Origin of the sequence: Halomonas sp. 11-S5, assembly GCF_029889825.1 — a bacterium.
GTDB lineage: Bacteria > Pseudomonadota > Gammaproteobacteria > Pseudomonadales > Halomonadaceae > Halomonas.
In genome coordinates, this window is record NZ_JARANW010000002.1 from 223509 (window position 1) to 281179 (window position 57671).

49 protein-coding genes and 3 tRNA genes (2 of these 52 cut by a window edge) are annotated in these 57671 nt (G+C 67.3%); 19 read left to right on the top strand and 33 right to left on the bottom strand.

Features of this window, described 5'->3' with window-relative positions; all coding sequences use genetic code 11:
• Both oadA and OP497_RS02580 read right to left on the bottom strand, forming a co-directional pair.
• Positions 1-459, bottom strand: partial view of a sodium-extruding oxaloacetate decarboxylase subunit alpha gene (oadA, locus tag OP497_RS02575; RefSeq protein WP_280546284.1) — the 5' portion only. The gene continues 1383 nt to the left of window position 1, outside the view; only the first 459 of its 1842 coding nucleotides appear in the window; the start codon lies at positions 457-459; its stop codon lies beyond the left edge, outside the window.
• Between the two features lie 50 nt (positions 460-509).
• A complete protein-coding gene (locus OP497_RS02580; protein ID WP_280546285.1) occupies positions 510-764 on the bottom strand; it encodes an OadG family transporter subunit in 255 nt (84 codons plus the stop codon).
• A gap of 171 nt (positions 765-935) precedes the next feature.
• On the opposite strand from OP497_RS02580, the gene OP497_RS02585 reads away from it, so the two are divergent.
• A complete protein-coding gene (locus OP497_RS02585) occupies positions 936-1910 on the top strand; it encodes a tRNA-dihydrouridine synthase family protein (RefSeq protein WP_280546286.1) in 975 nt (324 codons plus the stop codon).
• A gap of 206 nt (positions 1911-2116) precedes the next feature.
• Here the strand turns inward: OP497_RS02585 and OP497_RS02590 are convergent.
• From OP497_RS02590 to OP497_RS02630, 9 genes are all read right to left on the bottom strand, one after another.
• A tRNA-Arg gene (locus OP497_RS02590) sits at positions 2117-2193 on the bottom strand.
• Between the two features lie 71 nt (positions 2194-2264).
• Positions 2265-2341, bottom strand: a tRNA-Arg gene (locus OP497_RS02595).
• A gap of 21 nt (positions 2342-2362) precedes the next feature.
• Positions 2363-2455 (bottom strand) — tRNA-Ser (locus OP497_RS02600).
• A 113-nt stretch (positions 2456-2568) separates the two neighbouring features.
• Entirely contained in the window at positions 2569-2763 is a 195-nt protein-coding gene (gene csrA / locus OP497_RS02605; RefSeq protein ID WP_089712664.1) for a carbon storage regulator CsrA, read from the bottom strand.
• 199 nt (positions 2764-2962) lie between these two features.
• Positions 2963-4213: an aspartate kinase gene (locus OP497_RS02610; protein ID WP_280546290.1), complete on the bottom strand. Its 1251-nt coding sequence runs from the start codon at positions 4211-4213 to the stop codon at positions 2963-2965.
• A 105-nt stretch (positions 4214-4318) separates the two neighbouring features.
• Positions 4319-6928, bottom strand: coding sequence for an alanine--tRNA ligase (alaS, locus tag OP497_RS02615; protein ID WP_280546292.1), 2610 nt, complete (start codon positions 6926-6928; stop codon positions 4319-4321).
• A gap of 301 nt (positions 6929-7229) precedes the next feature.
• Positions 7230-7724, bottom strand: a complete 495-nt coding sequence (locus OP497_RS02620) for a regulatory protein RecX (protein WP_280546294.1) — start codon at positions 7722-7724, stop codon at positions 7230-7232.
• A 3-nt stretch (positions 7725-7727) separates the two neighbouring features.
• Positions 7728-8795 (bottom strand): recombinase RecA, encoded by a 1068-nt coding sequence (gene recA / locus OP497_RS02625; protein WP_280546295.1) that lies wholly within the window; start codon positions 8793-8795, stop codon positions 7728-7730.
• Positions 8796-8926: 131 nt separating this feature from the next.
• Positions 8927-9439, bottom strand: a complete 513-nt coding sequence (locus OP497_RS02630; RefSeq protein ID WP_280546296.1) for a CinA family protein — start codon at positions 9437-9439, stop codon at positions 8927-8929.
• 144 nt (positions 9440-9583) lie between these two features.
• On the opposite strand from OP497_RS02630, the gene mutS reads away from it, so the two are divergent.
• Entirely contained in the window at positions 9584-12163 is a 2580-nt protein-coding gene (gene mutS / locus OP497_RS02635) for a DNA mismatch repair protein MutS (protein ID WP_280546297.1), read from the top strand.
• 163 nt (positions 12164-12326) lie between these two features.
• On the top strand, positions 12327-12650 hold the full coding sequence (gene fdxA / locus OP497_RS02640) for a ferredoxin FdxA (RefSeq protein ID WP_280546298.1): 324 nt from the start codon (positions 12327-12329) through the stop codon (positions 12648-12650).
• 508 nt (positions 12651-13158) lie between these two features.
• Here fdxA and eno read toward each other — a convergent pair.
• The 12 genes from eno to pilM all read right to left on the bottom strand — a co-directional run bounded on the left by eno (position 13159) and on the right by pilM (position 30427).
• Entirely contained in the window at positions 13159-14451 is a 1293-nt protein-coding gene (gene eno, locus OP497_RS02645) for a phosphopyruvate hydratase (protein WP_280546299.1), read from the bottom strand.
• Between the two features lie 34 nt (positions 14452-14485).
• Complete coding sequence (kdsA, locus tag OP497_RS02650; RefSeq protein ID WP_280546396.1) at positions 14486-15358, bottom strand: 3-deoxy-8-phosphooctulonate synthase; 873 nt, start codon at positions 15356-15358, stop codon at positions 14486-14488.
• 14 nt (positions 15359-15372) lie between these two features.
• Entirely contained in the window at positions 15373-17028 is a 1656-nt protein-coding gene (locus OP497_RS02655; RefSeq protein WP_280546301.1) for a CTP synthase, read from the bottom strand.
• A 414-nt stretch (positions 17029-17442) separates the two neighbouring features.
• The gene (locus OP497_RS02660) at positions 17443-18864 is read right to left on the bottom strand and encodes an FAD-dependent oxidoreductase (protein WP_280546303.1); all 1422 of its coding nucleotides are present in this window, start codon (positions 18862-18864) and stop codon (positions 17443-17445) included.
• Between the two features lie 96 nt (positions 18865-18960).
• On the bottom strand, positions 18961-23409 hold the full coding sequence (gene gltB, locus OP497_RS02665) for a glutamate synthase large subunit (RefSeq protein WP_280546306.1): 4449 nt from the start codon (positions 23407-23409) through the stop codon (positions 18961-18963).
• 394 nt (positions 23410-23803) lie between these two features.
• Positions 23804-24910, bottom strand: coding sequence for a 3-dehydroquinate synthase (gene aroB, locus OP497_RS02670; RefSeq protein ID WP_280546307.1), 1107 nt, complete (start codon positions 24908-24910; stop codon positions 23804-23806).
• A 4-nt stretch (positions 24911-24914) separates the two neighbouring features.
• On the bottom strand, positions 24915-25457 hold the full coding sequence (gene aroK, locus OP497_RS02675; RefSeq protein WP_280546308.1) for a shikimate kinase AroK: 543 nt from the start codon (positions 25455-25457) through the stop codon (positions 24915-24917).
• Positions 25457-27595 carry a type IV pilus secretin PilQ gene (gene pilQ, locus OP497_RS02680; protein WP_280546314.1) on the bottom strand — a complete coding sequence of 713 codons (2139 nt, stop codon included), beginning with the start codon at positions 27593-27595 and terminating at the stop codon, positions 25457-25459. Before pilQ ends, aroK begins: the two co-directional genes overlap by 1 nt.
• Before the next feature lie 60 nt (positions 27596-27655).
• Positions 27656-28162 (bottom strand): pilus assembly protein PilP, encoded by a 507-nt coding sequence (locus OP497_RS02685; RefSeq protein WP_280546315.1) that lies wholly within the window; start codon positions 28160-28162, stop codon positions 27656-27658.
• A 20-nt stretch (positions 28163-28182) separates the two neighbouring features.
• Positions 28183-28812 carry a type 4a pilus biogenesis protein PilO gene (locus OP497_RS02690; protein ID WP_280546317.1) on the bottom strand — a complete coding sequence of 210 codons (630 nt, stop codon included), beginning with the start codon at positions 28810-28812 and terminating at the stop codon, positions 28183-28185.
• Positions 28809-29369: a PilN domain-containing protein gene (locus OP497_RS02695; RefSeq protein ID WP_280546318.1), complete on the bottom strand. Its 561-nt coding sequence runs from the start codon at positions 29367-29369 to the stop codon at positions 28809-28811. Before OP497_RS02695 ends, OP497_RS02690 begins: the two co-directional genes overlap by 4 nt.
• Positions 29366-30427 (bottom strand): type IV pilus assembly protein PilM, encoded by a 1062-nt coding sequence (pilM, locus tag OP497_RS02700; protein WP_280546319.1) that lies wholly within the window; start codon positions 30425-30427, stop codon positions 29366-29368. The genes OP497_RS02695 and pilM overlap by 4 nt, the downstream gene beginning before the upstream one ends.
• A 264-nt stretch (positions 30428-30691) precedes the next feature.
• Between pilM and OP497_RS02705 the strand changes: the two genes are divergently transcribed.
• On the top strand, positions 30692-33220 hold the full coding sequence (locus OP497_RS02705; RefSeq protein ID WP_280546320.1) for a penicillin-binding protein 1A: 2529 nt from the start codon (positions 30692-30694) through the stop codon (positions 33218-33220).
• Positions 33221-33362: 142 nt separating this feature from the next.
• Here OP497_RS02705 and OP497_RS02710 read toward each other — a convergent pair whose 3' ends face one another.
• Entirely contained in the window at positions 33363-34634 is a 1272-nt protein-coding gene (locus OP497_RS02710) for a malic enzyme-like NAD(P)-binding protein (RefSeq protein ID WP_280546321.1), read from the bottom strand.
• A 262-nt stretch (positions 34635-34896) separates the two neighbouring features.
• A complete protein-coding gene (gene rpmE / locus OP497_RS02715) occupies positions 34897-35109 on the bottom strand; it encodes a 50S ribosomal protein L31 (protein WP_250059604.1) in 213 nt (70 codons plus the stop codon).
• Between the two features lie 159 nt (positions 35110-35268).
• On the opposite strand from rpmE, the gene OP497_RS02720 reads away from it, so the two are divergent.
• The 13 genes from OP497_RS02720 (at position 35269) to tatC (ending at position 47819) form a co-directional block, all read left to right on the top strand.
• Positions 35269-37512, top strand: a complete 2244-nt coding sequence (locus tag OP497_RS02720) for a primosomal protein N' (RefSeq protein ID WP_280546323.1) — start codon at positions 35269-35271, stop codon at positions 37510-37512.
• Positions 37513-37722: 210 nt separating this feature from the next.
• Positions 37723-39408 carry an arginine--tRNA ligase gene (gene argS, locus OP497_RS02725; protein WP_280546325.1) on the top strand — a complete coding sequence of 562 codons (1686 nt, stop codon included), beginning with the start codon at positions 37723-37725 and terminating at the stop codon, positions 39406-39408.
• Between the two features lie 3 nt (positions 39409-39411).
• Positions 39412-40125: an SPOR domain-containing protein gene (locus tag OP497_RS02730; RefSeq protein ID WP_280546326.1), complete on the top strand. Its 714-nt coding sequence runs from the start codon at positions 39412-39414 to the stop codon at positions 40123-40125.
• Between the two features lie 145 nt (positions 40126-40270).
• Positions 40271-40789, top strand: a complete 519-nt coding sequence (gene hslV, locus OP497_RS02735) for an ATP-dependent protease subunit HslV (protein ID WP_280546328.1) — start codon at positions 40271-40273, stop codon at positions 40787-40789.
• Between the two features lie 2 nt (positions 40790-40791).
• Complete coding sequence (hslU, locus tag OP497_RS02740) at positions 40792-42114, top strand: ATP-dependent protease ATPase subunit HslU (protein WP_280546329.1); 1323 nt, start codon at positions 40792-40794, stop codon at positions 42112-42114.
• Between the two features lie 129 nt (positions 42115-42243).
• Positions 42244-42627, top strand: coding sequence for a DUF971 domain-containing protein (locus OP497_RS02745; protein ID WP_280546330.1), 384 nt, complete (start codon positions 42244-42246; stop codon positions 42625-42627).
• Positions 42628-42881: 254 nt separating this feature from the next.
• Complete coding sequence (gene ubiE / locus OP497_RS02750; RefSeq protein WP_280546331.1) at positions 42882-43637, top strand: bifunctional demethylmenaquinone methyltransferase/2-methoxy-6-polyprenyl-1,4-benzoquinol methylase UbiE; 756 nt, start codon at positions 42882-42884, stop codon at positions 43635-43637.
• The gene (locus OP497_RS02755) at positions 43637-44278 is read left to right on the top strand and encodes an SCP2 sterol-binding domain-containing protein (RefSeq protein ID WP_280546332.1); all 642 of its coding nucleotides are present in this window, start codon (positions 43637-43639) and stop codon (positions 44276-44278) included. The genes ubiE and OP497_RS02755 overlap by 1 nt, the downstream gene beginning before the upstream one ends.
• Entirely contained in the window at positions 44275-45897 is a 1623-nt protein-coding gene (gene ubiB / locus OP497_RS02760; protein ID WP_280546334.1) for a ubiquinone biosynthesis regulatory protein kinase UbiB, read from the top strand. The genes OP497_RS02755 and ubiB overlap by 4 nt, the downstream gene beginning before the upstream one ends.
• 44 nt (positions 45898-45941) lie before the next feature.
• The gene (locus OP497_RS02765) at positions 45942-46277 is read left to right on the top strand and encodes a phosphoribosyl-ATP diphosphatase (RefSeq protein WP_280546335.1); all 336 of its coding nucleotides are present in this window, start codon (positions 45942-45944) and stop codon (positions 46275-46277) included.
• A 52-nt stretch (positions 46278-46329) separates the two neighbouring features.
• Entirely contained in the window at positions 46330-46608 is a 279-nt protein-coding gene (tatA, locus tag OP497_RS02770; RefSeq protein WP_280546336.1) for a Sec-independent protein translocase subunit TatA, read from the top strand.
• Positions 46609-46614: 6 nt separating this feature from the next.
• Complete coding sequence (gene tatB, locus OP497_RS02775; protein WP_280546338.1) at positions 46615-47055, top strand: Sec-independent protein translocase protein TatB; 441 nt, start codon at positions 46615-46617, stop codon at positions 47053-47055.
• On the top strand, positions 47052-47819 hold the full coding sequence (tatC, locus tag OP497_RS02780; protein WP_280546339.1) for a twin-arginine translocase subunit TatC: 768 nt from the start codon (positions 47052-47054) through the stop codon (positions 47817-47819). Before tatB ends, tatC begins: the two co-directional genes overlap by 4 nt.
• A gap of 93 nt (positions 47820-47912) precedes the next feature.
• On the opposite strand, the gene elbB is transcribed toward tatC, so the two are convergent.
• A complete protein-coding gene (elbB, locus tag OP497_RS02785; RefSeq protein ID WP_280546340.1) occupies positions 47913-48575 on the bottom strand; it encodes an isoprenoid biosynthesis glyoxalase ElbB in 663 nt (220 codons plus the stop codon).
• Between the two features lie 217 nt (positions 48576-48792).
• Between elbB and hemB the strand changes: the two genes are divergently transcribed.
• Together hemB and ppk1 are read left to right on the top strand one after the other, a co-directional pair.
• Positions 48793-49803: a porphobilinogen synthase gene (gene hemB, locus OP497_RS02790; RefSeq protein ID WP_280546342.1), complete on the top strand. Its 1011-nt coding sequence runs from the start codon at positions 48793-48795 to the stop codon at positions 49801-49803.
• Positions 49804-49849: 46 nt separating this feature from the next.
• Complete coding sequence (gene ppk1 / locus OP497_RS02795; RefSeq protein WP_280546343.1) at positions 49850-52054, top strand: polyphosphate kinase 1; 2205 nt, start codon at positions 49850-49852, stop codon at positions 52052-52054.
• Between the two features lie 179 nt (positions 52055-52233).
• On the opposite strand, the gene OP497_RS02800 is transcribed toward ppk1, so the two are convergent.
• From OP497_RS02800 to OP497_RS02830, 7 genes are all read right to left on the bottom strand, one after another.
• Positions 52234-54384 (bottom strand): PhoX family phosphatase, encoded by a 2151-nt coding sequence (locus tag OP497_RS02800; RefSeq protein WP_280546344.1) that lies wholly within the window; start codon positions 54382-54384, stop codon positions 52234-52236.
• Between the two features lie 101 nt (positions 54385-54485).
• Positions 54486-54998 carry a DUF3087 family protein gene (locus OP497_RS02805; protein WP_280546346.1) on the bottom strand — a complete coding sequence of 171 codons (513 nt, stop codon included), beginning with the start codon at positions 54996-54998 and terminating at the stop codon, positions 54486-54488.
• A gap of 66 nt (positions 54999-55064) precedes the next feature.
• Entirely contained in the window at positions 55065-56129 is a 1065-nt protein-coding gene (locus OP497_RS02810) for a 3-deoxy-7-phosphoheptulonate synthase (protein WP_280546347.1), read from the bottom strand.
• Positions 56130-56428: 299 nt separating this feature from the next.
• Positions 56429-56554 (bottom strand): hypothetical protein, encoded by a 126-nt coding sequence (locus OP497_RS02815; RefSeq protein ID WP_280546348.1) that lies wholly within the window; start codon positions 56552-56554, stop codon positions 56429-56431.
• 64 nt (positions 56555-56618) lie between these two features.
• Positions 56619-56747: a hypothetical protein gene (locus OP497_RS02820; RefSeq protein ID WP_280546349.1), complete on the bottom strand. Its 129-nt coding sequence runs from the start codon at positions 56745-56747 to the stop codon at positions 56619-56621.
• Between the two features lie 84 nt (positions 56748-56831).
• A complete protein-coding gene (gene folM / locus OP497_RS02825; protein WP_280546350.1) occupies positions 56832-57545 on the bottom strand; it encodes a dihydromonapterin reductase in 714 nt (237 codons plus the stop codon).
• Positions 57542-57671, bottom strand: partial view of an NAD(P)H-flavin reductase gene (locus OP497_RS02830; RefSeq protein ID WP_280546351.1) — the final stretch only. The gene runs 650 nt beyond the window's last position; 130 of the gene's 780 nt are visible here — the last part of the coding sequence; its start codon lies beyond the right edge, outside the window — the gene reads right to left on this strand; it ends in the stop codon at positions 57542-57544. The genes folM and OP497_RS02830 overlap by 4 nt, the downstream gene beginning before the upstream one ends.

Sequence of the window (57671 nt, forward strand, 5' to 3'; positions counted from 1 at the left end):
CGGGCTCACGGTATAGGAGAGCGTACCCTGGGCATGGCCCTCGACCTTGCGTACCGCCTGGATGGCCCGCTCCAGGTTGCGCGGGTCGTTCATGGCATCGAAGACGCGAAACACGTCGACGCCGTTGGCCTTGGCCCGTTCGACGAACTTATCCACCACGTCATCGGCGTAGTGGCGATAGCCGAGCAGGTTCTGGCCACGCAGCAGCATCTGCTGGGGGGTGTTGGGCATGGCCGCCTTCAACGCCCGTATCCGCTCCCACGGATCTTCGCCGAGGTAGCGGATACAGGCGTCGAAGGTGGCCCCGCCCCAGGACTCCAGCGACCAGAAGCCGACGCGGTCGAGCTTCTCGGCGATGGGCAGCATGTCATCGAGGCGCATGCGGGTGGCGAACAGCGACTGGTGGGCATCGCGCAGGACGACATCGGTGATGCCAAGTGGGCGTGTCTTGTCAGTCATGGTCGTGACCTTGTCGTTATGGATGGAAGGGGAAAGGGGGAGCGGCCGCCTCAGCGGCGGTGGCGGCGGCGATAGCGATGCACCGCGGTGCTAATGGCGACCATCACGTCATCGCCCTGGCTCGCCTGGGCTCTAGCCCCGCCCCGTGCCGGCGCCTCGGGCGCGACGGGCTCGGGGAAGAAGCGACCGATGGCCTTGGACATCAGCGTCGTGACGATCACCAGCACGGTAAGAAAAACAAAGACGAAGCCCATGCCGAGGCCCATCAGGGCAAGCCCCTCGTTGAGCAGCTGTGTGTCCTGCATGCGAATTCTCCTGTTTTTTGCGCTTAGTTTGCCTCGATCTTACGAGAAAACCCGGCTTGCGCATTTTTTAGGATGCTATAACCTGCCACATCCCCGACAGATTGCAATGGCGTCATGGTGGAAGCCATCGTTGTTAATTTACTACATAATGGACGGATCGGCCTAGCGCCCATGGAAGGGGTCATCGATGCGGTGACCCGCGACCTCCTGACCCGCACCCCCGGTTTCGACTGGGGGGTGACCGAATTCGTGCGCGTGGTGGACGCCTGCCTGCCGCCTCGCGTCTTCCACCGGCACTGCCCGGAACTGGCGCGCCCTGGCGTCACCACGCCGAGCGGCGTCCCCGTGCAGCTGCAACTGCTGGGCGCCGATCCCGAGGCCCTCGCGGCCAATGCCCGCCAAGCCCTGCGACTCGGCGCCACCGGCCTGGATCTCAATTTCGGCTGTCCGGCCAAGCTGGTCAACCGTCACGATGGTGGCGCCTCGCTGCTGCGTGACCCGCGACGGGTCCATGCCGCCGTATTGGCGGTGTCACGGGCCGTGGGCGACGAGATCCCGGTGACGGCCAAGATCCGCCTGGGCTTCTCCGATCGTCGCCTGGCCCTGGCCTGCGCCCTGGCCACCCAGGACGCCGGTGCCCAGCGGCTGGTGGTCCACGGCCGCACCCGCGACGAGGGATACCGCCCGCCTGCCCACTGGGAGTGGATCGGCCGCATCCACCAGCGCCTCTCCATCCCGGTGGTCGCCAACGGCGACATCTGGACCCTGGAGGACTACTGGAAGGCCCGCACCCTCTCCGGGTGTCGCGACGTGATGCTCGGCCGCGGCGCCCTGGCCGACCCCTGGCTGGCGGCGCGCATCCGCCATTGGCAGGCGACGGGCGAGCGATTGCCCGGCACGCCCTGGCGGGCCCGCGCGCAGATCCTCGCCGATTTTGCTGCATTGCAGCGTAGCACACTTCCTGAGCGTGTCGTCACGGCCCTGATCAAGCAGTGGCTCAACCATATGCGCCAGCGCGACGATGAGGCGGCTCGCCGCTTCCAGGCGGTGAAGCGGCTACGCGAGCTGGACGCCCTGCTCGCCGGCCTCGAGCCCCCTGCTGCCGCCACCTGGCCGCCTCTGAGCGTTCGCGCCGAGACGGCCTGAGGGCGGGGACACCGGAGGGCGACAGGCGCCCACAAAAAAGAGACGCTCGTCGCATCACGACGGCGCCTCAAACGATCGCCGGGCCGGCACGCGAGGAACGCCGACCCGGCTAGCAGAAGGCCGGAACCCGAGACACCGGTGAAACCTCGGAACAGCGGGTCCGGAAAGCAGAAGACCCGCCCTCGCAGTGAGGACGGGTCGATATCTGGCGCGCCCGGGAGGATTCGAACCTCCGACCACCTGATTCGTAGTCAGGTACTCTATCCAGCTGAGCTACGGGCGCGTAAGGCAACGAGCAGAGTCATTGCAGGGATGGGCCAGGCAGCATGCCGCTGATCACATCCGGTGTGAAGATGGCGCGCCCGGGAGGATTCGAACCTCCGACCACCTGATTCGTAGTCAGGTACTCTATCCAGCTGAGCTACGGGCGCTTGACCTTCGCGTGACGACGATGGCGGAGAGGGAGGGATTCGAACCCTCGAAGAGGCTATAAACCCCTTACTCCCTTAGCAGGGGAGCGCCTTCAGCCACTCGGCCACCTCTCCCTCATCGGCACGGTGCGTATCCTACCGTTTTAGAAGGCCATTGTCCAGCGACCCGGGCGATTTTTCGCCATGACCCCGCGATGGCGCTCCCGCCTCGAGCACCCGGCCGCGTGCTAGTCATCGCTCTCGAGGCCGGAATCGGCCTTCTCGCGCTGGATGCGCTGGTAGATCTCCTCGCGATGCACGGCGACATCCTTGGGGGCATTGACGCCGATGCGGACCTGATTGCCCTTGACGCCAAGGACGGTCACGGTGATGTCGTCACCGATCATCAGGGTTTCGCCGACACGGCGGGTCAGGATGAGCATGACTGATCTCCTTCTCAGACTTCTGGCTACGGGATGCTCGCCGGCAGGGACGACGAAGTTACATTGTGCGACATGTCGTCGTCCCTGACCAATGGCGCCGACCCATGAGACGCCCGCGTCACGTTGAAAGGAAGCCCTGTGGCACGGGTGTCGCGGTCTTCCCTACAAGCGTAGAAGGTGTCGCCGCCCCGAGGGAGCCCTATTCGGGCTCGATATCGCTCTTGTCGAGGCCGAAGGCCTTGTGCAGCGCCTTGACCGCCAGCTCCATGTGCTTGTCGTCGATCACCACGGAGATCTTGATCTCGGAGGTGGAGACCATGCGGATATTGATGTTCTCGTCGGCCAGCACGCGGAAGAACTTGGCGGCGACCCCGGCATGGGAGCGCATGCCCACCCCGACCAGCGAGACCTTGGCGATGTTGTCGTCCCCGCGCAGTTCGCCGCCGCCCAGGTCGGGAATGACCTGCTCCTGGAGGATCTTCATGGTCTGCTTGTAGTCGCCCTTGGCCACCGTGAAGGTGAAATCAGTGTAGTCACCGGCCGGCGCCACGTTCTGGACGATCATGTCGACCTCGATGTTGGCATCGGCGATCGGCCCCAGGATGCGCGAGGCCACACCCGGCACGTCGGGCGTATTGAGCAGGGTCAGCTTGGCTTCGCTGGCGGTGAAGGCGATGCCGGAGATCAGCGGTTCTTCCATGGAATCCTCGTCTTGGTCGGAGTCTGCAACGATCAAAGTGCCGGGGCCATCCTCGAAGCTGGACAGCACGCGCAGCGGGACATTGTACTTGCCGGCGAATTCGACGGCGCGAATCTGCAGCACCTTGGAGCCCAGGCTCGCCAGCTCCAGCATCTCCTCGACGGTGATGGTGTCGAGGCGCTGGGCCCTGGAACAGACCCGCGGGTCGGTGGTGTAGACGCCGTCGACGTCGGTATAGATCTGGCACTCGTCGGCCTTCAGCGCCGCCGCCAGCGCCACGCCGGTGGTGTCGGAGCCGCCGCGGCCGAGGGTGGTGATGTTGCCCTCCTCGTCGACGCCCTGGAAACCGGCGACCACGACCACCTGGCCGTCGTCCAGGTCGGCCTGCAGCTCATCGGTCTCGATGCGCTGGATGCGCGCCTTGGTGTGGGCACTGTCGGTGCGGATGCCCACCTGGGACCCGGTATAGGAGGTCGCCGGCACGCCGATCTTGTGCAGCGCCATGGCCAGCAGCGAGATGGTCACCTGCTCGCCGGTGGAGACCAGCATGTCCATCTCGCGCGGCGTCGGCTCGTCGTTGATCTCGTTGGCCATGCCGATCAGGCGATTGGTCTCGCCGCTCATGGCGGAGACCACCACGACGATCTGATGGCCGTTGTCGCGACAGCCCTTGACCTTCTCGGCCACGGCCTTGATGCGCTCCACGGAGCCCACCGAGGTGCCGCCGAACTTCTGTACGTATAGTGCCATATGCCGATTTCCCTCGTGCGTCGAGTGCGCGTCGCGCTCGGATGAGTGAAAGGTGAGTGAAGATGACGAGGGCCGGGGCATCGCTGTCGCCGGCCCTGCCAGCCCTTACGGGAGTCGCTGCTCGACCCAGGCTGGCACGCCTTGCAGCGCGCCGGGCAGTGCCGTGACGTCGCTGCCGCCGGCCTGGGCCATGTCGGGCCGACCACCGCCCTTGCCGCCGACCTGGGCCGCCACGTGGTTGACCAGCTCGCCGGCCTTGATGCTGCCGGTCAGGTCATCGGTGACGCCGGCGATCAGGCTGACCTTGCCGGCCTCGGCGTCGGCCACGCCCAGCACCACGATGCCGGAGCCGAGCTTGTTCTTGAGCTGGTCGAGCATGCCGCGCAGCTCCTTGCCGGCCACACCCTCGAGGTGCTTGGCCAGCACCTTGACGCCCTTGACCTCGCGGGCCTCATTGACCATGTCGTTGCCCGCGGCGCTGGCCAGCTTGGCCTTGAGGCGCTCGAGCTCCTTCTCCAGGGTGCGGTTGCGTTCGAGAAGCGACTCGAGGCGCTCCTCGGCCTGCTCCGGCTTGGCCTTGAGGCGCTCGCCGATGCGATTAAGGCGCGCCTCCTGCTCGCGGAACCAAGCCAGCGCCCCCTCGCCGGTAATCGCCTCGATGCGGCGCACGCCGCTGGCGATGCCTGCCTCGCTGACGATATGGAAGCAGCCGATATCGCCGCTGCGCGCCACGTGGGTGCCGCCGCACAGCTCGATGGAGAAGTCGTCGGCGCCGATGGTCAGCACCCGCACGCTGTCGGCATACTTGGCCTCGAACAGCGCAGCGGCGCCCTTGGCCTTGGCCTCGTCGAGGCTCATCTGCTCGATGCGGGTCGGCGCGTTGGCGAGTATCTGAGCGTTGACCAGGCGCTCTACCTCGGCCAACTGCTCCGGGGTCATGGGCTCGAAGTGGCTGAAATCGAAGCGCAGCCGCTCGGGGGTGACCAGCGAGCCCTTCTGCGCCACGTGGTCGCCAAGCACCAGGCGCAGCGCCTTGTGCATCAGGTGGGTCGCGGAGTGGTTGCGTACCGTGGCCGCCCGCAGGCTGGCGTCGACCCGGGGGCGGACATCGGTCCCCACCGCCAGCGCCCCTTCGAGCAGCACGCCGTGGTGCAGGTGATGGCCGGCCTGCTTCTGGGTATCGGTCACCAGGAAGCGTCCGCCGTCGAGCTCCAGGTAGCCGGTATCGCCGACCTGGCCACCGGACTCGCCATAGAAGGGCGTGCGGTCCAGCACCACCACGCCGCGCTGCTCCGGCTCGAGCCGCGCCAGGGGATTACCCTCGTGATCGACCAGGGCGGTGACGGTGGCGCGATCCTCCAGCAGGTCATGGCCGGTGAAGGCGGTCTCGCCCTCCAGGTCCAGGGCGGCAGCGTAGTCGGCGCCGAACTGGCTGGCCGCGCGGGCACGCTCGCGCTGGGCCTGGAGCTCGCGCTCGAAGCCGGCCGCGTCGAGGCTCACGCCGCGCTCCCGGCAGACGTCGGCGGTCAGGTCGAAGGGGAAGCCGTAGGTGTCATAGAGCTTGAAGACCGTCTCGCCGGGCAGGGTATCGCCCCCGAGCCCCGCCAGGGCCTCCTCGAGCAGGCCCATGCCATGCTCCAGGGTACGGGCGAACTGCTCCTCCTCCTTGAGCAGGACGCGCTCGATCTGGTGGCGCGCCTCGCGCAGCTCGGGAAACGCCTCGCCCATCTCCACATCCAACGCGCCCACCAGCTTGTGGAAGAAGTTGCCGCGCGCGCCCAGCTTGTGCCCGTGGCGAATGGCGCGACGGATGATCCGGCGCAGCACGTAGCCGCGCCCCTCGTTGGAGGGCATCACGCCGTCGGCAATCAGGAAGGCGCAGGAACGGATATGGTCGGCGATGACCCGCAGTGACGGTGTGGAAGTATCGGCATGGCCGGTGGTGCGGGCCGCGGCCTCGAGCAGGTTCTGGAAGAGGTCGATCTCGTAGTTGGAGTGCACGCCCTGCATCACCGCGGCGATGCGCTCCAGGCCCATGCCGGTATCGATGGAGGGTTTGGGCAGCGGGTGCAGGGTACCGGCCGCATCGCGGTCGAACTGCATGAACACCAGGTTCCAGATCTCGATGTAGCGGTCGCCGTCCTCCTCGGGACTGCCGGGCGGCCCGCCCCATACCTCGGGGCCGTGATCGAAGAAGATCTCGGAGCTCGGCCCACAGGGGCCGGTGTCGCCCATCTGCCAGAAGTTGTCCTCGTCGAGCGTGGAGAAGCGCTCGGGGTCGATGCCCATCTCGTCCTTCCAGATGCGCTCGGCCTCATCGTCGCTGACGTGCACGGTGACCCACAGCTTCTCCTTCGGCAGCCCCAGGGTCTCGGTGAGGAACTCCCAGGCAAAGCGGATGGCATCGCGCTTGAAGTAGTCACCGAAGCTGAAGTTGCCCAGCATCTCGAAGAAGGTGTGATGGCGCGCGGTATAGCCGACATTGTCGAGGTCGTTGTGCTTGCCGCCGGCGCGCACGCAGCGCTGGGACGAGGCCGCACGCACGTAGGGACGGGGGTCACGACCCAGGAAGACGTCCTTGAACGGCACCATGCCGGCATTGGTGAACAGCAGGGTCGGGTCGTTGCCGGGAACCAGTGAGCTGGAGGGCACGACGGTATGGCCGTGCGCCTCGAAGTAACTCAGAAAGGCCTGTCTGATGTCTGCGCTTTTCATGGGGTATCCGTGGCGATGAACATGGTGGCCCGGTGGGCACCACGCAGCGCAGTCTCCAGGCGCATCGTGGTGCCGCGGAATGCCACCCGGGGCGTTCGCAAAGGGAGCCATTATAGCGCAGTTGTCAAGGGACTGAAGGGGCGCCAGGCTACTGCAGTCGCTTATCAAGGAGGGGCGCCGGGGGGAGGCCGAAGAGGAGGTCCTACGCCAGGGATGGCGTCGGTAGCGCCCAGGGAGGGGTTCACAGCGCCTCCTCGAAGGCCTTCCGCCGGAACAGCCCCGAGCAATACAGCTGTCTATGCTACCCGCTGGGTGTGTCATCGTCCCAGGCGTGTTCCAGGGCATGGCGCACCTGGTCGAAGTCGAAGCCCCGTTGGGCCAGGAAGCGCTCGCGGCGGGCGCGCTCGCGAGGCGACTCGCCGGGCCCCGTGAAGCGCCGCGCGAGCGCCTCGCAGGCCAGGGCGAACCAGTCGCCCTCGCCCTGCCCTTCCTGTTCCGCGAAGGCAGCGTGAATGAGCTCGCGCTCGAGGCCGCGTCGCTCGAGCTCGATGCGGATCTTCAGCGGCCCCTGGCCCCGCAGGATGCGTGAGCGCAGGAAGCTCTCGGCGAAGCGGGCGTCAGACTGCAGCCCCTGCTCGGCCAGGTCATCGAGGCACTCGGCGATGCTCTCGGGGGCGTGTCCCTTGGCCGCCAGGCGCTCGGCCAGTTCTCGGCGCGAATGCTCGCGCCGGGCCAGCAGGCGGATGGCATCGTCCCGGGGCGACGACTCGCCGCCGCCGGTGGGCTGTCCGAACATGACTTATGGCTGGTCGTCGTCGCGGCCGGCCTCGGCGGTGACCGCCTCGTCGACGGCCTCCTCCTTCTTGGGCTCCACCGGCGCGAGCAGCTGGCCGCGGACCTGGCTCTCGATCTCCTCCATCACCGCCGGATTATCCTCGAGGAATTGGGCGGCATTGGCCTTGCCCTGGCCAATCTTGTTGCCCTGATAGCTGTACCAGGCACCTGCCTTGTCGACCAGCTTGCACTGTACGCCCAAATCGACCACCTCCCCGGCATGGTAGATCCCCTTGCCGTAGAGGATCTGGAACTCCGCCTGGCGAAACGGTGGCGCGACCTTGTTCTTGACCACCTTGACCCGTGTCTCGTTGCCGGTGACCTCGTCACCTTGCTTGACGGAGCCGGTGCGGCGGATGTCCAGGCGCACGCTGGCGTAGAACTTGAGCGCATTGCCGCCGGTGGTGGTCTCGGGGCTGCCGAACATCACGCCGATCTTCATGCGGATCTGGTTGATGAAGACCACCATGCAATTGGCGTTCTTGATGTTACCAGCGATCTTGCGCAGGGCCTGGGACATCAGGCGTGCCTGCAGGCCCACGTGGGAGTCGCCCATCTCGCCCTCGATCTCGGCCCGCGGCGTCAGCGCCGCCACCGAGTCGATGATGATCACGTCGACGCCGCCCGAGCGCACCAGCATGTCGCAGATCTCCAGGGCCTGCTCGCCGTTGTCGGGCTGGGAGACCAGCAGGTCGTCGAGGTTGACGCCGAGCTTCTCGGCATAGCTCGGATCCAGGGCATGCTCGGCATCGATGAAGGCGCAGGTCTTGCCCTGCTTCTGGGCCTGGGCGATCACCGACAGGGTCAGGGTGGTCTTGCCCGAAGATTCGGGGCCGAAGATCTCGACCACCCGGCCCAGCGGCAGGCCGCCGATGCCCAGGGCGATGTCCAGGCCCAGCGAGCCGGTGGAGACCGAGGGCATCACCACGCGCGGGGCGTCGCCCAGGCGCATCACGGTGCCCTTGCCGAACTGGCGGTCGATCTGGGAAAGGGCGGCATCCAGCGCCTTGCTGCGGTTTTCGTCCTGAGCCATGTAAGGAACTCCTGAGAGATAGCGAATGAAGGTGACGATGGCCGATAACTACTGTATGACTGCACAGTAGTATGGCGAAAAAATCCCGGCGCGACCAGCGTTGCGGTCACGCCAGCGCGGCCTGCTCGGCGTCAGTGCGGCTCCAGCCGCCGCACCAGGCCGACCAGCGCCTCGCGCACCGCCTGCTCGCGCACGGCCGCACGGTCGCCACCGAAATGGCGGCACTCCGACTCGGCCCGTTCGGCATCGCCCCAGGCCAGCCAGACGGTGCCCACCGGCTTGTCGGGGCTGCCCCCGCCGGGGCCGGCCACCCCGCTGACCGCCACGCCGAGCCCGGCGCCGCTGTCGCGGCAGGCGCCGGCCACCATCGCCTCGACGACGACGCGGCTCACCGCCCCCTGCTCGGCCAGCAGCGCTTGCGGCACGCCCAGCAGCCGGGTCTTGGCACCGTTGGCATAGGTCACGTAGCCGGTCTCGAACCAGTCGGAGCTGCCGGCCACGGCGGTGATGGCGCTGGCCACCCCGCCCCCGGTGCACGACTCCGCCGCGGTGACGGTCACGCCGCGTGCCCGACAGCGCTCACCGAGCCGCTCGGCGAGGGCCACGAGATCGAGATCGGCCAGGCGGGACGCATTGGGAGGCATGGCAGGACTCCTGGGTATTCGCCGCGGCCGAGGCGACGCCGGCCGCGCGTGAGCGATGACTTTTCCGTACAATAACGGCTTTGTCAGCGACATGCATGGCGCATTCGACGCCAGCCATCCGTCATCCGTCAGAGCAGGAACCCGATGTCACAGGCCAGTGCCCAGCATACCCCCATGATGAGCCAGTACCTGAAGATCAAGCGCGAGCACCCCGACGTGCTGCTCTTCTACCGCATGGGCGACTTCTACGAGCTGTTCTTCGACGATGCCCGGCGCGCCGCCGCCCTGCTCGACATCACCCTGACCCAGCGTGGCCAGTCCGCGGGCCAGCCGATTCCCATGGCCGGCGTGCCCTACCACAGCGCCGAGGGGTACCTGGCCCGCCTGGTGGCCGCCGGCGAGTCGGTGGCGATCTGCGAGCAGATCGGCGACCCGGCCACCAGCAAGGGCCCGGTGGAGCGCCGCGTGGTGCGTATCGTCACCCCGGGCACCCTCTACGACGAGGCGCTGCTCGATGCCCGCCGCGACAACCTGCTGGTCGCCGTGGCCCCGCTCGGCGAGCGTTGGGGGCTGGCCTGGCTGGAACTCTCCAGCGGACGCTTCAACGTGCTGGAGGTCGAGGGCGAGAGCGAGATGCTCGCTGAACTGCAGCGTCTCGACCCCGCCGAGCTGCTGGTCGCCGAGAGCCTGGCTCTGCCGGCCGCGCTGGAGGGGCGTCGCGGCCTGCGTCGCCAGAGCGACTGGCTGTTCGACCTCGAGAGTGCGACGCGCACCCTGTGCGAGCAGTTCCAGGTCCAGGACCTGCGCGGCTTCGGCTGCGCCCACCTGGAGGCCGCCATCACCGCTGCCGGGGTGCTGGTCGACTATGCCCGGGATACCCAGCGCACCGCCCTGCCCCATGTCACCGCCATCGGCGTGGAGAGCCGCGACGACGCCGTGGTGATCGATGCCGCCAGCCGTCGCAACCTGGAGATCGACGCGAACCTCGGCGGCAGCGCCGACAACACCCTGGCCAGTGTGCTCGACACCACCGCCACGGCCATGGGCTCGCGGTTGCTCAAGCGCTGGCTCAACCGCCCGCTGCGCGACCGCGCGCAGGTCGGCGGCCGCCAGGCGGCGGTGGCGCTGCTGCTCGACGACGAGGGCTTCGCCACCCTGCGTGAGTCACTCAAGGCGATCGGCGACGTGGAACGGATCCTGGCCCGGGTGGCCCTCTACAGCGCACGACCCCGGGACCTGGCCCGCCTGCGCGACGCCCTGGTTGCCCTGCCCGACCTCCAGGCCGCCCTCGAGGCCTACGGCGAGGGCAGCACGCTGGACGAGCTCCGCCACCATATCCACCCCTTCCCGGCGCTGGCCGACACCCTGACCCGCGCCCTGGTGGAGAACCCACCGGTGGTGATCCGCGACGGCGGGGTGATCGCCGAGGGCTTTGACGCCGAGCTCGACGAGCACCGCGGACTCGCCGAGCATGCCGGCGACTACCTGATCCGCCTGGAGACCCGGGAGCGCGAGCGCACCGGGCTGCCCGGCCTCAAGGTGGGCTACAACCGGGTCCACGGCTACTACATCGAGATCCCCCGCGCCCAGGCCCGGGATGCCCCCGTCGACTATGTGCGCCGCCAGACCCTGAAGAACGCCGAGCGCTTCATCATCCCCGAACTCAAGGAGTTCGAGGACAAGGCCCTCTCGGCGAAATCCCGCGCCCTGGCCCGGGAGAAGCTGCTCTATGATGGCCTGCTCGACACCCTGAACGCCGAGCTCGCCGCGCTGCAGGGCACCGGGCGGGCACTGGCGGCACTGGACGTGCTGTGCGCCTTCGCCGAGCGCGCCCAGGCCCTGGACTTCGTGCGCCCGGCGCTACCCGAGGCGCCGGGCATCGACATCCGCGGCGGCCGCCACCCGGTGGTCGAACGGGTCACCGGGACACCCTTCGTGCCCAACGACCTGGTGCTGGACGACGTGCGCCGCATGCTGGTCATCACTGGCCCTAACATGGGCGGCAAGTCCACCTACATGCGCCAGGCCGCGCTGATCACCCTGCTCGCCCACACCGGCAGCTTCGTGCCGGCGGATGCCGCCACCATCGGGCCGGTGGACCGCATCTTCACCCGCATCGGTTCCTCGGACGACCTGGCCGGCGGGCGCTCCACCTTCATGGTGGAGATGACCGAGACCGCCAGCATCCTGCACAACGCCACCGACCACAGCCTGGTGCTGATGGACGAGATCGGCCGCGGCACCAGCACCTTCGATGGCCTGTCGCTGGCCTGGGCCAGCGCCGAACACCTGACCCGCACCCGCGCCTTCACGCTGTTCGCCACTCACTACTTCGAGATGACGGCACTGGCCGAGCAGGCAGAAGGGGTCGCCAACGTGCACCTGACGGCGACGGAGCATCGCGACGGGATCGTCTTCATGCACCGGGTGGAGGACGGCCCGGCCAACCAGAGCTACGGACTGCAGGTGGCCCAGCTGGCCGGCGTCCCCCAGGGCGTGATCGCCCGCGCCAGGGAGAAGCTCGCCACCCTGGAGCAGCAGGAGGTCGACCAGGGCAACCGGCTGCCGGCCGGCGAGGGAGAGCGCTCGGCCGCGCCCCGACAGGCCGACCTCTTCGCCAGCACGCCCCACCCGCTGGTCGAGCAGCTGGGCGGCCTGAATCCCGACGCGCTGTCGCCCCGCCAGGCCCTGGACCTGCTCTACCGGTGGAAGGAGGCCCTGTGAATGGTCGACAATGGCGCCGAGCTCGGCTTGCGAGGTCACCCTCGCCGCGACTAGAATGGCTCGATAAAATCCTGGAAATTATAAGAACTTTTTCTCTTATAACTTACTTAGCATCATTGACTACCGGCCGCGCTCTGCCACGGCCAGAGAATGGGAGACTGGCATGACATTCGTCGTCACCGAGAACTGCATCAAGTGCAAGTACACCGACTGTGTCGAGGTCTGCCCGGTGGACTGCTTCTACGAAGGCCCCAACTTCCTGGTGATCCACCCCGACGAGTGCATCGACTGCGCCCTGTGCGAGCCGGAGTGCCCCGCCGAAGCGATCTTCGCGGAGGATGAGATACCCGAGGGGCAGGAGCAGTTTCTCGAGATCAACGCCGAGCTGGCCGAGGTATGGCCCAATATCAGCGAGAAGAAGGATCCCCCGGAGGATGCCGAGGAGTGGGACGGCAAGCCGGGCAAGCTGGAGCTGCTCGAGCGCTGAACCGCCGACACGGACGGACACGACGACGCCGGATGTCATGAGACATCCGGCGTCGTCGTTTCTGCCCTGAGCGAAGAAGGAGAACACTCGGCAAAAAGGCGGCAAAAAGGCGGCCCGCAGGCCGCCCGCTCCCAGCCGATCCTCGAGCGGCTCCCTCCGCCCGACTCCCGTGATGCCTTCCCTGCCCGGGAGCGGCCTCCTGCCGCACCGTGCGCATCACTTGACGCATCCCGTTGCATCCTGCCGGAAGAGCATCCCCGCTCTCCCACATCCCGAATGCAGTGTGGCATAGCCGCATTGCCGCACAACCCCGCCCGTGACGCGCCGGGGGGAGGGGCACGCCTGCCTGCCCCGTACCACGGCGAAAATGAAAACCCATGAAAATCAACAAAATGAAAGGGTCGACCCCATGAAGGGTCGACCCTGTCCGACGCCAGAATAGCGAATCTCTTCGTCACCCTGTAGGCGATCTCCTACAAGAGATCACGCAAAAGGCAACACTGTTCGCTTACTGCCCCTTGATCGCGGCGCGCCCCGGATAGTCCACCTGGCCGTCCAGCTCCTGTTCGATCACCAGCAGGCGGTTGTACTTGGCCACGCGGTCCGAGCGGCTCAGCGAGCCGGTCTTGATCTGGCCGGCGCAGGTGCCCACGGCCAGATCGGCGATGGTGGTGTCCTCGGTCTCGCCGGAGCGATGGGAAATCACCGCGGTGAAGCCGGCATCCTGGGCCATGCGGATCGCCTCCAGGGTCTCGGAGAGCGAGCCGATCTGGTTGAACTTGATCAGGATGGAGTTGCCGATCTGCTCGTCGATGCCACGCTTGAGAATCTTGGTGTTGGTGACGAAGAGGTCGTCGCCCACCAGCTGGATCTTGTCGCCCAGCCGGTCGGTCAGCACCTTCCAGCCGTCCCAGTCGGACTCGTCCATGCCGTCCTCGATGGAGACGATCGGGAACTGCTCGCACAGCTCGGCCAGGTAGTCGACGAAGCCGGCGGCGTCGAAGGTCTTGCCTTCACCGGCGAGGTCGTACTGGCCGTCCCGATAGAACTCGGAGGAGGCGCAGTCCAGCGCCAGGGTCACGTCGTCGCCCAGGCGGTAGCCGGCGTCGGCCACGGCCTGCTGGATCACCGCCAGAGCCTCGGCATTGGAGTCGAGGTTCGGCGCGAAGCCGCCCTCATCGCCCACCGAGGTGGCAAGTCCTCGGGCGCTGAGCACCTTCTTCAGGGCATGGAAGATCTCGGCGCCCATGCGCAGGGCCTCGCGGAAGGTCGACGCCCCCACCGGCTGGATCATGAACTCCTGGATGTCGACGTTGTTGTCGGCATGCTCGCCGCCGTTGATGATGTTCATCATCGGCACCGGCATCAGGTACTGCCCGGGCTGGCCGTAGAGCTCGGCAATATGCGCGTAGAGCGGCATGCCCTTGGCATTGGCCGCCGCCTTGGCCGCCGCCAGCGACACCGCCAGGATGGCGTTGGCACCCAGCGATGCCTTGTTGTCGGTGCCGTCCAGCACCAGCATGGCATCATCCAGCCCGCGCTGGTCACGGGCATCCATGCCCACCAGGCGCGCACGGATGGTCGTGTTGACGGCCTCCACGGCCTTCAGCACGCCCTTGCCCAGGTAGCGACTCTTGTCGCCATCACGCAGCTCCAGCGCCTCGCGGGAGCCGGTAGAGGCCCCGCTGGGCGCACAGGCTACGCCGGTGGCGCCGCTTTCCAGGCGCACTTCGGCCTGCACGGTGGGATTGCCGCGTGAATCGAGCACCTCGAGGGCGCGGAGTTCGACGATCTTGGTCATCTTGTGGGTCCTTGTCGTGTCAGCGTGGGGGGAATCAGGAAATCTCGAGCGGGGTAAAGCCCTTCACGAGGTCATCGACGGCCTTCAGCTGAGCCAGGAAGGGCTCGAGGCGATCCAGCGGCAAGGCACAGGGGCCGTCGCACTTGGCGTTGTCGGGATCGGGGTGGGCCTCCAGGAAGAGGCCGGCCAGGCCGACCGCCACCCCGGCACGGGCCAGCTCGACCACCTGCTGCCGACGCCCACCGGCGCTGTCGGCCCGGCCACCCGGGCGCTGCAGGGAGTGCGTGACATCGAAGAAGACAGGATAGCCGGTCTGCTTCATGTCACCGAAGCCAAGCATGTCGACGACCAGATTGTTATAGCCGAAGCTGGATCCGCGCTCGCAAAGCAACAACCTGTCGTTGCCGGCCTCTTCGCACTTGCGAATGATGTGGCGTACCTCGTGGGGCGCCAGGAACTGCGGCTTCTTGATGTTGATCACCGCCCCGGTCTCGGCGATGGCCACTACCAGGTCGGTCTGGCGCGCCAGGAAGGCCGGCAGCTGGATGATGTCGGCGACCTCGGCCACAGGCTTGGCCTGCCAGGGCTCGTGGACGTCGGTGATGATCGGCACCCCGAAGCGAGCCTTCACCTCGGACAGGATCGCGAGCCCCTTCTCCAGGCCGGGGCCGCGGAAGGAGTGGATGGAGCTGCGGTTGGCCTTGTCGAAACTCGCCTTGAAGACGTAGGGCATGCCGAGGCGGCGGGTCACCGACGCATAGGTCTCGGCGACCTCGAGGGCCAGCTCGCGGGATTCCAGCACGTTCATGCCGCCCAGCAGCATCAGCGGCAACGAATTGCCGGCCGTCAGGCCGGCGACTGATATATGACGCTCTGGGATCTGGCGTTCGGGGGCAGACTCGCTCATCACGGACATGGGCCTCACTCCTGGTGGGAGGACTGGGCGCGGATGCGTGCCGCCTTATGCTCCAGCGCCGCATTGACGAAGCCGGTGAACAGCGGATGGCCGTCACGCGGCGTGGAGGTGAACTCCGGGTGGAACTGGCAGGCGACGTACCAGGGGTGATCCGGCAGCTCGACCATCTCCACCAGGGAGTCGTCGACGCTCTTGCCGGAGACCACCAGGCCGGCCTTCTCCAGGTCGTCGATGAACTGGTTGTTCACCTCGAAGCGGTGGCGGTGGCGCTCGACGATCTCGTCGCTTGCGTAGGCCTCGCGCGCCCTGCTGCCGGCCTTGAGCTGGCAGACCTGGCCGCCCAGGCGCATGGTACCGCCGAGGTCGGAGGCCGCGTCGCGCAACTCGACCTTGCCCTCGGGACTCAGCCACTCGGTGATCAGGCCGACCACCGGATGCTGGGTGTCGTGGGTGAACTCGGTGGAATTGGCATCCTCCCAGCCGGCCACGTTGCGGGCAAATTCGATCACCGCCACCTGCATGCCGAGGCAGATGCCGAGATAGGGAATGCCGCTCTCGCGGGCAAAGCGGGCGGTGGCGATCTTGCCTTCCACGCCGCGCTCGCCGAAGCCGCCGGGCACCAGGATGGCATCCTTGCCGGCCAGGCGCTCGGTGCCGTGGTGCTCGATGTCCTCGGAGTCGACATAGTCGACGTTGACCTTCACCCGGGTCTGGATGCCGGCGTGGATCAGTGCCTCGTTGAGCGACTTGTAGGCATCGAGCAGTTCCATGTACTTGCCGACCATGGCGATGTTGATCGACTTCAGCGGGTTGAGCTTGGCATCGAGCACGTGCACCCACTCGCCGAGGTCGGCCTCGGCGGCTTCGAGTCGCAGCTTGTCGCAGACGATATCGTCGAGGCCCTGCTCGTGGAGCATCAGCGGGATACGATAGATGGTGTCGGCGTCCTGCAGCGGGATGACGGCACGCTCTTCCACGTTAGTGAACAGCGCAATCTTGCGTCGCTCTGTCTCCTCGAGCTCCACCTCGCTGCGGCAGATCAGGATGTCCGGCTGGATGCCGATGGAGCGAAGCTCCTTGACGCTGTGCTGGGTCGGCTTGGTCTTGGTCTCCCCCGCCGTCTTGATATAAGGCACTAACGTCAGGTGCATGAAGATCGCCCGGCTGGCCCCCAGCTCGCTTCTGATCTGGCGGATCGATTCCAGGAAGGGCAGCGACTCGATGTCACCCACGGTGCCGCCGATCTCGACCAGGGCCACGTCGAAGCCCTCGCCACCGGCATAGACACGGCGCTTGATCTCGTCGGTGATGTGCGGGATCACCTGCACGGTGCCACCCAGGTAGTCGCCGCGGCGCTCCTTGCGCAGCACGTTCTCGTAGACGCGCCCGGTGGTGAAGTTGTTGGCCTGGGTCATCTTCGTGCGGATGAAGCGCTCGTAGTGGCCCAGGTCCAGGTCGGTCTCGGCGCCATCCTCGGTGACGAACACCTCGCCGTGTTGGAAGGGACTCATGGTGCCCGGATCCACGTTGATGTAGGGATCGAGCTTGAGCATGGTGACCCTGAGGCCGCGCGCCTCGAGAATCGCCGCCAGCGAGGCCGATGCGATGCCCTTGCCGAGTGAAGACACAACGCCGCCGGTCACGAAGATATATCGTGTCATGGAGAACCTGTCGAAACGTGATCGGTAGGCACGGCAGGAAGCCGCGCCAGGATGGGACGACAGACTAGCAGAATACGACCAATGGCTCAATTTCAGCGCCGGCGGCCTGGCTCGACGCTTATCCATATTCAAGACGGAGCCAAACTCGCGGCTTACCCGGCGACAGGCCTTCGAGGGGGCGCTGTGAATACCTCCCTGTACGCTACCGATGCCATCCATGGCATAGGACCCCCTCTACGACCTGTCCCCGGCGCCGCTCACTCTTGGTGGAGCCATCGAGCTTCGAGCTTCGAGCTTCGAGCTTCGAGCTTCGAGCTTCGAGCTTCGAGCTTCGAGCTTCGAGCTTCGAGCTTCGAGCTTCGAGCAGCATGATAATTCCGAACGGCTCACTGCGCATTGCCCGAAGCCCGTAGCTCAGACCCCCAGGTAGTCCAGGATGCCCTCGCCGGCCTGGCGGCCTTCGTAGATGGCGGTGACCACCAGGTCGGAGCCGCGCACCATGTCGCCGCCGGCGAAGATCTTCTCGTTGGTGGTCTGGAAGGCATGGGCGCCCCCCTCCTCCGGTGCCTTGACCCGGCCGCGCTCGTCGATCTCGATGCCCACGGCCTCGAACCAGGGCGCCGGGCTCGGCTGAAAGCCGAAGGCCACGACCACCGCATCGGCGGAGATGATCTCCTCGGAACCGGGCACCACTTCCGGGCGCTGCCGGCCGTTCTCGTCGGGCTCGCCCAGGCGGGTGCGCACCACCTTCACGCCCTCGACCTTGCCCTCGCCGACCACCGCCACCGGTTGGCGGTTGAACAGGAACTCCACCCCCTCCTCGCGGGCGTTGGCCACCTCGCGCTTGGAGCCGGGCATGTTCTGCTCGTCACGGCGGTAGGCGCAGGTCACGCTGGTGGCGCCCTGGCGGATGGCCGTGCGGTTGCAGTCCATGGCGGTATCGCCGCCGCCCAGCACCACCACCCGCTGGCCCTTCAGCGAAGTGAACTCCCGCGGGTCCCTCTCGAAACCCAGGCAGTGATTGACGTTGGCGATCAGGTAGTCGAGGGCCTTGTACACACCGGGCAGGTCCTCGCCGGGGAATCCGCCCTCCATGTACTTGTAGGTGCCCATGCCCAGGAAGACGGCATCGTACTCCTCGAGCAGGCGATCGAACTCGACGTCCTTGCCCACCTCGACGCCGAGGCGGAACTCCATGCCCATCTCCTCGAAGACGGCCCGACGGCGCTCCATCACCGTCTTGTCGAGCTTGAACTCGGGGATGCCGAAGGTCAGCAACCCGCCGATCTCCGGATACTTGTCGAACACCACCGGCTTGACGCCGTTGCGCACCAGGATGTCGGCGCAGCCCAGCCCCGCGGGGCCGGCACCGATCACCGCCACCTTGCGGCCGGTCTGGGTGACGCGGGAAAGATCCGGGCGCCAGCCCATGGCGAAGGCGGTGTCGGTGATGTACTTCTCCACCGAGCCGATGGTCACCGCGCCGAAGCCGTCGTTGAGGGTACAGGCCCCCTCGCAGAGGCGGTCCTGGGGGCAGACCCGCCCGCACACCTCGGGCAGCGAGTTGGTGCGGTGGCACAGTTCCACCGCCTCGAGGATGTTGCCCTCGCTGACCAGCTGCAGCCAGTTGGGAATGTAGTTGTGGACCGGGCACTTCCACTCGCAGTAGGGGTTGCCGCAGTGCAGGCAGCGGTGCGCCTGCCCGGCCGCCTCCTGGGGCTTGTAGGGCTCGTAGATCTCGGCGAACTCCCTGGCCCGGGTGCGCGCCTCCTTCTTCTGCGGGTCCTGGCGACCCACGTCGATGAACTGGAAATCGTTGCTCAAGCGGTTAGCCATGGTCTCTGCTCCTGATGTCTGCGGGGCGATCTCGTCGTCTCGGCGGCGGCTGATTCCGGCCGACGCCGATTCACCTACTCCGGCTGACGCCGACTCTTATTCCGGCTGACGCCGGGATTGGGCCAGCAGGCTGCCCAGGCTCGCGGCCTTGGGCTTCACCAGCCAGAAGTGACGGACGAAGTCGCTGAAGTCCTCGAGAATCGCGCGGCCGCGCGCGGAGCCGGTCTCGGCCACGTACTCCTCGATGATCTCCCGCAGATAACGCCGATAGGCCTCCATGACCTCGGTGTTCACCCGGTGGATCTCCACCAGTTCATGGTTGTACTTGTCGACGAAGGTGCGGTCCTCGTCGAGCACGTAGGCGAAGCCGCCGGTCATGCCCGCGCCGAAGTTGACGCCCACCTCGCCGAGCACGCAGACCAGGCCGCCGGTCATGTACTCGCCGCAGTGGTCGCCGGCGCCCTCGATCACCGCATGGGCGCCGGAGTTGCGCACCCCGAAGCGCTCGCCGGCGGTACCCGCGGCGAACAGCTTGCCGCCGGTGGCGCCGTACAGGCAGGTATTGCCGATGATGGCGGTGCGGTGGCTCTCGAAGGCACTGCCGGCCGGCGGCACGATCACCACCTTGCCGCCGTTCATGCCCTTGCCGACATAGTCGTTGGCATCGCCCTCCAGGTAGAGATTTAGGCCGCGGGCATTCCAGACGCCGAAGCTCTGGCCGGCCACGCCGGTGAAGCGCGCGGTGACCGGCGCATCCTCGAGCCCCGCCTCGCCATAGCGCTTGGCGATGGCCCCGGAGGTCAGCGCCCCGACGCTGCGGTCGCAGTTGGTGATGGTGAAGGCGAACTCGCCGCCGGACTTCGCCTCGATGGCGTCCTTCAGGGCCTCGAGCACCTCCTGGTTCTTGGCCCCCGGGTCATGGGGGACGTTGCGGCTGACCGCACAGAACTGCGGCGCGTCTTGCGGCACGAAGTCGTTGCCCAGCAGCCCCGACAGGTCGAGCTTGCGCTGGGAGGCGGTGACGCCCTCCAGCACCTCCAGCAGGTCGGTGCGACCGATCAGGTCGGTGAGCTTGCGCACACCCAGCAGGGCCATCAGCTCGCGCACCTCCTCGGCAATGAAGCGGAAGTAGTGCTTGACCATGTCCACGGTGCCGCGGAAGTGCTCGTCGCGCAGGTACTGCATCTGGGTGGCCACGCCGGTGGCGCAGTTGTTGAGGTGGCAGATGCGCAGGTACTTGCAGCCCAGCGCCACCATGGGCGCGGTGCCAAAGCCGAAGCTCTCGGCGCCGAGGATCGCCGCCTTGACCACGTCGAGGCCGGTCTTCAGGCCGCCGTCGGTCTGCAGGCGGATCTTGTCGCGCAGGCCGTTGATGCGCAGCGCCTGGTGCACCTCGGGCAGGCCCAGCTCCCAGGGGCTGCCGGCGTGCTTAATCGAGGTCAGCGGGCTCGCCGCGGTACCGCCGTCGTAGCCGGAGACGGTGATCAGGTCGGCGTAGGCCTTGGCCACGCCGGTAGCGATGGTGCCGATGCCGGGCTCGGAGACCAGCTTCACTGAGACCTGGGCATCGGGGTTGACCTGCTTCAAGTCGAAGATCAGCTGCGCCAGGTCCTCGATGGAGTAGATGTCGTGGTGCGGCGGCGGCGAGATCAGGGTCACGCCGGGCACCGAGTAGCGCAGCCGGGCGATCAGCTCGTTGACCTTGCCGCCGGGCAGCTGGCCGCCCTCGCCGGGCTTGGCGCCCTGGGCCACCTTGATCTGCAGCACCTCGGCATTGACCAGGTAGGCCGGCGTGACGCCGAAGCGCCCGGAGGCGATCTGCTTGATCTTGGAGGAGCGGATGGTGCCGTAGCGGGCCGGGTCCTCGCCCCCCTCGCCGGAGTTGGAGCGCCCGCCGGCCTCGTTCATGGCCTGGGCCAGGGCCTCATGGGCCTCGGGTGAGAGGGCGCCGAGACTCATCCCGGCGCTGTCGAAGCGCGGCAGCAGGTCCTCAACCGCCTCGACCTCCTCCATCGGTAGCGGCTCGGTGGCAGGCCTGAGCCCGAGCAGGTCACGCAGGGTGGCCGGCGAGCGCTCGTTGACCAGCCGGGCAAACGTCTTCCACTTGGCGTAGTCGCCCTCCTGGACCGCCTCCTGCAGCGACATGACCACATCGGGATTGTAGGCGTGGTATTCGTGGCCATGGACGTACTTCATCAGGCCGCCCTGGGGGACGCCCTTGCGCGGCGTCCAGGCCTCGCGTCCCAGCAGCTCCTGCTGCAGCTGCAGCTCGCTGAAGCCGGTGCCCTCGATGCGCGAGGCCATGCCGGTGAAGCACAGCTCGACCACCTCCGAGGCGAGGCCCACCGCCTCGAACAGCTGGGAGCCCCGGTAGGAGGCGAGCGTCGAGATGCCCATCTTGGACAGTATCTTGAACAGCCCCTTCTGCAGGCCCTTGCGGTAGTTCTCCCGGGCATCGGCGGGGTTGCCGACCAGCTCGCCGGTATGGTGCATGTCGGCCATGACCTGGTAGGCCAGCCAGGGGAAGACCGCGGTGGCCCCCACCCCGAACACCACCGCCATCTGGTGGGCATCGCGGGCATAACCGGTCTCCACCACGATGTTGCAGCGCGGGCGCAGGGCCAGGCGGCCCAGGTGGTGGTGCACCGCACCCACGGCCAGCGCCGCATGGATGGGCACCCGCCCCTTGTCCAGCTCGCCGTCGCTGAGCACCAGGATCACCTTGCCGTCGTTGACCGCCTCCTCGGCCTGGCGGCAGAGCTCATGGATCGCCCCCTTGAGGCCGATCTCCTGGGGGTCATAGCCCAGCGACAGGGTGTGGCTGGTGAAGGCCGGGTCCTCCTGGTTGACCAGGGCGGCGAACTTGCGCGGCGAGAGGATCGGCGTGGTCAGGATGATGCGGTGGGCGTGCTCCGGGGTCGCCTTGAAGACGTTGAGCTCGGCGCCGACGCAGGTCTCCAGCGACATCACGATCGCCTCGCGCAGCGGGTCGATGGCCGGGTTGGTGACCTGGGCGAACTTCTGGCGGAAGTAGTCGGTGAGCATCCGCTGCTTGCCGGAGAGCACCGCCATGGGGGTGTCGTCGCCCATGGAGCCCACGGCCTCCTGGCCGCTCTCGGCCAGCGGGCGCAGCACCTGGTCGCGCTCCTCGAAGCTGACCTGGAACATCTTCTGCTGGGTGAGCAGGGCCTCGGGGTCCATGTTCTGGAAGCTGGCGAGCTCGGTCAGCGCCGATTCCAGGTACTGGGCCTCCTGCTTCAGCCAGCGCTTGTAGGGATAGGCGGACTTGAGGCGCTCGTCGATGTCCGAGGTATGCAGCACCTCGCCGGTCTCGGTGTCCACGGCCAGTATCTGACCCGGGCCGACACGCCCCTTGGCCACCACGTCCTCGGGCTTGTAGCCGTAGGTGCCGACCTCCGAGGCCAGGGTGATGTAGCCATTCTTGGTGATCACCCAGCGGGCCGGGCGCAGCCCGTTGCGGTCGAGCATGCAGACGGCCTGGCGACCATCGGTCATCACCACCCCGGCGGGGCCATCCCAGGGCTCCATGTGCATGGAGTTGTATTCGTAGAAGGCGCGCAGGTCACCGTCCATCAGCTCCACGTTCTGCCAGGCCGGCGGCACCATCATGCGCACCGCGCGATGCAGCTCCATGCCGCCGGTGAGCAGCACCTCGAGCATGTTGTCCATGCTCGAGGAGTCCGACCCGGTGGTATTGACGATCTCGTCGAGCCCGACGATCTCGGGCAGCCTGTCGCTTAAGAAGTTCTCCTTGCGCGAGTTGGCCCAGCCGCGGTTGGCCTCCACGGTATTGATCTCGCCGTTGTGGGCCAGCAGGCGGAACGGCTGGGCCAACGGCCAGCGCGGGGCGGTGTTGGTGGAGAAGCGCTGGTGGAAGACGCAGATCGCGGTCTCCAGGCGCTCGTCGCCCAGGTCGGGGTAGAAGGCCGGCAGGTCCACCGGCATCATCAGCCCCTTGTAGGAGACCACTTCGCGGGAGAGCGAGCAGACATAGAAGTCCTCGTCGTCGCGCAGCGTCTCCTCGGCGCGGCGGCGGGCCATGAACAGGTCCACATCGAAGTGGCCGACCTCGTCGTCGCCCGGCTCGACGAACAGCTGGCGGATCCGCGGCAGGCAGTCGAGTGCCATGGGCCCGCAAACGCTGGCATCCACCGGCACGTCGCGCCAGCCGGCCACCCGCAGGCCACGCGCCTCGAGCTCGGCGACCAGGGTCTCGCGGCCGCGGGCCTCACGGGCGTCGTCGTCAGGCAGGAACACCACGCCCACGGCGAAGTGCTCGCCCAACTCCACACCGAGAGATTCCTTGGCGACGTCGCGCATGAAGGCATCGGGCATCTGGAGCAGCAGCCCGCAGCCATCGCCGGTCTTGCCGTCGGCCGCAATACCGCCACGGTGGGTCATGCAGGTCAGGGACTCGATGGCGGTCTTGAGCAGGTCGTGGCTGGCCTGGCCCTCCATATGGGCGATCAGGCCGAACCCGCAGTTGTCGCGGAACTCGCCAGGCTGATGAAGACCTCTGTTCATGGGCGTGCCTCAGGTTGAAGAGTTTCTTTGGCAGTCATCACATGTTATCATTATCGCTTTTTCTTATTTCATGCTGCGCCTGAAGCGGCCGCACAACTGCTCGACAAAAGGCTGACCAGCATAGCCAGAGCCGCCCCCACCGCGCAATATTTCGCCCCCGCACGCCATGAAAAACCATCGACAAATCCGCGACTTGCACCGAAAATAATCCAAAAAAACCCGTTATCTCAATGGCTTGCAAGGCCCAGCCACGCGCCGGAGAATGTATTAGACTTTAGGCTAATATCTTCCCATTTCCCCATGCCGATTCGGCATACGCCATGCAAATGCTTGTCCCGACACGACGACGCCCGCGCAGGGCGGGCGTCATCAGGCAGGCAGGCGCTGGTCGGCATCAGCGGCGTGGGAACGCCTCGATCAGCGCGGCCAGGGTCTCGGTTGGGGTCGCGTCATGGATGCAGGCCTCGCCCAGGGTGCGCAGCAGGATCAGGCGCAGGCGGCTGTCGAGGTTCTTCTTGTCGAGACGCATGATAGCGAGGAAGTCGTCCACCGACATGTCCGCCGGGGCCGCCAGGGGCAGGCCAGCGGCCTCGATGATCGCCCGGGTGCGCGCCACCTCCGCATCGCTCAGCCAGCCCAGCCGCCGGGAGAGCTCGGCGGCCATCAGCATGCCGGTGCCCACGGCCTCGCCATGCAGCCAGTGGCCGTAGCCCTGGTGGGCCTCGATGGCATGGCCGAAGGTATGACCGAGGTTGAGCAGCGCCCTCACCCCCTGCTCGGTCTCATCCTCGGCGACGATCTCGGCCTTGAGGGCACAGCTGCACTCGATGGCCCGGGTCAGAGCGGCGGCGTCGAGGCCGCGCAAGGCGTCCATCTGCGCTTCCAGCCAGGCCAGGAAGTCGGCATCGCGGATCAGGCCGTACTTGATCACCTCGGCGAGCCCCGCGGAGAGCTCGCGGGCCGGCAGCGTCGCCAGGGTGTCGGTATCCACCAGCACTGCCCGCGGCTGCCAGAAGGCGCCGATCATGTTCTTGCCCCGCGGGTGGTTCACCCCCGTCTTGCCCCCCACCGAGGAGTCGACCTGGGCGAGCAGCGTGGTCGGCACCTGCACGAAGGCCACGCCGCGCTGGTAGCAGGCCGCGGCGAAGCCGACCATGTCGCCGATCACCCCGCCGCCCAGGGCAATGAGGGTGCAGCGACGGTTGAAGCCGGCCGCCAGCAGGGTATCCCAGATCCGCTCGACGCTGGCGAGTGTCTTGGTGGCCTCGCCATCGGGCAGCACCAGCTCGCGCACGTCGAGGTCATCGCCGAGCCCCTGCCTGAGGCGTGCCAGGTAGCGCGGCGCCACCGTCTCGTTGGTCACCACCATGACCTGGCGCCCGGCCAGGTGCGGGGCCAACCAGCGAGGATCGCCCAGCAGCCCGGGGCCGATGTGGATGGGATAGCTGCGGCTGCCCAGCGCCACCTCGAGGGTGCTCGGAGCCTTGCGGGAATCGCTCATGGCGTCAGGCCTTGCATTGCAGGGGATCGACCAGGCGCGTGACGCGCCGCACGATCTCGTTGACCACGGCACGCGGGCCGCGCCGGTCGGTGCGCACCACCACATCGGCGGTGGCGCGGTAGAGGGGGTCACGCAGCGCGAACATGTCGCGCAGCAGCTGCTCGCGGTCGCCGTGCTGCAGCAGCGGTCGGTTGCGGTCCTTGGCGGTGCGCCGCAGCTGCTGCTCCACAGTGGTGAGCAGATAGATGACGGTGCCACTCTCGCGCAGCACCCGGCGGTTCTCCTCGCGCAGCACGGCGCCGCCACCGGTGGCGATGACCACACCGTCGTGACGGGTCAGCTCGCGGATCATCTGGGTCTCACGATCGCGGAAGCCCGCCTCGCCCTCGACGTCGAAGATCCACGGGATGTCGGCGCCGCAGCGCGCCTGGATCTGGTGGTCGCTGTCGTAGAACGCGCGTGACAGTTCGGCCGCCAGCAGGCGGCCGATGGTGCTCTTGCCGGCCCCCATGGGGCCGATCAGTATCAGGTTGGGTAGTGCCTGCATCAGCGAATGGCCAGGTTGTCGTCCAGTATTCGGGGCGTGATGAATACCAGCAACTCTACCTTATCATTGGTGTTCTCGGTATAGCGGAAGAGGTTGCCGATCACCGGCAGGTCACCGAAGAAGGGCGTCTTGAATAAGCTTCGAACTTCTTCGGTAGTGAGAATTCCACCCAGCACCACGGTCTCGCCGTTATCCACCAGCACCTGGGTCTCGATGGAGTTCGTATCGATGGAAGGCACGCCGTTGAAGAGCTGCCCCACCGTATCGTTGTTGATCACCAGGTCCATGATGATGCGATTATCCGGAGTGATCTGCGGCGTCACCTCCAGGGACAGCACCGCGTCCTTGAACTCGGTATCGGTCGCACCGCTGGAGGTCGCTTCTTGATAGGGGATCTCGGTGCCTTGCTTGATCACCGCGGTACGCTGGTTGGCCGTGATCACCCGCGGCTGTGAGATGGTCTGGCTCTTACCCTCGCTCTCCAGGGCGCGCAACTCCAGGTCGAGCAGGATATCCCCAGAGAGATAGCCGAAGCTGAAGGCCGTGTTCGCGACATCGGAGCTGCCCATATTCACGGCCAGACCGCCGCGGCGAAAGACTTCACCACTCGGGTCGTCATAGCGGCCCGTGAACTCGCCTCGGGACTCACGCTGGCCGCTGAAGTCATCACCGTAGGTCGCAGTCGGACTGCCCGACGAAGCTCCACCTAGGTCGAGGCGGCCATCGCCCCTAGGAGATGAAATTCCCCAGTTAACGCCCAGTTCACGTGTGGCACTGTCGCGAGCGATAACGATACGCGCCTCGATCTGCACCTGACGTACGGCCACATCCAGCGTCTCGAAGGTTGCCAGGATGGTGTCGATGTTCTGGGCGGTATCCTGGATCAAGAGGGTATTGGTACGGGCATCCACGGCGACCCGGCCCCGCTCCGAGAGCAGGCCAAAGCCCTCCTCGCCACGCAGCAGGCGGGCCATATCCTCGGCCTTGGCATACTTGACCTGGATGTACTCGGTCTCCAGCGGGGCCAGGGTCTCGAGCTGCTCGCGGGCCTGAAGCTCGATCTGCTCGCGCTGGGCGAGCTCCGACGCCGGCGCCACCACGATGACGTTGCCCTCCCGGCGACTGGCCAGGCCGTGGCTCTTGAGCACTAGATCCAGGGCCTGGTCCCAGGGCACGTCCTGCAGGTTGAGGGTGACGCGGCCGGTCACGCTGTCGCTGGCCACCAGGTTGAGGCCGGTGAAGTCGGCGATGATCGCCAGCACCGAACGCACCTCGATGTCCTGAAAGTTCAGGGTGATGCGCTCGCCGGTATAGGGGAACTGCTCGCGGGCGCGCTCCTCACGCTCCTCCCGGGTGACCGGCTGGGCCTCGATGGTCAGCTGGCGGCCGCTCTGGGTGGAGACCATGGCGAAGCCGCCCTCGCCCTCGATATCCAGGGTGACGCCATCGCGTCCCACCCGCGGGGTGACGCGCTTGAGCGGCGTGCCGAAGTCGCTGACGTCGTAGACCTGGTCCAGGGAGGCCGGCATCTCGACCCCGCGTAGCTCGGCGACGATGCGGTTGCGCCCGCTCTCGCGCACCCGGGCATCCACCCCCGTGCGGTTGAAGGTCACGACCAGCCGCCCGGCCCCGTCGCCGCCGCGGCGGAAGTCGATGTCCTGGATGCTCGGTCGGCCGGACGCCATGGCGGTGTCCCGGCTCGGCCTCGTTGAGGCGGTGGTCGTAGCGGTCGTGGTCGAAGCCGCCGGCGGCTGGCCGGCTCCGCCACCGATGGAGAGACGCAGGCGGTCGCCCTGCTGACGAGTGTCATAGGGTAGAGGCCCCTCCAACTCGAAGACCAGGCGCGTGCGCGAGCCGGCCTCCAGGGCCGTAACCCGTTCGACTCCGCCGATGCCGAGCTCCTCGCGACGCCGCTCCAGGGCGCTGTCGGTGTCCATCAGGTCGATGGTCAGCCGGGCCGGGTCGTCGAGGCGATAGCCGCGAACCTCGGGTACCGGCCCTCGGAAGTCGAGATCCACTTCCAGCGCTCCGTCACTGCCCTGGCGAAAGTCCAGAGCGGTGAGGGTGGAAGCCGCCGCGGCGGACGTGGCGATTACCAGCAGTGCCACGAGTGCGAGACCACGAATCATCGGTTGCATTGTTCCCTTCCCCCTGCGGACCTCTGCCACCTCCATTCCGGCGACATGGCGTGAACTGTTCTATTCGCCCTCACCGAGGGCAATTTGCCTGGAGCGCTCCTGCCAGGCGTTTCGCTCAAGCACGGTTTCTACCAGTACCACTGAGGCATCCGTGATACTCACGATACGTCCATGATCCAGCCCCATGTAGTTGCCGATCCGGACCCGATGCACCTTGCCATCGGGCCCCCGCACCAGCGCCGATGGCTCTCCGCCTACCGTCAAGGTCCCGACCAGATCCAGCTCGGAGAGGTCGTAGGCCTCGAGCGGCTCACGGGGTCGATCTGGCGGAGGAGCAAGCTCACTGGTCTGAGGCACTTCACGCTGATCCTGCATTCGTCGAGGTTCGAAGGGGCTCCTATCATCGCTCTTGGTATACGCCACCCGATCAATCTGCGGAATTTCCGGAAGTTCTACACGAGGCACTTCACCCGGATCCGTCCGAACCTCTTCCAACTCCTGCTCGAGAGCTCGTAGCTCAGGATCTGCACAGGCCGTCAGCAACCCCATTCCGAGGGCGAGAAGCACGTGGCATCCGCTTGCTCTTGTCACGGTGCCTCCTCCTCTCCCGACTGGCGATAACTGTAAGTGCGGGCAAGCATGGATAACTGTAGTTGTTCGCCACCGGCAGCTTCCATGGGCTCGAGCGTCAAGTCGTGCTGGGTGACGATGCGCGGGAGGCTGGCGACATTTGCCAAGAACTCCGCAATACGGTGGTAGCCACCCCGCACTCGAATATCGAATGGCTGCTCGACATAAAATTCCTGAGAGACGGGGCTGCGCAGACGAATGAACTCGATGGAAAGTTGATTGCTGATCGCCGCTTCACTGATGTTATCGATCAGGGAAGGCACTTCGGCGCCCGTCGGCAGCATATCTCTGAGCGTGTTCATGCGCTCCTCCAGAATGGCCATCTCTTCGCGCATGACTTCCAGATGTGCCGCCTGCGCCGCCTTGCTCTGGTAATCCCTGATCAGACGAGCCTCCTCTGTCCTGGCCTGACCCAGTTCCTCGAACTTGGGCGCGGCAAGGTACCAGTACATGCCGGCGAGTGTCAGACCCAAGGCCAGCAAGCAGCAGATCAATTGCAGCAGGAAGGGCCAGCCGCCGGATTCCTTGATATCCAGCTCCCCCCAGTCCATATCACGCAGTCGACGAACCTCCGTGGATAGATTCATGGCGCCTCCGTGCCTTCTCCATCGGGCATCAGCTGGTTCACGCTAAGGTTGAAGCGACGCATCTCGTCGTTGGCAGTCTCGACTTCGGAAAGCACTGGCTCGCTCAGAGAGGGCGCCGCATCCAGCGCTCGCAACTGATCCGACACTTGCCGGTTGTTCTCAGCCACACCCGCCATCCGCAGGCTATCCCCCTGACGGTTAAGCTGCGTGTAATACACGCCGTCAACAAGGCTGGTTACCAGGTCATTGAAGACATGAACCGTCAAGCCTCGTCCCGCTTGAAGCTCTGTGAAGACCCGCACCTGTGCCTCCATGGTCTGTCGAATCTCCTCCAGATCACTAATCTCGCGGATAGCGGCATCCAGTTGCTTGCTTTCGGCCTCGACGAACCGGTTCCGCTCCTGCTGAGCACTCAACCGCTGATCGAGATACCAGGTCGCACCATAGCCACCACCGAGACCAATAAGCGCCATCAACGCCAGCGCCATAAAGAACCGCTTGCTGCGCCGGGCACGCTCTTCCTCTCGCCAGGGAAGCAGGTTAATCTCGATGGTCATTTGCCTACCCTCATCGCCAGGCCGCAGGCCGTGAGCATGGCCGGGGCATCGCCGGCCAGGGTCGGGACGTCGATGCGGGGGTTCACCTTCATGCGCCGGAAGGGGTTGGCGATCACCACCTCCATGCCGCTCTCCTCGGCCAGGCGCTCCGCCAGCCCCGGCAGCACGCAGGTGCCACCGGCCAGGATCATTCGCCGCACCTCCAGCTTGCGACCAGCGGTATAGTAGAGCTGCAGCGAGCGACCCACCTGTTGAACCAGAGTATCGAGGAAGGGGTCGAGCACGCTGCGCTGATAGTCATCGGGCAGGCCGCCGCGCTTCTTGGCCAGACCCGCCTCCTCGAGGGTCAGGCCGTAACGATTGCGGATCTCGTCGGTAAGCTGGCGACCACCGAACACGGTATCGCGGCTGTAAGTGACGCGCCCCTCGCGCAGCACATGGAAGGCGTTCATGGTGGCGCCGATATCCACCAGGGCCACGCACTCCTGCTCGACCTCGGTCGCGGGCAGCTGGTGGCGAAGCTCCTGGAAGGCGCGCTCCATGGCGAAAATCTCGACATCCACGGCCGCCGGGGTGAGCCCGGCCTGCAGCACGGCCTCGGTCAGCTGATTGACATCCTGCTGGCGGCAGGCGACTAGCAGCACGTCCTGCTGGTCGCCGTAGCGCGAGTTGAGCCCCAGCCGCTGGAAGTCGAAGGCGACCTCACTGAACGGAAACGGGATGTGCTTGTCAGATTCGAGCTGGATGCGCGCCTCGATCTCGTCGTCATCGAGGGAGGCGGGCAAGGTGAGGGTCTTGGTGATGGCGGCACTGGCCGGCACGGCCACGGCGGCATTGCGCGACCCCGGCCGGGCATGGTCCACGGCGCGCTTGAGGGCGTCCACCACGGCCGACATGTCGCGTATGCGCCGCTCGATCACGGCGCCTTCGCGCAGCGGCCGTACGGCGTAGCTTTCAACCTGGTAGTGGCTACTATCGCGTTTGAGTTCGATGACCTTGACGGTTGCCGAGGTGATGTCGACACCGACCAGTCCCTTGCCGGATGCTCTCAGTCGCATCTTGAGTCATGCCCCTGCCTGGTCCATGCGGCGTGCCGCTCATTATGATTATCCATTCCGAACCGAAGTGGAACACATGAAATTCATCATACCCGATCCGTAATCGAAGGTTACATGATATTTCCGGATCTCACACGAATGACGGTGTCACCGCATGTCAACGCTGGTGACCACCTCCTCGGCTTCCTATAATGGCAACCGCAAGGGAAGGCCTCTTCATCGCCACCATTCCGCCCCCGTTCCCAGCATGGATACTGCGTTTTCATGAAGTTACTCAAAACCCTGGTTGTCTCTCTCCTCTGGCTGCTGGTCTCGCTCTTTGCCGCCGGGATACTGGGCGTAGTGGGTGCCGCGCTCTATTTCGCCCCCGGCCTGCCCGATGTGCGCCAGCTGCAGGACTTCGAGCTGCAGACCCCGCTGCGTATCTTCACCCGCGACGGCAAGCTGATCGGGGAGTTCGGCGAGGAGCGCCGCACGCCGGTGGAGTATGAGGAGATCCCCCAGGCACTCATCGGGGCCCTGCTGGCCGCCGAGGATACCACCTATTTCGAGCACCGCGGCGTCGACCCCAAGGGTCTGGCGCGTGCCGCCGTGGAACTGGTGGCCAGCGGTGGCGACATCCAGTCCGGGGGTTCAACCATCACCATGCAGGTGGCGCGCAACTACCTGCTCACCCTGGACCGGACCTTCACCCGCAAGATTCGCGAGATCCTGCTGGCGCTGCAGATGGAGCAGATCCTCTCCAAGGAGGAGATCCTCGAGCTCTACGTCAACAAGATCTATCTGGGCAATCGCGCCTACGGTATCGCCGCCGCCGCAGAGGTCTACTACCATCGGACGCTGGCCGAGCTGACCCTGGCCGAGACGGCGATGATCGCTGGCCTGCCCAAGGCGCCTTCCGCCTTTAACCCGCTGGCCAACGCCGAGCGCGCGCTGATCCGCCGCAACTGGATCCTGTTCCGCATGCGGGAGTTGGGGATCATCGACCAGGCGGCCTACGACGACGCCGTGCAGGCCCCGGTGACCGCGCGGCGCCACCTGGCCCAGCTCGAGGTGGAAGCCGACTACGTCGCCGAGATGGCTCGCCAGTTCGCCGTGGAGCGTTACGGCGACCGAGCCTACACCGGCGGGTATCGCATCCATACCACCCTGGACAGCGAGCTGCAGCCGCTGGCCGGCCAGGCCCTGGCCAACGGCCTGATCACGTATGACACCCGGCACGGCTGGCGCGGCCCCGAGCAGACCGACCTCCCGCGCAGCCTGGCCGAGGCCCAGGAGCAGACCGGACGCGAGGGCCTGGAGGAGGAGCTCGCCGAGTCGCCCGAGATCATGCAGACCGCCCGTCGCGCCGCCGAGCGCAGCCAGACCGAGGTCGAGGGCGTCGAGGGCGATGTCAGCAACTGGCTGCAGGTGCTCGAGCGCACCTCTGCCTATGGCCCCCTGCAGCCAGCCATCGTGGTGGAGAACGAAGGCCGCGAGATGCAGGTGCTGGTTCGCGGTGGCGAGCTGCACACCCTCGACTGGGCCGGCCTGGAGTGGGCGCGCCCCTATCGCAGCGCCAGGAGCCGGGGGGCCGCCCCGGGCTCAGCCAGCGAGATCGCCAGCCGCGGCGACCTGGTGCGCATCCTGCAACGGGAAGACGGCAGCTGGCGTCTCTCCCAGCGCCCCGACGCCGAGGGCTCGCTGGTGGCGATGGCCCCCGACACCGGTGCCATCCTGGCCCTGCAGGGCGGCTTCGACTTCGATGCCAGCAAGTTCAACCGCGCCACCCAGGCCCGCCGCCAGTCCGGCTCGATCTTCAAGCCCTTCATCTACCTCGCGGCGATCAACAGCGGCGAGATGAACCCGGCCAGCGTGGTCAACGATGCCCCCGTGGTGGTGCAGGACGGCAGCAACGAGCTATGGCGACCGGCGAACTCCAGCGGCGACTTCCTCGGCCCGACCCGGCTGCGGGATGCCCTGGCGCACTCGCGCAACCTGGTCACCATCCGCGTGCTGCAGGCCCTGGGGCTGGATCGCACCATCGCGTTCCTCCAGGGCTTCGGCTTCGCCGGCGACCAGCTGCCGCGCGGCCTCTCCCTGGCGCTGGGCAGCGCGAGCCTGACCCCGCTGGAGATGACCAACGCCTATGCGGTGCTGGCCAACGGCGGCTTCAAGGTGTCGCCCTGGTTCATCGAGCGGGTGACCCGCATCGATGATACCACCGTCATCGACGAGGCCAGCCCGCGCGTCGCCTGTCGCGACTGTAGCGACGGCCAGCAGACCGTCGAGCGCGACGGCGAGACCTTCGAGGTCGCTCCCCGGGTCGCCGACCCCGCCGCCGTCTACATCCTGCGCGACATGCTGCGCGACGTGGTCGAGCGCGGCACCGCGCGCAAGGCCCTGGAGCTCGGCCGCAGCGACATCGTCGGCAAGACGGGCACCACCAACGACCAGCGCGATGCCTGGTTCGCCGGCTTCAACAGCGACCTGGTGACCACCGCCTGGGTGGGCAAGGACGACAACACCCCCACCGCCGAGTACGGCTCTCAGGCCGCCCTGCCGATCTGGATGGACTTCATGAGCCAGGCCCTGGAGGGCCAGCCGGAGCGCTGGCCCGATCGGCCGGAGCAGGTGGTCACCAAACGGGTCGACCCCGACACCGGCCGCCTGCTGCGCGAGGGGCAGAGCGGCGGCATCGAGGAGCTGTTCATGGCCGACCATCTGCCGGACTTCCAGCCGCGTCGCGTCGAGCGTGAGGTCGAGCGCGAGAGCGGTTCCCAGGGCACCGGCGCCTACGAGGCCATCTTCTAGATCAACACCCGCACCCCGCACCGGGCGGCAGGGACGCCGCCCGGCCACCACATCCTCGGTTTCCCGACATCCTCAACTGCACACACGACACCGCCGGCCTCAGGGCCGGCGGTGTCGTGTGTGCAGTTGAAGGCACTAAAGCTTAACCACCGTAAACGTCGTCTATGGTCTTCAGCGGATAATGCGAGGGATAGGGCTTGCGTGCCACCCCGGAGTCCACCGCGGCCTGGGCCACCGCCGAGGAGATCCGGTCGAGCAGACGGACATCCACGGGAGTGGGAATGATGTACTCCGGCCCGAAGTGCATCTCGTCCATCTCGTAGGCCTCGAGCACCTCCTTCGGCACCGGCTCGCGGGCGAGATCCTTGAGGGCGTGGACAGCGGCGACCTTCATCTCCTCGTTGATGCGGGTGGCGCGCACGTCGAGCGCCCCGCGGAAGATGAAGGGAAAGCCCAGCACGTTGTTGACCTGGTTGGGGTAGTCGGAGCGGCCTGTGGCCATGATCACGTCCGGGCGCGCCTCCCGGGCCACGTCGGGGTGGATCTCCGGGTCGGGGTTGGTGCAGGCGAAGACCACCGGATTGGAGGCCATGCTGCGGATGTGAACGGCACTCATCAGCCCCGGCCCAGAAAGACCGACGAAGACGTCGGCGCCCTCGATGGCATCGGCCAGGGTGCGCTTGTCGGTCTCCACGGCGAACATCGCCTTGTACTGGTTCAGGTCCTCGCGACCGCTGTGGATCACCCCCTTGCGGTCGAGCATCACGATGTTCTCGGGATGCGCGCCGCAGGAGACCAGCAGCTTCATGCAGGCGATGGCCGCGGCGCCGGCCCCCAGGCAGACGATGCGCGCGCTGTCCAGCGACTTGCCGGCGATCGCCAGGGCATTGAGCATACCCGCGGCAGTGACGATGGCTGTACCGTGCTGGTCGTCATGGAACACCGGGATGCTGCACTGCTCGACCAGCGCCTGCTCGATCTCGAAGCACTCCGGGGCCTTGATGTCCTCGAGGTTGATGCCACCCCAGGTGTCGGCGATACGCGCCACGGTGTCGATGAAGGCCTGCGGGCTCTCGGCGTTGACCTCGATATCCACCGAATTGATGCCGGCAAAGCGCTTGAACAGCACCCCCTTGCCCTCCATCACCGGCTTGCTGGCCAGCGGCCCCAGGTTACCGAGACCGAGGATGGCGCTGCCGTCGGAGATCACGGCCACCAGGTTGCCCTTGCCGGTATAGAGGTAGGCGTTCTCCGGGTCACTGGCGATCTCGCGAACAGGCTCCGCCACGCCCGGGCTGTAGGCCAGGGAGAGGTCCCGGGCGGTGGCGGTGGGCTTGGTGAGCTCCACCGACAGCTTTCCGGGGATGGGTTTCGCGTGGTAGTCCAGCGCCGCCTTCTTCTTCGCGTCAGTCATGCTGAGAGGATCCGGTAAAACAGTTAGAGACCGGCTAGCGTATACAAAAAGCCCGGCGCGCTCAACTCGCCAGATATCTCCCTGATGTACGCTCGTTTGAAGACGTTGAGACCATTTGCCGACACTTATGGCTAACCCCTCCAGCCACGACGCTTCGCTTATCCCCGCGGCCAGCAGGCGGCCAACGGGAGCGCCGACAGCCGGGCATAAAGAAACCCGCCATGATAGGCGGGTTTCTCGATGGTGCGATGGGCCAGGCGGCTCAGCGCTTGATGGCAGCACCGAAGCGCTTGTTGAAGCGCTCGACGCGACCACCGGTGGTCGCCTGCTTCTGCTTGCCGGTATAGAAGGGGTGGCACTGGGAGCAGACGTCCAGGGAGAAGTCGTGACCGGCGGTGGTGCCGACCTCGAAGGTGGCGCCGCAGGAACAGGTCGCGGTGACCGTCTTGTAATCCGGATGGATACCTTGTTTCATCTTGAGCCTCATGAAGCTGTATGCCGCCACCTGATCTTCTGCCAGGCACCGCATACGGGTTGTCTGTCGATGCGAACCGGTTGCCGCCACGCACCCTCCCACGCACTCTGGGTGTCCGCAGCGGCGGAGCATTCTAGCAGAACCGACGCCGGAGGCCAATTGCCCGATTCCCCCTGCCCGCCCGTGCCACGCGTACTGGGCGTTGCCGTGCCCTCGCCGCTGCGCCGGCTGTTCGACTATCGCCCCTGCGGCGAGTCTCCCCCGGGGGGCTGGCAGCCCGGCCTGCGGGTAACGGTGCCCTTCGGCCGCCGGGAGGTGGTCGGCGTGGTGGTGGAGTGCCGCGATGAGAGCGAGCTGCCGCTGTCACGCCTCAGGCCGGTGGCGGGCTGCCTCGACGACGCCCCGCTGCCCGCCGACTGGCTGTGGCTGTGCCGCTTCGCCGCCCGCTACTACCAGCATGCCCTCGGCGACACCCTCCAGCAGGCGATGCCGGCGTTGCTGCGCCAGGGCCGGGCGCTCGAGGCCCGCACCCGCGAGCGCTGGAGCGTGACCGTGGCCGGCCGCCAGGACGCCCCGCCGGGTCTGGCCCGGGCCCCCCGCCAGGCCGAGCTGCTGAGCATGCTGCGCCAGCATCCCCATGGGCTGGTCAGCCAGGCGATCCTCGCCCAGTCGTTCAGCCGCGACCAGTTGCGCGCCCTGGCCGACAAGGGCCTGGTGGCGCATCGCGAGGAACCCCTGGCGGCCTCACCGGCGGTCAGGGGCGACGCGGGGCTGACCGAACCCGCCCTGCCCCTCAACCGCGAGCAGGCGGTGGCGCTGGCCGCCATCCACGAGCGGCTCGACGGCTTCCACCCCTGCCTGCTGCATGGCGTCACCGGCAGCGGCAAGACCGAGGTCTACCTGCAGCTCATCGAGGCGGTCATCGGCCGCCACCGCCAGGCCTTGGTGCTGGTCCCCGAGATCGGCCTGACGCCCCAGAACCTCGCCCGCTTCCGCCGCCGCTTCCGGGCGCCGGTGGTGGCCCTGCACTCGGGGCTCACCGATCACGAGCGCCTCGATGCCTGGGAAGCCGCCGCTAGCGGCCGGGCGCCCATCGTGCTGGGCACCCGCTCGGCCATCTTCACCCCCCTAGCCCGCCCCGGGGTGATCATCGTCGACGAGGAGCACGACGGCTCCTACAAGCAGCAGGACGGCCTGCGCTACCATGCCCGCGACCTGGCCGTGGCCCGTGCCCACCGCCACCGCATCCCGCTGCTGCTGGGCAGCGCCACGCCGTCGCTGGAGTCCCTGCAGCGGGCGCTGCACGGCGACTACCGCCACCTGCGCCTGACCCGCCGGGCCAGCCGCCATGCCCCGGCCCGCCTCGAGCTCGTCGACCTGCGCGGCCGCCGCCGCCAGGGCGGACTGATCCCGCCGGTGATCGAGACGGTGCGTGAGACCCTGGCCGCCGGCCACCAGGTGCTGGTCTTCATCAATCGTCGAGGCTTCGCCCCCACCCTGGCCTGCCACGCCTGCGGCTGGATGGCCGAGTGCGACCACTGCGATGCCCGCATGACCCTGCACCGACAGCCGCCGCTGCTGGCTTGCCACCACTGCGACCGTCGCCGTGCCCTCCCCGACACCTGCCCCGAGTGTCACAGCGTCGACCTGCGCCCCCTGGGCAGCGGCACCGAGCGCACCGAGGAGACCCTGGCGTCGCTGTTCCCCAAAGTGCCGGTGCACCGCATCGACCGCGACAGCACCCGGCGCCGCGACGCCCTCGAGCAGATGCTGGCCGAGGTGCGCCGCGGCGAACCCTGCCTGCTGGTGGGGACCCAGATGCTGGCCAAGGGCCACCACCTGCCCCATGTCACTCTGGTGGTGGTGGTCAATGCCGATGCCGGGCTCTATGCCAGCGACTTCCGGGCGCTGGAACACAGCGCCCAGCTGCTCGAGCAGGTGGCGGGCCGCGCCGGCCGCGCCGCCCACCCTGGCCGGGTACTCGTGCAGACCCTGCATACCGACGACCCGCACCTGCGCCTGCTGGCCGAGCGTGGCTACGACGCCCTCGCCAGCCAGCTGCTGGAGGAGCGCCGCGCGGCCCGGCTGCCGCCCTTCCGCTTCCTGGCCCTGCTGCGGCTGGAGGCACCCCGCGAGGCGGCCGTGGTCGACTTGGGTGGCCTGGCCGCCGAGGCCCTGCGCCAGCGGATCGGCGAGCGAGGCCTCGAGGTCGACTGCCTGGGGCCGGTTCCGGCCCCCATGGAACGGCGCCAGAACCGCTATCACCTGCAGCTGATGCTGGCCGCCGACCGCCGCAGCCAGCTGCACGAAGCCGGTGCCTGGCTGGTCGCCTGGCTCGAGGGCCGTCCCGAGGCGCGACGGGTACGCTGGTCGTTGGATATCGACCCGCAGACGCTGGCCTGAAAGCCGTAAGCCGTAAGCCGTAAGCCCTGAGGCTGTTTTTGGTGCTGCCGATGGCAAGGGCTTTCTCTTATAGCGTAACGCTTATGGCTTACAGCTCCGGGCGAAGCCCGGCCGGGCTTTAAAGCCCGGCGCCGATTGCCGATAATGGCGCCCCAGACTCGCCCGGCGGTCGCCCCGCACCGCCCACGCCACAGGACACCGGACATTTCCATGAAAGAGACCATCATCGCGCTGCTCGAGGGCTCCCTGGACCACCTCCGGCAGCAGGGCGTGCTGCCCGCCGATCTCGCGCCGAGCATCAAGGTCGACCCGACCCGCGACAAGGCCCACGGCGATTACGCCACCAACCTGGCGCTGATGCTCGCCAAGCCGGCCGGTCGAAAGCCCCGCGAGCTGGCCGAGGCGCTGGTCGCGGCCCTGCCGGCCAGCGACGCCGTGCAGAAAGTGGAGATCGCCGGCCCTGGCTTCGTCAACTTCTTCGCCGCCACCGACGCCGCCGCCCAGGTCGTGCGCCAGGTGCTCGAGGCCGGGGATGCCTATGGCCGCAGCCTCACTGGCCAGGGTCGCCGGGTGCAGGTGGAGTTCGTCTCCGCCAACCCCACCGGGCCGCTGCACGTCGGCCATGGCCGCGGGGCGGCGATCGGCGACTGCATCAGCCGCCTGCTCGAGGCCACCGGCCATGAGGTGACCCGCGAGTTCTACTACAACGACGCCGGCGCCCAGATCAGCAACCTGGCGCGCTCGGTACAGGCGCGGGTCCAGGGCATCGATCCCGGCGACCCGGGCTGGCCGGAGGACGGCTACCGCGGAGGCTACATCATCGATGTGGCCAACGCCTACCTGGCCGGGGAGACGGTGCATGCCGATGACCGTCACGTCACGGCGGCAGGTGACCCGGACGACCGCGACGCCATCCGCGAGTTCGCCGTGGCCTACCTGCGCCGCGAGCAGGACCTCGACCTCAAGGCCTTCGGCGTGACGTTCGACGTCTACTTCCTGGAGTCCTCGCTCTACGAGCAGGGCAAGGTCGAGGCCACCGCCGCACGGCTGATCGAGAAGGGCCATACCTTTGAACAGGACGGCGCCCTGTGGCTGCGCACCACCGACTTCGGCGACGACAAGGACCGGGTGATGCGCAAGTCCGACGGCCACTACACCTACTTCCTGCCCGACGTCGCCTACCACCTCGACAAGTGGCAACGCGGCTTCGAGACTGTGATCAACGAGCAGGGCGCCGACCACCACTCCACCGTGACCCGGGTACGCGCCGGGCTGCAGGCCCTCGAGGCCGGCATTCCCAAGGGCTGGCCCGACTATGTGTTGCACCAGATGGTGATGGTCACCCGCTCCGGGGTCGAGGTGAAGCTCTCCAAGCGCGCCGGCAGCTACGTCACGGTGCGCGACCTGATTGACGAGGTGGGCCGCGATGCCACCCGCTTCTTCCTGGCGGCGCGGCGCGCCGACTCCCAGCTCACCTTCGACATCGACCTGGCCCGCTCGCAGTCCAACGACAACCCGGTCTACTATGTGCAGTATGCCCACGCCCGGGTGTGCAGCATGCTGCGCAAGGCCGAGGCCGAGGACCGGCCCTTCGACCACGCCCTGGCCATGGCGCAGCTAGCCCTGCTCGACAGCGACCAGGAGAAGGCGCTACTCAACCGCCTGGCCCGCTATCCTGAGGTGATCCAGCACGCCGCCGCCGCCCACGAGCCCCAGCAGATCGCCCAGTACCTGCTCGACCTCGCCGCCGACTTCCACACCTGCTACAACGCGGTGAAGGTGATGGTCGACGAGGATGCCCCGCGCAACGCCCGGCTGGCGCTGGGGCTGGCCACGCGCCAGGTCCTGCGCAACGGCCTCGACCTGATGGGTGTCGGCGCGCCCGAGGAGATGTAAGCCATGGCCACCCGCAAGCAGCCAGCAAAGAAGCGCGGCGCCACCAGCAGCCCGCGGCGCCGCGCCGCCCCGTCCCCACGCCGCGGCATCCCGGGCTGGCTGTGGGGCCTGGTCGGCCTGGTAGCCGGCTTCCTGCTGGCCCAGCACCAGCAGGGCATCGCCCCCTGGCAGGAAGGCAGCGACTCGCCGTTGGCCACGGTGCTGACCAAGCCTGGGGACCGCCAGGACTCCCGGGAAGGCGAACCGGCCGCCACCCCCGAGGAGCCGCCGATGCCGACCTTCGAGTTCTACACCCTGCTGCCGGAATCCGAGGTGATCGCCCCGGGCGGCAAGGTGCCGGCCTCCACGGCTACCCCGCCGGAGCGCCCCGAGACGCCCGAAGCGGCGACCAGCGACGATCCCATCGCCCAGGTGATCGCCGCCAACATGGAGGCCGAAGAGACGACACGGCCCGCCGCGACGAGCGCCTCGGACGCCGATTCTCGCTTCATGCTGCAGGCCGCCTCCTTCCGCGAGGCGGGCGATGCCAGCAAGCTGGCGGGCCGGCTGCGCGACTTCGGCCTGCTCGCCAAGATCAGCAAGGTGAAGGCCGGCGGCGGCGACACCTGGCACCGGGTCCAGGTCGGCCCCTACAGCGACCGGCGCGAACTCAACCGCGCCCAGGACCTGATGGTCACCCAGGGCATCGAGCCGCTGCTGATCCAGCTGCAGAACTGACCCCCCGGACGAGGGAGGCACGACCAAGGTTGAATTCCTCGCCCTCCGCCCGCACTACCTTCCTGAGTTCATCTACGGCGCCCCGGCCCTATCCGCGGCGCCGCCAGTCATCGGGAGCCCTCCGCTCCCCCAAGGAGTCCCCTCCATGACCACGATCGTTTCCGTGCGCCGCGGTGACCAGGTGGCGCTGGCCGGTGACGGCCAGGTCTCGCTGGGCAATACCGTGATGAAGGGCAACGCCAGCAAGGTGCGCCGCCTCTACCACGGCCAGGTCCTGGCCGGCTTCGCCGGCGGCACCGCCGACGCCTTCACCCTCTTCGAGCGCTTCGAGGCGCAGCTGGAGAAGTACCAGGGCAACCTGGTCAAGGCCGCCGTGGAGCTGGCCAAGGACTGGCGCACCGACCGCGCCCTGCGCCGTCTCGAGGCGCTGCTCGCCGTGGCCAACAAGGACGCCTCGCTGATCATCACCGGCAACGGTGACGTGGTAGAGCCCGAGGGCGGCATCATCGCCATCGGCTCCGGCGGCAACTACGCCCTGGCCGCCGCCCGTGCCCTGCTCGAGAACACCGACCTCGGTGCCCGCGAGATCACCGAGAAGTCGCTGGCCATCGCCGGTGACATCTGCGTGTTCACCAACCACAACGTCACCCTGGAAGAGCTCTGACCATGACCCGGATGACCCCCCGCGAGATCGTCCACGCGCTGGACCAGTACATCGTCGGCCAACAGGACGCCAAGCGCGCCGTGGCCATCGCCCTGCGCAACCGCTGGCGTCGCATGCAGCTCGATGGCGAGCTGCGCCAGGAGGTGACGCCCAAGAACATCCTGATGATCGGCCCCACCGGCGTGGGCAAGACCGAGATCGCACGCCGCCTGGCCAAGCTGGCCGGCGCCCCCTTCATCAAGGTCGAGGCCACCAAGTTCACCGAGGTGGGCTACGTGGGCCGCGACGTCGAATCGATCATCCGCGACCTGACCGAGGCCGCCATCAAGCTGGTGCGCGAGCAGGCCAAGGCCGAGGTGGGCCATCGTGCGGAGGATGCCGCCGAGGAGCGCATCCTCGACGCCCTGCTGCCGCCGCCCCGCGGCCAGGAGGACGCGCCCCGCCAGGACAGCTCGACCCGCCAGATCTTCCGCAAGAAGCTGCGCGAGGGACAGCTCGACGACAAGGAGATCGACATCGAGGTCACCCCCCAGGGGTCTGGCGTCGATATCATGACCCCGCCGGGCATGGAGGAGATGACCAGCCAGCTGCAGAACCTCTTCGCCGGCATGGGCAAGCAGAAGAGCGAGATCCGCCGGGTGGCGGTGAAGGACGCCTTCGGCCTGCTGCGCGACGAGGAGGCCGGCAAGCTGGTCAACGAGGACGACATCAAGAGCCGCGCCGTCGAGGCGGTGGAGCAGAACGGCATCGTCTTCCTCGACGAGATCGACAAGGTCTGCAAGGGCAGCGGCCAGTCCAGCGGCGGCGAGGTCTCCCGCGAGGGCGTGCAGCGCGACCTGCTGCCGCTGATCGAGGGCTCCACGGTCTCCACCAAGCACGGCATGGTGCGCACCGACCACATCCTGTTCATCGCCTCCGGCGCCTTCCACCTGTCGCGTCCGTCGGACCTGATCCCCGAGCTGCAGGGCCGGCTGCCAATCCGCGTCGAGCTCAACGCCCTGACACCGGAGGACTTCAAGCGCATCCTCACCGAGCCCTCCGCCGCGCTGACCAAGCAGTACCAGGCGCTGCTGGCCACCGAGGGGCTCGAGGTCACCTTCACCGAGGAGGGCATCGCGCGCATCGCCGAGATCGCCTGGAAGGTCAACGAGGGCACCGAGAACATCGGCGCCCGCCGCCTGCACACGGTGATGGAACGCCTGCTCGAGGAGGCCTCGTACCTGGGAGGCGACTTCGGCAGCCCGCTGTCGATCGATGCCGCCTACGTCGACTCCCAGCTCGGCGAGCTGGCGATGGACGAGGACCTGTCTCGTTACATTCTTTGAACGAGCTATAAGCTGTAAGCTTGAAGCTGGAAGAACGCCGCTGCGCGGCGAAAGGCTGGAAGACATAAACTCACTTGGGGGTTAACTTCCAGCTTACAGCTTCAGGCTTACGGCTCACCGAAGGTGCTTATGACAGCCCCGATTCCCACCAACGTGCACTACCACCGCAAGGAGCGCGAGCTCGAGCTCACCTACGCCGAGGGCGAGTCCTATCGGCTGCCGGTGGAGTACCTGCGGGTCTTCTCGCCCTCCGCCGAGGTGCGCGGCCATGGCCCCGATACCGCCACCCTGCAGGTGGGCAAGAAGCACGTGGGCCTGAAGGACATCACCCCGGCCGGGCGCTACGCGCTGAAGCTGCACTTCGACGACGGCCACGACAGCGGTCTCTTCAGTTGGGACTACTTCTTTGATCTGATCCGTCGCCGCGAGGCCAACTGGGCCGACTACCTGCGCCGACTGGAAGAGGCCGGCGCCTCCCGGGAGCCGCTGGGCATCGAGATCAAGCAGCTCTGACAGTAGGATTCGTCGCCTGCCCTCCCCTCGGCTGATCCGGCGACAGGCCTGCGAGGGGGCGCTGTGAACCCTTCCCTGGGCGCTACCGACGCCATCCATGGCGTAGGACCCCCTCTTCGGCCTGTCCCCGGCGCCCTCGGGGTCACGTCAGTGACTCCCTGCGTCAAGACAATCGCCGCTGGGGAAGGCTACAATGGCGCCCATCGCGAGGCCGCCAGGCCTCCCCCACCGCAGCGATTCGGGAGCCCCACGGCATGAGCGCCAGTGACAAGCACACCACCCACTTCGGCTACCAGGAAGTCCCGGTCGAAGAGAAGGCCTCGCGCGTGGCCCATGTCTTCCACTCGGTGGCGGCCCGCTACGATGTCATGAACGACCTGATGTCGATGGGCATCCACCGCCTGTGGAAGCGGCTGACCATCGAGCGCTCCGGCGTCAGGCCCGGTCACAGCGTGCTCGACATCGCCGGCGGCACCGGCGATCTGACCCGGAAGTTCGCGCGCATGGTGGGCCCCCGCGGACGGGTGGTGCTGGCCGACATCAACGAATCCATGCTGCGGGTCGGCCGCGACAAGCTGCTCGACCACGGCGTCGGCGGCAACGTCGAGTACGTCCAGGCCAACGCCGAGTGCCTGCCCTTCCCCGACAACAGCTTCGACTGCATCACCATCGCCTTCGGCCTGCGCAACGTCACCGACAAGGATGCCGCCCTGCGCTCCATGGCCCGGGTGCTCAAGCCGGGTGGGCGCCTGCTGGTGCTGGAGTTCTCCACGCCGGGCAACCCGCTGTTCTCCAGGGCCTACGACGAGTACTCCTTCCGCCTGCTGCCGAAGATCGGCGAACTGGTGGCCAGCGACGGCGAGAGCTACCGCTATCTGGCCGAGTCGATCCGCATGCACCCCGACCAGGAGACCCTCAAGACGATGATGGAAGCCGCCGGGCTGGAGCGGGTCGAGTACACCAACCTGACCGGGGGCATCGTCGCCCTGCACCGCGGCATCAAGTTATAATGTTATTGCTAGCCGGCCTGGAATGCACCCTGAATGCCCTGCTCGCCCGCGACCCGGCGGCGCCGTCGCGCCTGGCCCGGCTGGCCGGCCAGCGCCTCCTGGTGCGCCTGGAGCACCCCGCCCTGGCGCTGGCGATCCACTTCCACCCGGCCGGCCTCGACCTGCTGCGCCCCGACGACACCGACGAGACGGCCCTCGACGAGGCGGCCTTCGACGCAGTGGTCGAGCTGGATGCCGAGACCCTCGGCGAGTTGCTGGGCGGGGCCTCCGTCGAACGCTTGATGTTCCAGGGCAAGCTCGCCGTGCGGGGGCGCATCCAGCTGCTGGAGGCAACCCGCGACCTGCTGCTCGACCTCGACCTGGACTGGGAGGCGGAGCTCGCCCGCTGGCTCGGCGACATCCCGGCCCATAGCCTGGCCGAGGGGCTGCGCAGCCTCTCCCGCTGGGGCCTGCGCACCCGCCAGGAGTTCTGCGCCGACGTGGGCGAATATGTCTTCGAGGAGGCCCGGCTGCTGCCGGGGCGCCACCAGCTCGAGGCGCTGCGTGACCACCTGACCGAGATGGAGATCGCCACCGACCGCCTCGAGGCGCGCCTGGCACGGCTGCGACGCCGCCTGGCCGTGCCGGAGGCGACCCGATGATCCTGCGGCTCACGCGCATCTTCTGGGTGATCACCCGCTACCGGCTCGACACCCTGCTGCCGCTGGAGCGGCTGCCCTGGTGGCTGCGCGGCCTGTTCACGCTCTCGCCGCTGCGCCTGGTGCCGATCGGCGAACGCTCCCGGGGCGTGCGCCTGCGCCTGGCGCTGGAGTCGCTGGGGCCGATCTTCGTCAAGTTCGGCCAGATGCTCTCGACCCGCCGCGACCTGCTGCCCGAGGACATCGCCGACGAGCTGCAGCGGCTCCAGGACCAGGTGCCGCCCTTTCCCGGCCACCAGGCCATGGCGCTGGTCGAGGAGGAGCTGGCGATGTCGCTGGAGGATGCCTTCGCCGGCTTCGAGCCCGAGCCGCTGGCCTCGGCCTCCGTCGCCCAGGTGCATGCCGCCCGGCTGCACGGGGGTGAGGCCGTGGTGGTCAAGATCATCCGCCCGGGGATCGAACGCGTGATGCGCCAGGACATGGCGCTGATGTATCGCTTCGCCAGCGTGCTGGCACGGATTCCCGAGGCCCGCCGGCTACGCCCGGTGGAGGTGGTCCGCGACTACGAGGCGACGCTGTTCGACGAGCTCGACCTGACCAAGGAGGCCGCCAACACCTCCCAGCTCAAGCGTAATTTCAAGGGCTCGCCGCTGCTCTACGTGCCGGCCATCCACTGGGGGCTGACCCACCGCCGGGTGATGGTGCAGGAGCGCATCTACGGGGTGCCGGTGGCCGACACCGCGGCGCTGCTCGCCCAGGGCACCAACCTCAAGAAGCTGGCCGAACGCGGCGTGGAGATCTTCTTCACCCAGGTGTTCCGCGACAACTTCTTCCATGCCGACATGCACCCGGGCAACATCTTCGTCTCCTTCGAACATCCCCAGGACCCGCAGTACATCGCCATCGACTGCGGTATCGTCGGTAGCCTGACCCGCGAGGACCAGGACTACCTGGCGCGCAACCTGCTGGCCTTCTTCCACCAGGACTACTACGAGGTGGCGGCGCTGCACATCGAGTCGGGCTGGGTGGGCGAGGGGACCCGGGCCAACGAGTTCGCCGCGGCGATCCGCACCGTGTGCGAACCGATACTGGAGAAGCCGCTCAAGGACATCTCCTTCGGCCAGGTGCTGCTGGGCCTGTTCCAGACCGCGCGGCGCTTCAACATGGAGGTCCAGCCGCAGCTGGTGCTGCTGCAGAAGACGCTGCTCAACATCGAGGGTCTGGGCCGCCAGCTCTACCCCGACTTGGACCTGTGGAGCACCGCCAAGCCTTACCTGGAGCGCTGGATGAAGGAGCGCGCCGGCGCCGGCGGCCTCTGGGAGTCGCTCAAGCGACAGGCCCCGGAGCTCTCTCGCCAGCTGCCCGAGCTGCCAGTGCTCGCCCATCAGGCCCTCAATCGTGCCGAGCAAGAACACCGCCAGCGGCGCCATCAGGCCGATGCCTTGGGCGGCATCTCCCGACAGCTGAGCCAGCGGGGCAGGCGCCAGTGGCGACTGCGCCTGGGCCTGCTGCTGGTGGCCGCCGCACTCGTCTGGCAGCCGCTGAGCGAGTGGGCCGCGGGTCAGCCCTGGCCGGCCCTGGCCGCCGCCGCCATAGGCGTGCTGCTGCTGGCCTGGCACTGAGCGCCCGCCCCGCTCTTCCACCCACTGCAACGGAACCTTCACCCATGAGCGATATCCTCGACCGTCTTCACGTTGTGCTCGAAGAACGCCGCCGGGCGGAGCCACAGGATTCCTATGTGGCGGCCTTGCATCACAAGGGACTGAACAAGATACTCGAGAAGGTCGGCGAGGAAGCCACCGAGACCCTGCTGGCGGCCAAGGACGCCGAGCATGGTGACGAGCCGGCACGCCAAGCGTTGATCGCCGAAACGGCCGACCTGTGGTTTCATAGCCTGGTAATGCTCTCGCACCTGGGCCTCGACCACCGCCTGGTCCTGGATGAGCTGGCCCGCCGCTTCGGCGTCTCCGGACACGACGAGAAGGCCGCACGGCAACCCTAGCGTCAACTGGCCCTTCCGGGACCTCCCGGAGCCCCAACCTGAGGAAGCAACTATGTTAGGTGGTATCAGTATCTGGCAGCTGCTGATCGTTCTCGGCATCATCATCCTGATCTTCGGCACCAAGAAGCTGCGCAACGTCGGCGGCGATCTGGGCGGTGCCGTGAAGGGCTTCAAGAAGGCCATGCACGAGGAGGAGAAGGAAAAAGACGAGGGCGAGAAGGCGGATGATCCCCAGTCCCGCGTCAGCCATGACGAGGAGGTCAACACCTACGACGTCAAGGCCGAGCAGAAGGCCCACGACCCGGAAGAGCACCAGGAAGAGCGCAAGTAACCCGCCATGTTCGATATGGGCTTTCTCGAACTGATGCTCATCGGCGTGGTGGGCCTGCTGGTGCTGGGTCCCGAGCGCCTGCCCAAGGCGGCGCGCACCCTGGGGCTGTGGATCGGCAAGATCAAGCGCAGCGTCTCGGGCATGCAGCGCGAGATCAGTGCCCAGCTCGAGGCGGAAGAGCTGCGCCAGAAGCTCAACGAGCAGCAGAAGAAGCTCGACGAGGGCGTCCAGCAGGTCAAGCGTGGCGTGGAGAGCATCGCCGAGGAGGACAGCGGCAAGCGCCCGTCGGCCTCGGCGGGTGACGATACCGGCGAGGCCACGCCGGCCGCCCCTCCCGAGCAGCGGCTCGACGACGCCCTCGCCAGGGCCCGCACGGGCAGCGAGGACGATGAACCCCAGCGCCCCGCCGACGCCTCCACCGCCGACAAGGATTCTGCCCCCCGATGAGCAAGACCGGTGACCCCCAGGAGCAGAACCAGGCCCCGCTGATCGAGCACCTGATCGAGCTGCGCTCGCGCCTGATGCGCGCGGTGATCGCGATCCTGGTGATCTTCCTGGGCCTCTATGCCTTTGCCAACGACATCTACTCCTTCGTCGCCCAGCCGCTGATGGCGCTGCTGCCGGAAGGCTCGCAGATGATCGCCACCGAGGTGGCCTCACCCTTCCTCGCGCCCTTCAAACTGACCCTGGTGGTGGCGGTGTTCGCCGCCATTCCCTATGTGCTGCACCAGGCCTGGGCCTTCGTGGCCCCGGGGCTCTACGACAACGAGAAGGCGCTGGCGCTGCCGATCCTGGCCTCCAGCGTGGCGCTGTTCTACGGTGGCGCCGCCTTCGCCTACTACGTGGTCTTCCCGCTGCTGTTCCAGTTCTTCACCCAGACCGGGCCGGAGAACGTCGCGGTGATGACCGACATCAACCAGTACCTGAACTTCGTCCTCAAGCTGTTCTTCGCCTTCGGAGTGGCCTTCGAGATACCCATCGCCACCTTTCTGCTGATCCTTTCGGGCGCCACCACGGTGGAGAGCCTGTCGAAGAAGCGCCCCTACGTGGTGCTGGGCTGCTTCGTCATCGGCATGCTGCTCACCCCGCCGGACGTGGTCTCCCAGAGCCTGCTGGCGGTACCGATGTACCTGCTCTACGAGGTCGGCCTGCTGTTCGGTCGCCTGGTACGCCGCAAGCGGGAGAAGGACGAGGAAGACCAGGAGCTGTAAGCTGTAAGCCATAAGAAACCCCCAAGGCTCAATGCCCTAGAGGTTTAACTTACAGCTTACGGCTTATCGCTTCCAACTCCCGGCGTAGCCGGGTCAGAGATCCATCAGCTCGTCGACACGCTCGACCAGTTTGAAGATGCCGGTGGCGGCCTCGCTGATGCGCGTGGCCAGCATGTAGGCCGGGGTGGTCACCACGCGATTCTCGAAATCCACCACGATATCCTCGACCCCGCAGCTGCGATGCAGGCCGCCCATGGCACTGATCGCCCCGGCGACACCCGGGTCAAGCCCGACGGTCACGGCGATGCCGGGACCGAGCAGGCGCGGCACCAGCACCGGGCTGATGCACATCAAGCCGATCGGCTTGCGCGCCTCATGGAAACCAGACAGCGCCTCGCTGAGCGCGTCGAGCACCTGCATGCCATCGCCCGCCTCGGTAAAGTTCGAGAGGTTCTTGGCGACACCGAAGCCACCGGGGAAGATGGCCGCATCGAAGTCGTCAGCCTCGAGCTCGTCGAGCGGCGAGATCTCGCCGCGGGCCAGGCGCGCCGACTCGGTCAGCACGTTGCGGCGCTCGCCCTCGGCCACTTCGCCGCGACGATGATCGACGACATGATGCTGCTCGATGTCGGGGGCGAAGCAGCGATAGCCCAGGCCCAGCTGATCGAGGCGCAGCAGGGTCAGGGTGGTCTCGTATATCTCGGCACCGTCCTGCACCCCGCATCCCGAAAGGATGACCGCCACCTGTTTGCTCATGCCTTTCTCCTTGAAGGTAGGCGCCCGGCGAAGCCAGGCCCTGAAATCCGCAAGCCTTCACTTTAGAGAGTCGGCCCGGGTGCGACAAGGCGCGGCTTTCGACGCCGGGCGACACTGATATACTCGAGGCATTCGACTCCCGCTGTCATCAAGCCGTCATCCTGCATCACCATCATGACGGGACGGCGGTCCCGATCCGCATATCCGGAGAGACGCCTTGAGTTTCATGACCCCACGCCAGTTCCCGACCTCGCGCCTGCGCCGCATGCGTCGCGACGACTTCTCGCGCCGCCTGATGCGCGAACACACCCTGACCGCGGCAGACCTGATCTGGCCGGTGTTCGTGCTCGAGGGCGAGGGCCAGCGCGAGGCGGTGGCCTCCATGCCGGGCGTCGAGCGGCTGTCGCTCGACCTGCTGATCGAGGAGGCCCGGGAGGCGTTCGCGCTCGGCATCCCGGCCATCGCCCTCTTCCCGGTGGTGGGCACGGAACTGAAGAGCGAACTGGCCGAGGAGGCCTACAACGCCTCGGGCCTCGTCCAGCGCAGCGTGCGCGCCCTCAAGGAGGCGATCCCCGGGCTCGGCGTCATCACCGACGTGGCGCTCGACCCCTACACCAGCCACGGACAGGACGGCATCCTCGACGAGGCGGGCTACGTCCACAATGACCGCACCGTGGAGACGCTGCTCAAGCAGGCGCTCTCCCACGCCGAGGCCGGCGCCGATGTGGTGGCGCCCTCGGACATGATGGACGGGCGCATCGGCGCGATCCGCCATGTGCTGGAGCAGGAGCAGCTGGTCAATACCCGGATCATGGCCTATAGCGCCAAGTACGCCTCGCGCTACTACGGCCCCTTCCGCGACGCCGTGGGCTCCGCCGGCAATCTGGGCAAGGCCAACAAGACCACCTACCAGATGGACCCGGGCAACGGCGACGAGGCGCTCCACGAGGTGGCCCTGGACCTGGCCGAGGGGGCCGACATGGTGATGATCAAGCCCGGCATGCCCTACCTGGACGTGGTGCGCCGGGTGAAGGACGAGCTCAAGGTGCCCACCTTCGCCTACCAGGTGAGCGGCGAGTATGCCATGCACATGGCCGCCTTCGAGAACGGCTGGCTGGAAGCGGACGCGGTGATCCTCGAATCGCTGCTCTGTTTCAAGCGCGCCGGCGCCGACGGCGTGCTGACCTACTTCGCCAAACGGGCTGCCAGGCTGCTCGCGACGACATAGACGACGGGAGGGATAGCGCCTTTCCGCCCGACGACAGGGAAATCCCATGGAAGAGACACGCGGTCCCGACCGGCAGCCCGACACGCCCACGCCTGCGCGGGGCGGCGAGCCCCCCGAGCCGCCCACCCCGCGGCTGAACCAGACCCGCACCGGCATCAAGCCCAAGGCGCTGCCAGACCCGGAGGCGGACCTGGCCGACCCCGGGCTCTACTTCAACCGCGAGCTCTCCCATCTACAGTTCAACGTCCGGGTCCTGGAACAGGCCCTGGACGAGGCCCATCCGCTGCTCAACCGGCTGATGTTCCTGCTGATCTTCTCCTCCAACATGGACGAGTTCTTCGAGATACGCGTGGCGGGCCTCAAGAACCAGGTCCTGCTCGACGATGACTCCACCGGCGCCGACGGCCGTTCGCCCCGCTCGGTGCTGGCCGAGATCGCCCAGATTGCCCATGCCCAGGTGGCGCGCCAGTACCAGATCCTCAACGAGGTCCTGATTCCCGCCCTGGAGGCCCAGCGGCTGCGCTTCCGCCGCCGCGGCGACTGGTCCGAGGCCCAGCGCGCCTGGGTGCGTGACTACTTCGAAACCGAGATCATGCCGGTGATCAGCCCCATCGGCCTGGACCCTTCCCACCCCTTCCCGCGCCTGGTCAACAAGAGCCTCAACTTCATCGTCCAGCTGGAGGGCAAGGACGCCTTCGGCCGCGAGGGAGGCCTGGCCATCCTGCCGGCCCCCCGCTCACTGCCGAGGGTGATCGCCCTGCCCGAGGCGCTTTGCGAGGCGGGCTTCAGCGAGTACGTCTTCCTCTCCTCGATGATCCATGCCCATGCCGAGGAGGTCTTTCCCGGCATGACGGTCCTCGGCTGCTACCAGTTCCGGCTGACCCGCAACGCCGACCTCTCCGTGGATCCCGACGAGGTCTCCGACCTCGCCTCGGCGCTGCGCGGCGAGCTGCTGTCGCGGCGCTACGGCAGTGGGGTCCGGCTGGAGGTGGCCGACAACTGCCCCGACGAGCTGGCCGAGTTCCTGCTCAGGCAGTTCCAGCTCGAGAAAGCGGACCTCTTCCGGGTCAACGGCCCGGTGAACCTGACGCGCATGATGTCGGTGCTGGGCGACGTGGAGCGTCCCGAGCTGCTCTACCGCCCCTTCACCCCCGGCCTGCCCAAGTCACTGCGCAAGGCCGACAGCGTGCTGGCCGCGATCACCGATGGCGACATCCTGCTCCACCACCCCTTCCAGTCCTTCTCGCCGGTGGAGGAGATGCTCGGGGAGGCCGCCCGGGACGCGGACGTGCTGGCCATCAAGCAGACCCTCTACCGCACCGGCGCCGACTCGCCCATCGTCAACGCCCTGGTCGAAGCCGCCGGCAACGGCAAGGAAGTCACGGTGGTGATCGAGCTGCGGGCACGCTTCGACGAGGCCGACAACCTGGCCCTGGCCTCGCGCCTTCAGGAAGCCGGGGCCATCGTCATCTACGGGGTGATGGCCTACAAGACCCACGCCAAGATGATGCACATCGTGCGTCGTGAACGAGGCAAGCTGCGCCACTATGCCCACCTGGGCACCGGCAACTATCACTCGCGGACCGCCAAGCTCTACACCGACTACAGCCTGCTCACCGCCGACCCCGTGCTCTGCGCCGACGTGCACAAGGTCTTCCAGCAGCTCTCGGGCATGGGCCGGGCCCGGCATATCGAGCAGCTGCTGCACGCCCCCTTCACCCTGCACGAGCAGATGGTGGCCCGAATCGACCGGGAGGCCGAGCATGCCCGCAAGGGCAAGCGCGCCCACCTGATCATCAAGTGCAACTCGCTCACCGAGCCGAAGCTGATCCAGGCCCTCTACCGGGCCTCCCGGGCCGGGGTGGAGTGCGACCTGATCATCCGCGGCATGTGCTGCCTGCGCCCGGGCATTCCCGGCATCTCGGAGAACATCCGGGTGCGCTCGATCATCGGCCGCTTCCTGGAACACACCCGGGTGTTCCATTTCCACAACGATGGCAAGCCGGAGACCTGGGGCTCGAGCGCCGACTTCATGGCGCGCAACATGTTCCATCGGGTGGAGACCTGCTTCCCGCTGCTGGACAGGAAGCTGGCCGCCCGGGTGCGCAAGGACCTCGAGACCTACCTGGTGGACAACTGCCAGAGCTGGCTGCTGCGCAGCGACGGCCTCTACGTCAAGCAGCAGCCCGGCGGCGCGGCCCCGATCAGCGCCCAGGAGACCCTGCTCTTCGCCTATGCCGCCAGGGCGTGAGCGAAGCTGGAAGCTGGAAGCTGGAAGCTGGAAGCTGGAAGCTGGAAGCTGGAAGCTGGAAGCTGGAAGACAGCAGGATCTCGGAAAGCAGAAACCAACACCCCCGCAGCTGAGCTGCGGGGGTGTTCTTCTTCAAGCTTCCAGGCGCGAAGCGCCGCTCTTCCAGCTTTCGGCTTTCTTTACACGGCGATCTGACCGCCGTCTTCCCTCTGGATCACCACCGTGGAAGCCCGCGGGCGAACGCTGCCTTCAGTGGTATGGGTGGCATCCTCGGATGCCGGCCAGTTGCCCGGGTGCTGGATGTTGATGAACAGCGCGGTCTTGTCCGGCGTGGCGAAGATGCCGGTCACCTCGGAGCCGTTGGGCCCCACGGCGAAGCGCTTGAGCTGCTGCTGGTTGCCGGCGTTGACCACCGCGGCACCGTCACCCGTTTCCAGGCCGTTGGGCACCACCGCCAGGACCTGATCGTTGGTGTCGTCGGCAACACCCGCGTAGCCGTTGTCGGTCTGGATCCACAGGATGCCATCGCCGTTGCCACGATCGTCGTACCAGAGGCCGTCGGGGCTGGCGAACTGGTTGAGCTCGGTCAGGCCGGAGAAATTGTCGGCATCCGACGCGGCGGCACCGAACACGAACACCTCCCAGTCGAAACGGGCGACGTCATCGCCATCCCGCCAGCGAATGACCTGGCCGGCACCGTTCTCGGCACGCGGGTTGGGGGCGTTGACCGGTGCGGTGGCGAAGCCCACGCCTGTCTCGGTGACGTCGCTGCCACCGTTGGTGTAGGTGGGCTCGCTACCCTCGGCGGTGCGCTGACTGTTGTTGGTCAGGGTCATGTAGACATCGCCCGAGGTCGGGTCCACGGCGCCCCACTCGGGACGGTCCATGGGCGTCGCGCCCATCAGGTCGGCGGCATCACAGGTGTGGATGAGGATGCCGGCCGTGTCATCGGCCGCCAGGCTCAGGGCCTCGTGCAGGAGCCGGCCATCGCGGGTCCTGGCAGCCGGGGTCAGCGGCAGCCACTCGCCGCGGCCGTCGGCATCGAAGCGCGCCACGTACAGGGTGCCCTCATCCAGGTACTTGGCGCCGATCGCCAGGCGGTCGATATTGGCGCCCGGGCGGTTGGCATCGGCGGGACTCCAGGTCGCCCTGGAGACATACTTGTAGATGTACTCGTTGCGCGAGTCGTGGCCGGAGTAGAAGACCACCGGCTCGCCCGGCACCAGCTTGCCCAGCCAGCAGCCTTCGTGGCGGAAGCGGCCCATGGCGGTGCGCTTGACGGCGCGGCGGCTGCCGTCGTAGGGGTCGACCTCGACCTGATAGCCGTAGGTACGGGCCTCGTTGCGGTAGTCGCCGGTGGCGTCGGCGGCGTGAGGGGTGGTGTCGAAGCGCGCGAACTCGTCGCTCTGCTCGACGGCATCGCCGGCGGCGGTCTCCCAGCCATAGCGGCCGCGGCCGCTGGCGATCCCCAGACGCTCATCGTCCAGCTGGCGGTCGGCGTTGCGCACGAAGTAGCCGGGCCAGTTCTCCTCGCAGGCCAGGTAGGTGCCCCAGGGCGTATAGCCGTTGCCGCAGTTGTTGGAGGTCCCGCGCGCCAGCAGACCCTCCGGGGAAAACTTCGTCCTGGCATAGTCGCTGCCAGCCACCGGGCCGCCGAGTTCCATTGCAGAGGCGTTGGTAATGCGGCGGTTGTAGGGTGAGTCGACCACGTGGGTCCAGCGGCCATCGGCCTGCTTCTTCACGTGCACGACGGCGACACCATGGGCATTGATCTCGGTGCGCACCTCGTCGGCCGGCCTCTGGCCCTCATCGGCATTGGTCGGGCCACCCTGGGGCGCCCAGAGGGCGCTCTGATCGATGTACTCGTGGTTGATGGCGAGCAGGAATTCCCGGGACTCGCTGCCCTTGTTCAGCGGAAAATGGTACATGCCGTCGTGGTGCATCCCGAGGGCGTTGGCCTGGATCTCCGGGGTCATCTCGAGATCCTCGCGCCACTCGGGAACGTCACTGGTGAGCCGCGCGCCCCAGGGAATCAGCACCTGGGCCGTATAGCCCTCGGGCACCACGACGCCATCGAGTTTCGCGCCACGAATGGACTCGAACGCCAGCGTCAGGGGCTTCTTTCCCGGCGCGCTGGCGCCCTTTATGCCGGTTCGGGCATCCGAGCCGGCCATGGCGCTCGCCGCGCCGAATCCCATCACCGACACGGCGGCGAGGCCCAGGCCACCCCGCATCATGTCACGACGCGACACGTGCTTGCCCAGAACGGAAGAAAATGGCTCGTTCCCGCTGCGGTTGAAGTTACGATGATCCTCGATTTCCTTGCTCATGATCCTGCACCTCGGCGAGTTGATGACGGCCGACAGGCCACCTTGTCGATACCGAGCTCCAGACTAGAGAAGGGAGTTGACAAAAATGTGAAGGCTTGCCGTCAACCCCTGCGGAACGCCTCGAGGTCGTGGAGATCGAGCCCGGATACGCGCTCGGGCAGGCCATGCTCGCGACGAGCGGCGCGCACCACCTCGCGCTCGGCGAGCAGTTCGGCATCGTCGTCCAGGGTGCGGCCGTTGAGCTCGGCGAGCTGGGCCATGCCCTGGTGGTAGAAGGCGAGCACCGCCAGCGCCGTGTCGTGGCCCTCTGCCATGCCGCGGCGCAGCGCTGGCAGGTAGCCGCTGACCCGGGACAGCCGGTGCTTGAGCTGCCAGACATAGCGCATCTCGGTCATCCAGGGGCGCTCGCGCAGCACCACGAACACCAGGCTGGTCGCGACCAGCCCCAGCAGCACGCCCAGTACGTTTAACCAGAAACCGCCATCGAAGGCAGCCTGCAGCAGCTGCGAGAACACCAGCCCGCAGACGATCAGCTGGCCGGCCATGGCCAGGCTGATCAGCTTGCCCTTGCGGCGATAGGCCTCGGGGTCGTGGTCTTCGAACTGGAACGGCATGGGCCCTCCGGGCGGCGAGTCGGCAATCGACGACATTATCCCGACATCGCCCCCCGCGGTACAGGGCTAACGCAGACGCTCCGCGGCCGTGAGCAGCAGGTGCTCGGTGGTCTCCCAGCCGATGCAGGCGTCGGTGACCGAGACCCCATGGCGCAGCCGGCCCGGATCCAGCGGCTGCTTGCCCTCGTGGAGATGGCTCTCCAGCATCAGCCCCGCCAGCGCCGTCTCGCCGGCCTGGCGCTGGGCCAGCACGTCGAGCAGCACCTCGCTCTGGCGGCGGTGGTCCTTGCGGGCGTTGGCGTGGCTGCAGTCGACCATCAGCCGCGGCGACAGGCCGGCGTCCTCCAGGGCGTGGCGCGCCGCCTGGACATGGGCGGCCTGGTAGTTGGGCTCGCCGTAGCCGCCGCGCAGCACCAGCTGGGTGTGCGGGTTGCCGTCGGTCTCCGCCACCACCGGGCGCCCGTCCTCATCCAGCCCGAAGTGGCTGTGCGGATGCGCCGCGGCGCGCATGGCGTCCAGTGCCACGCCGATGTCGCCGCCGGTAGCGTTCTTGAAGCCCACCGCCGCATCGAGGCCGCTGGCCAGCTCGCGGTGCAGCTGCGACTCGGTGGTGCGGGCCCCGATGGCCACCCAGGAGAGCAGGTCCTCCAGGTAGGGCGCCAGCATGGGCTGCAGCAACTCGGTGGCCACCGGCAAGCCCAGCTCGGCCACCTCGCGCATCAGCCGACGCGATACCTCGAGGCCGCGGGCCATATCGTCTGAACCATCCAGATCGGGATCATAGGCCAGTCCCTTCCAGCCCACGGTGGTGCGCGGCTTCTCCACGTAGACGCGCATTACCGGCAGCAACCGGTCCTCGACCTGGGGCGCCAGGGCGGCCAGGCGGCGGGCGTACGCCAGGGCCGCCTCGGGATCGTGGATGGAGCAGGGGCCGACCACCACCAGCAGGCGGCCGTCGTGGCCGGCGAGGATCTCGTGGATGGCCTGGCGCTGGGCCTCGATCCGGGCCGCCAGCTCGGGAGAAAGCGGCAGCTCGCGGCGCAACTCACCGGGGGTGGGCAGCGGCCGGGCCGGGTTGGCGGCACGGCGCAGGGGCTCGGTCAGGGGGGCGGCAGCAAGGGAAGCGTTCATGGCGTCATCAACTCCGGGTAGCGGTCATACATCGTGTCGGTCGGGTGCCACCGATCTCGCTACGGCCGGGCGTGGCGGAGTGAGCCGACCGCAGCTCGCTAAATCGCCAGTAGCCGTAATAACCCGCGAAGCCTGGGGTCTGGCGGATGGCGATGGATGCGATCATGGTCTCTCTCCTGGATATCATCTGTGTGGTCGTGTGGTGTGAAACGCAGAACCCCCGGGCGGGGCTGCCGTCCGGGGGTTCTGGCGGAGGCGGCCCTGGTGGGGAGTGCCTCCGGCGATGTCGCGTCTTGCGCTCAGGACATGGCCACGGGCACCCCGGGGATAAACCAGTAGCCAAACCAATAGCCGCGCACTGCGAACGCCCCACTGCCATTGCGGGCAACGCGAAAAGCGGGCTGTGTGCGGTGAATCATGGTCATGGGTCGCTCCTGAGGTCTCGTCTCATCCTGCCGCATTGCCACATGCCTGGCAAGGGCCGGCCGCTCAGCCGGCGAACAGCTGCAACCAGCCGATGGTGGCCGGCAGGCAGCTCATGGCCACCAGCACCACCAAGCCCAGCACCACCGACAGCAGGCCGCTGTCGTCCTTGAAGTTCGTGTCGTGTCCCGCCATGTGTCACTCCTCCGGATCGTGTCAGGGTAGGACCGCATTCTAGCGAAGATGTCGCCACACGGCACGGCACCGATGGTCGCAGACTCAGCGCAGGTGGCGTCCGCCGTCCACGGGTAGCGTCACACCGGTGACGTAGCGATTGTCGAGCAGGTAGCGCAGGCTCTGATAGATCACCCCGGGGCCGGGGATCATCTCCATCGCCGACTTGGCGCGGGCCTTCTCGGCGTAGGCCTCGTCATCGCCCTCGTTAAGCATGATCATTGCCGGGGCGATGGCATTGACCTGAATCGCCGGGGCATACATGGCGGCAAAGGACAGCGTCAGGTTGTCCAGGCCCGCCTTGGTGGCGGCGTAGGCGGCATGTTTCCTGGAGCCCTTCTGCACCACATAGTCGGTCATGTGCACGATGTCGCGCTGGGGCTCGCTGCACGCCTCGAGCAGCGCCCGGGCGTGCAGGTTGATCAGGTAGGGCGCCAGCATGTGGATGCGAAACAGCCGCTCGAAGGTGGCCCCCGCCTCGGGGCCGCTGGCGTCCGGCGCCCAGGCGCTGGCGTTGTGGACGATGGCCCGCAGCGAGGTCGTCTCAGCCCTGAGCCGGTCGAGGAACGCCAGGATGCCCGCCTCCGTCGAGAAGTCGGCCGGCAGGGTGACGATGCCCCGCTCACGCAGCGCATCGAGCTCGGGGCGCTCGCGGCGATAACTGATGATCACTGGGTGGCCATCGTCGACCAGGCGCTCGGCACAGTGGCGACCCAGCCGCTGGGCACCACCGGTGATCAGGATCGGTGAGGCGCTCAAGACCGCTCCTCCCGCACCAGACTGCCCGCGGTGGGCACGATGGGATCCCGAGGCGCATAGGCGAAGACATCCGAGAAGACCCGCGAGGGCACAAGCCCCAGCGAGGCGAGCACGTCGACGCAGGCA

Excerpts from the sequence above, each read along its gene's own strand:
- OP497_RS02800 (WP_280546344.1), bottom strand. The coding sequence starts at position 54,384 with ATGAGCAAGGAAATCGAGGATCATCGTAACTTCAACCGCAGCGGGAAC.
- OP497_RS02580 (WP_280546285.1), bottom strand. The coding sequence starts at position 764 with ATGCAGGACACACAGCTGCTCAACGAGGGGCTTGCCCTGATGGGCCTC.
- OP497_RS02820 (WP_280546349.1), bottom strand. The coding sequence starts at position 56,747 with ATGGCGGGACACGACACGAACTTCAAGGACGACAGCGGCCTGCTGTCG.
- OP497_RS02810 (WP_280546347.1), bottom strand. The coding sequence starts at position 56,129 with ATGAACGCTTCCCTTGCTGCCGCCCCCCTGACCGAGCCCCTGCGCCGT.
- OP497_RS02815 (WP_280546348.1), bottom strand. The coding sequence starts at position 56,554 with ATGACCATGATTCACCGCACACAGCCCGCTTTTCGCGTTGCCCGCAAT.
- gltB (WP_280546306.1), bottom strand. The coding sequence starts at position 23,409 with ATGAACAGAGGTCTTCATCAGCCTGGCGAGTTCCGCGACAACTGCGGG.
- aroK (WP_280546308.1), bottom strand. The coding sequence starts at position 25,457 with ATGCAGGCACTACCCAACCTGATACTGATCGGCCCCATGGGGGCCGGC.
- OP497_RS02610 (WP_280546290.1), bottom strand. The coding sequence starts at position 4,213 with ATGGCACTATACGTACAGAAGTTCGGCGGCACCTCGGTGGGCTCCGTG.
- recA (WP_280546295.1), bottom strand. The coding sequence starts at position 8,795 with ATGGCTCAGGACGAAAACCGCAGCAAGGCGCTGGATGCCGCCCTTTCC.
- pilM (WP_280546319.1), bottom strand. The coding sequence starts at position 30,427 with ATGCGACTGAGAGCATCCGGCAAGGGACTGGTCGGTGTCGACATCACC.
- csrA (WP_089712664.1), bottom strand. The coding sequence starts at position 2,763 with ATGCTCATCCTGACCCGCCGTGTCGGCGAAACCCTGATGATCGGTGAC.
- OP497_RS02755 (WP_280546332.1), top strand. The coding sequence starts at position 43,637 with ATGTTATTGCTAGCCGGCCTGGAATGCACCCTGAATGCCCTGCTCGCC.
- OP497_RS02765 (WP_280546335.1), top strand. The coding sequence starts at position 45,942 with ATGAGCGATATCCTCGACCGTCTTCACGTTGTGCTCGAAGAACGCCGC.
- hslV (WP_280546328.1), top strand. The coding sequence starts at position 40,271 with ATGACCACGATCGTTTCCGTGCGCCGCGGTGACCAGGTGGCGCTGGCC.
- kdsA (WP_280546396.1), bottom strand. The coding sequence starts at position 15,358 with ATGAGCGAGTCTGCCCCCGAACGCCAGATCCCAGAGCGTCATATATCA.
- OP497_RS02630 (WP_280546296.1), bottom strand. The coding sequence starts at position 9,439 with ATGCCTCCCAATGCGTCCCGCCTGGCCGATCTCGATCTCGTGGCCCTC.
- OP497_RS02690 (WP_280546317.1), bottom strand. The coding sequence starts at position 28,812 with ATGAATCTATCCACGGAGGTTCGTCGACTGCGTGATATGGACTGGGGG.
- rpmE (WP_250059604.1), bottom strand. The coding sequence starts at position 35,109 with ATGAAACAAGGTATCCATCCGGATTACAAGACGGTCACCGCGACCTGT.
- fdxA (WP_280546298.1), top strand. The coding sequence starts at position 12,327 with ATGACATTCGTCGTCACCGAGAACTGCATCAAGTGCAAGTACACCGAC.
- OP497_RS02585 (WP_280546286.1), top strand. The coding sequence starts at position 936 with ATGGAAGGGGTCATCGATGCGGTGACCCGCGACCTCCTGACCCGCACC.
- eno (WP_280546299.1), bottom strand. The coding sequence starts at position 14,451 with ATGACCAAGATCGTCGAACTCCGCGCCCTCGAGGTGCTCGATTCACGC.
- OP497_RS02730 (WP_280546326.1), top strand. The coding sequence starts at position 39,412 with ATGGCCACCCGCAAGCAGCCAGCAAAGAAGCGCGGCGCCACCAGCAGC.
- pilQ (WP_280546314.1), bottom strand. The coding sequence starts at position 27,595 with ATGCAACCGATGATTCGTGGTCTCGCACTCGTGGCACTGCTGGTAATC.
- OP497_RS02660 (WP_280546303.1), bottom strand. The coding sequence starts at position 18,864 with ATGGCTAACCGCTTGAGCAACGATTTCCAGTTCATCGACGTGGGTCGC.
- argS (WP_280546325.1), top strand. The coding sequence starts at position 37,723 with ATGAAAGAGACCATCATCGCGCTGCTCGAGGGCTCCCTGGACCACCTC.
- ppk1 (WP_280546343.1), top strand. The coding sequence starts at position 49,850 with ATGGAAGAGACACGCGGTCCCGACCGGCAGCCCGACACGCCCACGCCT.
- OP497_RS02710 (WP_280546321.1), bottom strand. The coding sequence starts at position 34,634 with ATGACTGACGCGAAGAAGAAGGCGGCGCTGGACTACCACGCGAAACCC.
- OP497_RS02695 (WP_280546318.1), bottom strand. The coding sequence starts at position 29,369 with ATGACCATCGAGATTAACCTGCTTCCCTGGCGAGAGGAAGAGCGTGCC.
- elbB (WP_280546340.1), bottom strand. The coding sequence starts at position 48,575 with ATGAGCAAACAGGTGGCGGTCATCCTTTCGGGATGCGGGGTGCAGGAC.
- aroB (WP_280546307.1), bottom strand. The coding sequence starts at position 24,910 with ATGAGCGATTCCCGCAAGGCTCCGAGCACCCTCGAGGTGGCGCTGGGC.
- OP497_RS02745 (WP_280546330.1), top strand. The coding sequence starts at position 42,244 with ATGACAGCCCCGATTCCCACCAACGTGCACTACCACCGCAAGGAGCGC.
- OP497_RS02620 (WP_280546294.1), bottom strand. The coding sequence starts at position 7,724 with ATGTTCGGACAGCCCACCGGCGGCGGCGAGTCGTCGCCCCGGGACGAT.
- OP497_RS02805 (WP_280546346.1), bottom strand. The coding sequence starts at position 54,998 with ATGCCGTTCCAGTTCGAAGACCACGACCCCGAGGCCTATCGCCGCAAG.
- OP497_RS02705 (WP_280546320.1), top strand. The coding sequence starts at position 30,692 with ATGAAGTTACTCAAAACCCTGGTTGTCTCTCTCCTCTGGCTGCTGGTC.
- hslU (WP_280546329.1), top strand. The coding sequence starts at position 40,792 with ATGACCCGGATGACCCCCCGCGAGATCGTCCACGCGCTGGACCAGTAC.
- tatB (WP_280546338.1), top strand. The coding sequence starts at position 46,615 with ATGTTCGATATGGGCTTTCTCGAACTGATGCTCATCGGCGTGGTGGGC.
- ubiE (WP_280546331.1), top strand. The coding sequence starts at position 42,882 with ATGAGCGCCAGTGACAAGCACACCACCCACTTCGGCTACCAGGAAGTC.
- tatA (WP_280546336.1), top strand. The coding sequence starts at position 46,330 with ATGTTAGGTGGTATCAGTATCTGGCAGCTGCTGATCGTTCTCGGCATC.
- tatC (WP_280546339.1), top strand. The coding sequence starts at position 47,052 with ATGAGCAAGACCGGTGACCCCCAGGAGCAGAACCAGGCCCCGCTGATC.
- alaS (WP_280546292.1), bottom strand. The coding sequence starts at position 6,928 with ATGAAAAGCGCAGACATCAGACAGGCCTTTCTGAGTTACTTCGAGGCG.
- ubiB (WP_280546334.1), top strand. The coding sequence starts at position 44,275 with ATGATCCTGCGGCTCACGCGCATCTTCTGGGTGATCACCCGCTACCGG.
- OP497_RS02655 (WP_280546301.1), bottom strand. The coding sequence starts at position 17,028 with ATGACACGATATATCTTCGTGACCGGCGGCGTTGTGTCTTCACTCGGC.
- mutS (WP_280546297.1), top strand. The coding sequence starts at position 9,584 with ATGTCACAGGCCAGTGCCCAGCATACCCCCATGATGAGCCAGTACCTG.